We start from the raw sequence: 55,053 nt of genomic DNA on the forward strand, positions 1-55,053 counted from the left end.
GTCGTGAGGACGACGCGGCCGGGCCGTCACTCAGTGAGGTCGAGGCTCACTATGCGGCGTTATCTCGACAATACGGCTTCCCGGTCGCGCCAACCGTCGCGGCGTTGAACGCGGTTGCGCAAGACCTGGCGACGCAGGGCAAGGCAGAGCAAGCGCTCGAGCTCTTGCGGCGAAGTGCGCGCGAGAATCACTACATTGCGTTGACTCACAGCGTGCTCGGCGAGGCGCTGGAAAAGCTTGGGCGGCGAGAGGAGGCGCTGGCGGCTTACGAGGAGGCGCTGCGCGTTACGCTGGAAAGCGGGGAGCCTTATGGCGACCCGGTGAAAGCGTTCCGGGCGAAGGCGAAGGAGTTGCGCTGATCGAATCGAGTGGGTCGCCGCATCGATCGCGGCGACCCAAACGGCAGGATTACTTCGAGCCGGCGACCATGTAGTCGACCGCATTCATGATCGACTTGTCGGCCAGATCCGCGCGGCCACCCTTCGGCGGCATGAAGCCCGCGCTGCCCTGGAAGCCTTCGAGCGCGTGCTTGTGGAGCGTGTCCGCGCCCTTGGCGATGCGCGGGCCCCAGGCGGCCTTGTCGCCGTACTTCGGCGCGCCGGCGACACCGGCACCGTGGCAGGCCATGCAGGCCATGTTGAACACTTCCTCGCCACCCAGTTCCTTGGCCGGCTCCGCGGAAGCAGCCTGGACCGGCGCCAGCGCCGAGTTGTCCTGACCCGCGATCGCGACCTTGGCCACCGGCGCAATGCGCTCGGCCACCACGGCCTGGTTCACCGGGTCGGTGATCACATGCTGTTCCTGGGTGCCGGAGGCGACGATGCGCGCCAACACATATAGAAGGATGGCGATGCCGATCAGAATGCCGAGTACCAGCATGAAGGTGTCAAAGAACTTTCTATCGTGCTCGGCGCTCACTTCGGCTCCAACAACAGGCTACAGGGGCGGGTAAAGCCACATGGCAAAACGGCGCGCAGTATAACGGTGTCGCCGTTCCCGATAAACTCAACAGGCTAACTCTCTGATCGGACGCGAATTCCAGGCCCTGGGGTTGGGCTGGACGGCAAGGCCGGCTATGATTCGCGCCCCCGCCGGGTCCCCCGGGGCGGGACCCCGTCCGCCAGGAGGGGCTGCTACAATTCGTTTCGCACGCGCCCGTAGCTCAGTTGGATAGAGTATCGGTTTCCGAAGCCGAGGGTCACTGGTTCGAATCCAGTCGGGCGCGCCACTCCCCGCAGGTCGCTTTTGCTGTTCATGAGCACAGCCATCGAAGAAGCCAAGCGTGCCGGTATCGACATGAGCCTGGTCGAAACCAGCCTCCGCTACTCCTACGACAAGCGCGCCGAGCAACATCAAGCCGCGCTCGAACTGGCGCTCGAACTGGAGCGCATCGGACGGCAACTCCGTGGTGAAGCTCAACCAACTGATTGAGCGTCTTTGCGACGCCGATGTCGACTTTGTGATCGTCGGCGGTTTCGCCGGCGTGCTTCACGGGTCCACGCTTGTAACGCGCGACTTGGAAGTGTGCACGGTATTGAGTTCCGAGAACATTGCGAAACTGCGCGATACGTTTCGCGATCTCCAGCCAAAACATCGCTTCACGACCCAGAAGTTCTCTTTCCTGGACAATCCCGAGCCCGGCGTTGCCCTAAACAACCTTTATCTGGAAACTGACCTCGGTCCGGTGGACTTGCTCGGCACCATCAAGGGAGTAGGCGAGTTCGAGGCGGTGCGAGCCGCGTCGATCGAAGTAGAGCTATTTGGACGGCGATGCCGCGTACTCTCGGTTGACGGCCTCATCCGAGCCAAGCAAGCAATGGGGCGCGATAAAGATTTGATCGCCGTCAAAGAGCTGCGAGCCATTCAGGAAGCTCACGCGAAGCCGTGAGGCGGAAAGAAGTTCTCGCTGCTGGGTTATTGGCGAAGGCGATCGGCGGCACTCAGTCTCTGAGCAGATGCACTTGCTCCACCACGCATCCCTGATTGAGGCCTGACACTTCAATCGTGCCGCCGGCATACAAACTGGCGAGGAGGCCCGCGTACACGGCCTTCACGCTTGCTTGTTTGTCCGCGGCCGTGGAGCCGGCGCCGTAGAAGAACAGCCAGCCGCCGGCGGCGCAGGTGCCGGCGTTCACGTCGATGCGTAAATTCAAATGATCGGCGAAAGTGGGCTCCAGGCGCGTCACTCGTCCTTGCACGATCCAATCGCCGGCATTGGCCGAGATCGACATCAGTAACGCGGTCGCTGCCGTCAGAGTCATCGCTTTCATCGTTGCTCCTCTACGGGACCGCGTGCAGCGCCATCACCCTGCACACGCGGTCGCCGGACGTATCGATAATCTGCGTGTCGTCGACCGTGATCGTGACGGTCACGTTATCTTTCCACGCACGCATGGCGATGCCGTAGAGATGCCAGTCGTCCATGGAAATATCGGCGGCATCGGCGCGGCACGAGGTGGATCCCCAGGCTGCGCTCGTGGCGGGATAGATTCGGATTACGGACTGAGACTGCGGCGCGCCGGGACGAGACGTGGATACGCCCGCCATGTTTTGTATTTTGACCGTACGCGAAGACTCGGCTGCAGATGCAGTGTTCGAAAGCGCGTTTCCGGTCAGCAGCAGCGCGGCGGAAAAAGCATACCAATGGATCGGTCTCATATCGCTCTCCCTGTTTGGTCGTTCCGTGAGTTGGCAGCGGCGCGGCGATTCAGATTGTTTTCGTCGCCATCCGCAGCAAACTTATTGCGAACAGAGTTGCAGGATCAACCCGCGCCTGTCAATGCACTGGACGCGGGAGAAAGTTGGAATCAGGGTTTGGACGAAAGCCAAGCGTGCTCGAGGCGGCGATCGTCCGGGTCAAGGATGGCGAACAGGACCTGCGTTATTTGTTTCAGAGAGGATTGTTCACGGAAGAGCCGGAGACACCTCATCTGGTAGTGCTCGCGGCGGAGCTGCCAGTCGTATCGACGGACGCCATCATCGATCGGCTGCGACAACATCCTAGAACAGAGTCGATCCCCGTGATCGTCATTCGGCAAGACGCGGCCAGCGAGCAGTGCCTGTTGTCTCGGGGCGTGGTGTTGATCTTCGCCACCGAGCGGCTGGAGAAACAAATAGCGAGCGCGCCGGGTCAGCTTCCCTAGCGCATCGGCGGCGACGCTGTCGATCAATTAACGGGCCCAAAGCCCACTCAATCGCTCATTTTCGACGGGTGCCTTCCGGGCATGCTGGCGCTCGCACGACAGGTGTGTTCTGGTTGTCATTTGACAACCATGGTTTCCCCGTTTACCCTTTCAGGTGTCGAAGATGCAGCGAGCGAAGCATCCGAAGAAGGAAGTGGAGCAGGCTTTACAGCATGCGGAGCAGCACGGCTGGCGGGTCGAGCCTGGAGGCAGTCATGCCTGGGGGCGAATGTACTGCCCGCGGAATCGGTTGGAGTGCCGCTTCGGGGAGCTTTGTATCGCCAGCGTCTCGAGTACGCCGAGGGATGCCGGCAATCACGCGCGCCGGCTGCGACGCGTCGTCGATAACTGTGTGTTCCGTGAATCGATGGGCCGCGAGATTTCGAAGAGGAGCTGAGCGATGGAATATGACTTTGTGCTGAGATTCAAACTCGCCGACCCGGGTCCCGTGGGAGACGATGTGGTCGAGCGCCTCGGTGTGGGAGGGTGTGACGATGCGACGGTGGGTATCGGTGTGCCGGGGCGCGTCGCGTTGATGTTTGGTCGCGAGGCCAGCTCGGGCAAGCAGGCCATTCTCAGCGCCGTGGAGGATGTGAAGCGCGCGCTGCCGGGCGCGGAACTGATCGAAGTCAGTCCGGATCTGGTGGGCCTCAGCGATATCGCCGAGCTCGTCGGTGTGTCACGACAAAACATGCGCAAGTTGATGACGACTCACGCGGCCACCTTCCCCGTGCCCGTTCACGATGGCAGCACAGCACTCTGGCATCTGGCTTCGGTGCTCAAATGGTTGAACACGCGCGACGGTTACGACATCGACAAACATCTGTTTGAGGTCGCGAGCACCGCGATGCAGGTCAATCTGGCGAAAGAGTTACAACTCCTGAACCAGCCGGTGGAAAAGCGAATCCGCGCGTTAGTGGCCTGACAGCGCCGCGTAGATGAGATGAGTCGCCAGCAATCCCAGGCCGATGAAGAACCAGCGGCGGAACCGTTCGGGTGAGACGCGGCGACGAATCCAGCCGCCGAGCATCATGCCCATCAATGCGGGCACGACGGCGATGGCTGAGTTGGAGACGGCCCGAAACTCCAACGCGTCATGCCAGAACAAGCCGAGAGCGAGCGCCACGGTCGAGACGGTGAACGACAAGCCAAGTGCTTGAACCAATTCGTCTCGCGCCAGACCGAGCCCGGCCAGATACGGAACCGCGGGAACGACAAAGGTTCCGGTCGCGCCTGTGATGAAGCCCGTGACGGCGCCGACGACCGGGCCGGCCCATCGCTCCGCCCGGGACGAAACGTTGATATGAAAGTTTCGCAGCCCGGCCACCGCATAGATCAAGAGGGCCCCGCCGAGCGCGGCGCTCGCGATGGCGGACTTGGTTGATGCAATCACACCGGCCGCGATGATGGTGCTGACGAAGATCGCGAGCAGCGTCGGCGACAGGCGTTGTACGAGAGCGCCGAGGCGCGGGCCCTCTGCAAGTTGCCAGACATTGGTGATGAAGGAAGGCAGCAACAGAATGGCGGCCGCCTCGGCCGGGGGCATTCGCAGGCTGAGCAGCCCCATCGCAACGGTCGGCAATCCCAGTCCCACGACCCCTTTCACCGCGCCCGCGAGCAGGAAGATCAGCGTGACGTAAATCGTTGCGGACGTGAGCGTCATGCCCGGAGTCTCGCCCGCGCTCCGAGCGGCTCACAATGTGCTTCTCGCAAAGCCTGACATCGGCGAATGCGAAGGTCTGAGCCGGGTTCCCGCTTCATGCAGCAATTTCAGGTCTGGCCTCCGCGCCGTCGATGATGGTATAGCGGAGCAATGGCAACACTCACCGGTCGCACTATCGCCGTTCCCGAAACTCGGGAGCTGGATGTCTTTTCCGCCATGCTCGAACGCCGGGGCGCGACGGTCCTGCGTTGTCCGCTCGTGGCAATTCTGGATGCGCCCGATCCCAAGCCTGTTCTCGACTGGCTGCGAGCTTTTAACGCCGGTTCGTGTGACGACTTGATTCTGCTGACCGGCGAAGGCCTGCGTCGCCTGCTCGGCTGTATCGATAGGAATGAGCCGTCATTGCGAGAGCCGTTCGTCCAGCGCCTGGGCTCGGTGAGAAAGATCACGCGAGGTCCGAAGCCAGCACGTGCTCTGAGAGAACTGGGGCTCAAGCCTGAAATCGCGGCGGAATCGCCGACCACGCAAGGCGTGATCGATTCGTTGCGCGCCGAGAATCTGCAAGGCCGCAAAGTCGGTGTGCAGTTATATGGCACCGAACCGAACCTGCCGCTGATGGAGTTTCTTCAGTCGGCGGGAGTGCAGGTGCTGACCGTCGCGCCCTACGTGTATGCGGACAAACTTGCCGACGACGCGGTTCGCGATCTCATGCAGAAGATGGCGGCGGGCAGCGTGGATATCATCGCGTTCACCAGCACACCTCAAGTCGAGCGCCTGTTCAATGTCGGTCCGCCGGAGTTGGTGCGGGCGGCGTTCGAGAAGACCGAAGTTGCGGCGATCGGTCCGGTCGTGGCCGATGCGCTGAAGCGGCACGATATTCCCGTGCGGTTGATGCCGGAGGATTCGTTCTTCATGAAGCCGCTGACCACCGCGATCGAGCAGGGCATCGGCACGCGCAACGACGACGCCTGAGTCGCTATTGCGGCTCGTCGTGATAAATGATGATCGACAGAAAGCGGATCGGCAGTCGCAATAGCGTCTGTGGGCCGTGGGGCACGTTGCCGCTGAATGTCAGGGTGTCGCCGGGTTTCAGCAGATAGTTCTCGCTGCCGTGTCGATAGCGCAGCGAGCCCTCCAGCATATGAATGAACTCGGTGCCCGGGTGCTGGAACTCAGGGAATATCTCGCTCTTGTCGGTGAGCGTCACCAGAAACGGTTCGAACGCTTTGCGCGGCCCGCGATCCGACGCGAGCAAATGATAGGTGTGGCCTCGCTTCGTGCCGCGCCGGACCACTTCCAATCCTTCGCCCTTGCGAACCAGTTGCGCGTCACTCGCCTGGGTTTCCATTCCTCTGAACAGCGCGGGTAAATCGGCGCCCAGGGCGGCGGCCAATGCGGCGACGGTTTCGAGGCTCGGGCTCACGGCGCCGGTCTCGACGCGACTCAACATTGCCTGGCTGATATCCGCGCGCGCCGCCACGTCGGCGAGCGTCAGCCCTTGCGCCGTGCGCAATTGGCGAATGCTCGCGCCAACGCTGGCTGCCAGCGAGGAGGGCGGACTGGCCGCGTTATCCGCCGTGGCTTTCCTGATTTTCTGGGTCATGGGGCCAAAGAGTAGCCGAAACCGGTCCCCTCCGTACTTAACCTATACGCAAACTATTTGACCTACAGTTAAGTCGCTGGCATCTTCCGATGCGTGGTGCGCTCGGCAACGGCGCTGGCGCTGCTCGATGGGTGAGCTCGGATCTTTGGGAGACGACGAGTGAACACTGCAGCGGCCAAAGAATTCCTGCACAAACATGCAGTGCGTTACGTGCTGGCGCAGTTCGTCGACATTCACGGCGCCGCCAAGGCCAAAGCCGTGCCGGTCGAGCATCTGGATATGGTGCTCGGCGATGGCGCGGGATTCGCCGGCTTCGCGTTGTGGGGCTTCGGCATGGGGCCGCAAGGGCCCGATTACATGGCGGTCGGCGACCTCGCGACCTTGAGTTTGATTCCTTGGATGCCGGGTTATGCGCGCATCGTCTGCAACGGCTTTGTTCGCGGCAAGCCTTATCCCTACTGCTCGCGCGTCGCTCTGAAAACCCAGCTCGATCGGCTCGCCGCGAGAGGCATGACGCTCTACACCGGCATCGAACCAGAATTCATGTTGTTGGCTCGGGGGGCAGATGGGAGGCTCGCGCCATGCGACGCCTCGGACGCTCTCGATAAACCCTGCTACGACTACAAGGGTTTATCGAGGGCGGCGACTTTCCTGGACAAAATGGTGTCGTCGCTGCGCAGTGTCGACATCGACGTGTACCAGATCGATCACGAGGACGCGAACGGCCAGTTCGAAGTGAACTTCACATACGCGGACGCGATGCGCAGCGCGGACAACTTCACGTTCGTGAAAATGGCGGCGAGCGAGATTGCGCGTCAGTGCGGAATGATCGCCAGCTTCATGCCCAAGCCGTTCTCGAATCGCACCGGCAGCGGCGCGCACTTTCATGTTTCGATCGGCGACTCGCAGACCAGGAATCTGTTCTACGACGCGAACGATGCCAATGGGCTCGCGCTGTCGAAGATGGCATATCACTTTCTCGGCGGCATTCTTCAGCACGCCCGAGCGCTCACGGCGGTGTGTGCGCCCACTGTGAACTCCTACAAGCGACTGGTGGTGGGGCGCGCGCTGTCTGGAGCGACATGGGCGCCGGCATACATCGCTTACGGTGACAACAATCGTACCGCCTGCGTCCGCATCCCTGGCGGTCGGCTGGAATTTCGTTTGCCCGACGCCGGCTGCAATCCCTATCTGGTGACGGCAGCGCTGGTCGCCGCGGGCCTGGATGGCGTCGATCGCAAGCTCGATCCCGGCAAACCGAATAACTCCAATCTGTATGACTATTCGCCGGCCCAGCTGGCGGCGGAAGGCATTCGGCTGTTGCCGCAGAACCTGCTCGAGGCGGTCACCGAGTTGGAGCGCGACGAGGTGATCTGCGGGGCGCTCGGCGAGGAGTTGTCTCGCGAGTTCATCGAGCTCAAGCGCATGGAGTGGACCGAGTACGCGCGTCATGTCTCCGACTGGGAGACGAATCGTTATCTGGAATTCTTCTAAGCGCCATGTGCGGAATCGTTGGCTTGTTGCTGAAGAACTCATCGTTACGGCCGCGGCTGGGCGAGTTGATGGTGCCGATGATGATCGGCATGACCGAGCGCGGGCCGGATTCTGCCGGGCTCGCGGTGTTTACCGAGCCGGTCGCCGGCCAGCTGCATAAGCTGAGCCTGTACGCGGGCACTGCGCCGATCGATTGGAATCAAGTTCAGCGCCATCTGGGCGAAGCAATCGACGGTGAGCACACGTTGAAGGTAACGGCGAATCATGCCGTGCTGACGACCAGCGCATCCCCCGACGCAGTGGAAGCGTGGCTCGACTCGCACGCACCGGAATTGACGGTTCTATGCGTCGGGCGCGCCATCGATCTCTACAAAGACACGGGCGCCCCCGCTGAAGTCGCGAAGCGCTACGAGTTCGCGCAACTCCGAGGCACGCATCTCGTCGGTCACACCCGCATGGCGACGGAGTCCGCCGTGACACCGGCTCACGCGCATCCGTTCACGGCGGGACAGGACTTCTGTCTGGTCCATAACGGCTCTTTGTCGAACCCCTATATGGTCCGTCGCAAGCTGGAGCCGCTCGACATCGAATTCGAAACCGACAACGACACCGAAGCGGCCTGCCGTTACTTCGAGTGGCGCTTGCGCGAAGGCGATTCATTGCGGGCAGCCGTGCAACGAGGATTCGAAGAGCTCGACGGTTTCTATACGTTTCTCATGGGCACGGATCGGGAGCTGGCGCTGGTGCGCGATGCGTTTGCTTGCAAGCCAGCCATCGTCGCGGAGACCGACGATTACGTAGCGGTTGCGTCCGAGTTCAGATCGCTCGCGCATCTGCCGCGGGTTCACGACGCTCATCTGTTCGAGCCCAAGCCGCAGGAAGTCTATTCGTGGCACATCTGAATCAGGCGCCCGCGCTCGAGGAGAGCGTGCGCGAGTTCGATCTGGCATCCACGACCGTGCGCGAGCTGAATCGGTACCTGCACAAAGATCTGCCGGCAGCCGATGCGCCGAGAGTCGTCGTCACTCATCCTGACGGCGCGCACTCCATTGCCTGCGGGCTCGACGCACCGGTCGACGTCGAAGTGCACGGACACGTCGGCTATTACGTCGCCGGCATGAACAAGCATGCCCGCGTCACCGTCCATGGAAATGCAGGCCCCGGTGCAGCTGAGAACATGATGTCCGGCTTCGTTCGCATTCGAGGTTACGCTTCGACGAGTGCAGGTGCCTCCGCGCGCGGCGGTTGTCTCGTGATCGAAGGCGACGCCTCTCTTCGTTGCGGAATTTCTTTGAAGGGGGCGGACATCGTCGTGGGCGGAAGTGTCGGCAGCTTCTCGGCGTTCATGGCTCAGGCAGGGCGGATGGTCATCTGCGGTGATGCCGGCGATGCACTCGGCGACTCTTTATATGAGGCGGTGATCTATGTGCGCGGCGAAGTGAAATCGCTCGGCGCCGATGCACGCTTCGAACCGATGAGCGCCGAGGACAGAAAAGTCGTGGCTGAGTTGCTCGGCATCGCGGGCTTCAAACATGACCCCGCCGAGTTCCGCCGGATCGCATCGGCGCGACAGCTCTATCACTGGAATGCCGACGCGAATCAGGAGTACTGACATGTCCGCCGCGCACCTGTCTCTGGAAGAATCGGCCGGCTTCGACCGCAGCATCATCGATTACGTGCAGCGTGCGGCCGCGACAGGGCTGTACGAAATCCGCGGTCTCGGCGCGAAGCGTAAGGTGCCGCACTTTGACGATCTGGTGTTTCTAGGCGCTTCGCTGTCACGCTATCCGTTGGAAGGGTATCGCGAGAAGTGCAGTACTCGCACGGTGCTGGGCGGGAGGTATGCGAGCAAGCCTCTCGAGTTGGAAATTCCGATCACCATCGCGGGTATGAGCTTCGGCGCGTTGTCGGCGAACGTGAAGGAGGCGTTGGGTCGCGCGGCCAGCGAGCTCGGCACCTCGACGACGACAGGCGATGGCGGCATGACCAGCGAGGAGCGCGGCTCGTCCAAGACGCTCGTATATCAATGTTTGCCGTCGCGCTACGGCTTCGATCCCGATGACGTGCGACGTGCGGACGCCATCGAGATCGTCATCGGGCAGGGTGCGAAGCCAGGCGGTGGCGGCATGCTGCTCGGTCAGAAGGTGAACCCTCGCGTCGCGCGTATGCGCACGTTACCCGAAGGAGTCGATCAGCGTTCTGCGTGCCGGCATCCCGACTGGACCGGTCCCGACGATCTCGCCATCAAGATTCGCGAGCTGCGTGAGATCACCGACTGGGAAAAGCCCATCTATGTAAAGGTCGGTGCGACTCGTGTGTTCAACGATGTGAAGCTCGCGGTGCATGCAGGTGCCGATGTGGTCGTCGTCGATGGCATGCAAGGAGGCACGGCCGCCACGCAGACGGTGTTCATCGAGCATGTCGGCATTCCCACCTTGGCGGCGCTACGCCAGGCGGTCGACGCGCTCGACGATCTGAATATGCGCGGCCAGGTACAGTTGATCATCTCTGGCGGCATTCGCACCGGCGCCGATGTGGCTAAAGCATTGGCGATGGGGGCCGACGCGGTCTCGATCGGACAAGGCGTGTTGATGGCGTTGGGTTGCAACAGCGATTCGTATGTGCATAACGGACAGCATGTGTCAGCCGTTGCTGATTACAACGCTCTGGGTACGGCGCCTGGGTTCTGCCATCACTGCCACACCGGTCGCTGCCCGGTCGGTGTCACCACGCAGGACCCGGTGTTAGAGCAGAGGCTGCAGCCCGCGATCGGTGCGCGGCGCGTACGAAACTACCTGAAGACGATGAACATGGAGCTCACGACCATTGCGCGCGCCTGCGGCAAGCAGGATGTGCATCATCTCGAACGAGAGGATCTGGTCGCGCTGAGTGTGGAAGCAGCGGCGATGGCGCGCGTGCCGCTCGCTGGAACACAGTGGATTCCAGGCATGTAAGCAGTTGCGGGCACTGCGAGCCGAGCAGCTGCCCGATACCACCGGCATTCTGTCCAGGCTGAAACGAACGCGTTCTCTTCTGGATCAGTCCTCCAGCGTCCAGCCTTTCTCCCACGGCGGCTCCGGCCCGAACGTGGCGGCGACGAAATCGACGAATGCGCGCACCTTCGGCATCAGATTGCGCCGCTCCGGATAGACGGCGTGGACGGCAATCTCCGGCGGCTTGAACTTGCATAGCAAGGGCTTCAGCTCGCCCGAGCGCAGTTGATCGCCCAGATAAAACGTCGGCAATTGAATGATGCCGCCACCCGCGACCGCGGCCGCGCGATTCACGAGCCCGTTGTTCGAATGCAGATTGCCGTTCACCGGCACCACATGTTCTTCGCCATCGCTGCCCGTGAAGCGCCATTCGCGAGGCGCGCTCAGCAACGAATAAAGAATGCAGTTGTGCTCGAGCAGGTCTTCGGGTCGCTCCGGGGTGCCGTGCTTCGCGAGGTAGGCGGGCGAAGCGCAGATGACCTGGCGTGTCGGTGCGATCTTGCGCGCGATCAAATTCGAATCGCGCAGCCGGCCGATGCGAATCGCGACGTCGAATCCTTCCTCCACCAGATCGACCGTCCGATCGTCCATGCTCAGCTCGACGGTGACGCCGGGATAACGTTCCATGAACGTTTGTATCGATGGGCCCAGCTGCAGGATGCTGAACGACATGGGCGCGGAGACGCGCAACGTGCCGCGCGGCTCTGTTTGAAAGCGCGCGACTTCAAGTTCGGCATTCTCGATTTCACGCAGCGCGCTGCCGGTGCGGCGAAACAGCTCGGAGCCGGCTTCGGTGAGGCTGAGCCGGCGTGTGGTGCGATTCAACAATCGCGCGCCCAGCTTCTCTTCCAGGCGCGTGACCGCCTTGCTGACCACGGGCTGTGACATTTCCAGTGCTTCGGCGGCTGCCGTGAAGCTGGAGAGCTCGACTACTTTGACGAAAATCGCAATATCGGTGAGGTTTTGCATTTGGCTCGATTCGGGGAATAAATCCCATGCCTGGGAGCCCGATGATCCGGCGCTCGCGGCTGACTAACGTAGCACCCATTGGGTCGGGCGTCGCCTGACCGCCAATGAAGGTGCTGTCATGTCCGCTCAGGATACCCTCCAGGCCCGCAACTTTTTCGCCCAGCGGCTGGCTTTTCTCACCGGGCCGTACGAGTTGAACGGCCAGATGCGCCGGAACGAGCCGATCACCATTGTCGACGTACGACTGCCCAACGACTACCAGGCCGGCCACATTCCCGGCGCCATCAACCTGCCACAGGGCAAGTGGCATACGCTCGCGGGCGTGCGCAAAGATCGCACGGCCGTTCTCTATTGCTACAGCCAGACCTGTAAGCTCGCCGCCGCGGCGGCGGTGGAGTTGGCGTCCGCCGGCATTCCGGTCGTCGAGATGGAAGGTGGCTTCGAAGCGTGGGTGAAGAACGAGTTTCCGGTCGAGCGTTGAAACGCTCAGCTACTGCGGTTCCAGCCGTTCGCCTTCCGGCGGCGGAAACTCACTGCAGACTTCGCGCAGCCAGTCCCTGAATCGAATCACTTTCGGCACTTCGAAGTTGTGGGCCGGCGCGACGAAATAATAAGAGTTGTGCTGCCTCACGCTCTGCGTCGACGGCCGCACGAGCCGTCCCGACGCGAGATCGCCCGCCACCAGCGACCATCTCGCCAGCACCAGGCCGTGACCTTGCTCGGCCGCCGCCAACACCGATGCGGAGTCGTCGAGGATCGGGCCGCGCTCGATGCGTGTCGTGTCGCCGCCGACCCGTCGCAGCCAATCCACCCACGGCTCGCTCGCGCTATGAAGCAGCGGATATTTATTCAGATCGCCCAGCGTCGTGATCGGCCCGAGTTTCGCGAACAGCGCGGGACTCGCGACCGGAAACACCCAGTCATCGAGCATCTTCTCCGCCTGCAACTGCGGCCAGCTGCCGGAGCCATAGCGAACGGCCGCATGGAAATCGGTTTGCATGAAGTCGACCAGCTCGCGGCTGGCGCTGAAGCGCAGGTCCACTTCCGGATGCTTCTGATAGAAATCGCCGAGTCGCGGCAGCAGCCACTTCTGCAGGAACGAGCCGAGCAGACTGATGTTGAGCAAGCCGCTGCTGCGATCGAGGCGCAACTGATCGACCGCGCGCGTCAGCTCGCCCATGCCTCGTTGCACGCCTGGTAACAAGCGCGCACCCTGTGGCGTGAGACGGACCGAGCGGCTGTGCCGCACGAACAGGGGTGTTTCGAGGAATTCTTCGAGCGACTTGATGTGCGAGCTGACCGCCGCGGTCGTGACATTCAGGGACTGGGCCGCGCCCGTGAAGCTCAAGTGGGCGGCGACGGCCTCGAAGGCCCGTAGGGCATTCAAAGGCAATTTGGTGTCAGCGCTCATCCTCGTTCCGCCGCTTCGTTCAAAATTCTTTTAATCCATGAACCCGAAACGCCACACGAACCCTCGCAAGCGCAATGAAAATATATCGATTCACTTAATGATGCAAGGTACGATACCGGTCCTTCGTCCCGGGCAATCCTCAGGAGTAGGCCAGCCATGACCAGCTTGCACATTGAGCCGGCGACCCCGGCCGACGTGCCGATGATCCTGCAGTTGATTCGCGAGCTCGCGGAGTTCGAGCACCTGCTGCATGAGGTGACGGCGACCGAGGAGCAGTTGCATGAGCACCTGTTCGGGCCGAAGCCCAAGGCTGAGGTCATCATGGGGCGCTTGCCGGGCGGCGAAGTCGCCGGCTTCGCGCTGTTCTTCCACAACTTCTCGACCTTCCTGGCCAAGCCCGGCATCTATCTGGAGGACCTGTACGTTCGTCAGCAGTATCGAGGTCGCGGCTACGGCGAGCAGCTGCTGCGTCGTCTCGCGGGGATCGCGATCGAGCGCAATTGCGGGCGACTCGAATGGTCCGTGCTGGATTGGAATCAACGCGCCATCGATTTCTATAAGAGCCTGGGCGCGGTGCCGATGAATGAATGGACCATTTATCGCGTGACTGGGTCAGCCTTACAAAAGCTCGGCGACGGCGGCTGATTCACCGGTGCAATCGATTCTTTCGATGGCACCGATTGGAGATAACTGCCGATAAATCGTTGCTGATGACGTTTACCGTGCTGGCGGCCGACATCGACGCGGTGTATTTTCGGGCGCGATACGCTGGAGGCGCAGGACGCGCCGGGCCAGCATCGGGGTTACTAATAATTTCGCGCTGGACCAACGAGGGTTCGCATGTCCATCCGCGCCTTGCGCTACCTCATCGCTCTCGCCGAGTGCTTGAACTTCACTCGTGCCGCCGAGCGTTGCTCCGTCACTCAATCCACACTGAGCATTCAGCTGCGCAAACTCGAAGACTATCTCGGTGTGCGTTTGTTCGAGCGCGATCGCTCGCATGTCGCGCTCACTGAAGATGGGCGCAAGGTGCTGCGCTTCGCTCGCGTCGCCGTTCGCGCCGCGGATCGTATCGTTACTGTCAGCCGGGGTCGTGCTCACTCTGTCGTCATGGTCTCCGCGCCGGAGGGGCTTATTGACGAGATCAATTGTCAGCGCGTGCCCATTGATTAGACTTCGTCTAATTTAGACACGGGCTACGACTGAAACGTCGAGCTCAGCAGGGGAGACACAGCATGGCACCGCCGATTCAGCCCGTGCGTGTGGCGACGTGCGCCACTCTTTTGTCCGGCCTGGTTGCAATGGGAGCCGCGCTGGCGCAGCCGTTGGGCTTGCCTCCAGTCCCCGTCCCACAGAACAACCCGCAAACGCCCGAAAAGATCGCGCTCGGCGACAAGCTCTTCAACGACAAACGTTTCAGCAGCACCGGCGAAGTGAGCTGCGCGACGTGTCACGATCCCAAGAAAGCCTTCACCGATAGCCCGCTGGTGACGTCGGAAGGCATCAACAAACTCACCGGCACGCGTAACGCGCCGACGGTGATCAATTCCGCTTACTTCAAGCTGTTCTTCTGGGACGGCCGCTCGCTCGACATGGAAGATCAGGCGCAGCACCCGATCGTCAATCCGGTCGAGATGGGGCTGGTGAATCACGATCCGGTGTTGCAGATCGTGCGCACCGATCCCGACTACGTGGCGCGCTTCAAGAAAGTCTTCAACAAGGAAGGCGAGCAGGTCACGATGAAGGAAGTGCAGCAGGCCATTGCCAGCTTCGAGCGCACCATCGTCGCGGGCGATTCGCCGTTCGATAAATGGCACTACGGCGGCGACGAAAAGGCCGTGAGCGAGCAAGTGAAACGCGGCTTCAATGTGTTTCTGACCAAGGGCCGCTGCGTTTCCTGTCACACGATGGAGCAGGATTACGCGCTGTTTACCGACAACCGGTTCCATAACATCGGTGTGGGTGTGAATCGCATCCAGGCTGAAATCCCGCAGTTCGCGCCGGCATTTCTCACCGCGAAGAGCGCGGGCACCGATGTGGACAAGGCGGTGCTGACCAATCCGAAAGCATCCGAGCTGGGCCGTTTTGCGGTGACCGAGACGCTGGATGAGATCGGTGCATTCAAGACTTCGACGTTGCGTAACGTCGCGGTGACCGCGCCGTTCATGCACGACGGCAGCTTGAAGACGCTGCGCGATGTGGTCGAGCACTACAACAATGGCGGCGTCACCAAGAAAGACGATCCGGTGAACGACTTCCTGAGCGGCGGCATCCGGCCGTTGAATCTCACCGACGCTGAGATCAGCGATCTGGTCGCGTTCATGGAATCGTTGACCAGCCCGCAGTTCGCCGCGCAGAAAGCCGCGTCGGCGAATCCTGCGTCCTGCAATGTGAAGACCACTGCGGTGGCCAACGTCAGCCCGGTCGCACCGGCCGGCAAGTCCGCAAGCGGCGGAGAGGGGATGTAACATGGACATCAAATACGATCGCCGCAGTTTCATCAAAACATCGACGGTGGGAGTGGCCGGCGCGGCCTTGCCGCTGACCATGGTGGAACTGGCATTCGCCAAGCCGAGCGACAACTTCACGTTCGCGTACATCTCGGATTCGCACATTCAGCAGATCAAGGGCAACCAGTTCGTGCGCAACTGGGATCGCGGCTTGATTCGCGCCGTTGCCGAAACGAATCTGCTCACGCCCAGGCCGGACTTTGTGATTTTCGGCGGCGACCTGGCGCAGATGGGCTCGAAGCCCGAGCTCGATCACGGCGCGGAGCTGCTCTCGAAGCTCAACGGCAAGGTCTATCACGTGATGGGCGAGCACGACTATTACCTCGACCTCGGCGAGTACTGGTCCAAGCTGTTCGGCAAGCACTACTACAGCTTCGACCACAAGGGCGTGCACTTCGTGGTGTTGAACAGCATTCTCACCACCGATGAATGGACGTTCCATCGCTGGCCCAGCAACGAGCAGCGCATGGCCGAGATGGCCGGTCTGGACAATCCGAACGGTTCGCCGTTCATGGTCGGCGACCAGCAGCGCGACTGGTTGAAGAAAGATCTGGCCAAGGTGAAGAAGGACACGCCGGTCGTGGTGTTCTCGCATTCGCCGCTGCAAAAGATCTACAAGGGCTGGAATTTCTGGACCGACGATGCCGAGCAGGTGCAGGCGTTGCTGGCGCCGTTCGACAAGGTCACGGTGTTCTACGGCCACGTGCACCAGATCCAGTACAACCAGATCGGCAACATCGCCTTCACTTCCGCGATGGCGACGGCGTGGCCCTGGCCGTATCCGCAGAGTTACTCGCAGGCTCAGCAGTTGCTGCCGAAGCTGACGGTGCAGATGAATCGTGCCGATCCGTTCTTCGAGCGCGACGCCACCGGCTGGCAGTTCATCGATGTGAACAGCGGCCGCGCCAGCGCGACGTTCAATCTCTACAACAACAAAGTGCGCACCGTGGCGTTCGATCCGCAGGCCGGGCATCCTATAGACAAGACGTATCAGGATCCCGACCGGCGCATCCAGCCTCAAACGCACTATTGAGAGCCCCCATGAAAATCGCATCCGTCATTGCTTGTGCTGCGCTGGCGCTGGGTGTCACCGGTCTGGCCCGTGCCGACGAATTCAGCCAGGAAGATCTGGCTCGCTGGCAGGAACAGTTCGACGGCGTGGTGAAAGAAGGCCGCGCACTGTTTACCGACGCCAAGCTCGGCAAGAACGGGGTGGTGTGCGCGCAGTGCCATCCGAACGCCGCCAACACCCATCCGGAAACCTATCCCAAATTCCAGAAGCAGCTCGGCAAGGTCACCAGCCTGTGGGAGATGGTGAACTGGTGTATCCGCAATCCGCTGGAAGGCGATCAGCTCGCCGCCGACGATCCGAAGATGACGGCCCTCCTGTCTTATATTGCCTGGGAGCGTCGCGGTGTGAAGCTGGAGCCGGGTAAGCACTGATGCGCTGGGTTGCCCGCTCGTTGGTGACGGCTGCGGCGTTCATGTTCGCTGCCGTTTCTCATGCCGGTGACACACCGAAGATCGATCAGGCGTTGCTACTGAAGCGGATCGAGAAGAAAGATACGTCGATGGTAATCCTCGACGTTCGCACCCCCGAGGAGTACGCGGCGGGCCACGTTCCCGGCGCCATCAATATTCCTTACACGCACCTGCCTTCACGCATCTCCGAAGTCGCCGACGCCGGCGACAAGGACATCGTCGTCTACTGCGCCGTCGGCGTCAGAGCAGAGAAGGGCGCGGAACGTCTGCGCGAGAATGGCTTCACCAGGCTGCTGCACCTCGACGGTGACATGAAAGGCTGGGAAGCGCAGAAGCGCCCGGTCCAGAAATAATCTCGACCTCGGCCGGGGGCGTCGTCGCTGATCGTGTTTCGCGGCTCCGGGCGGATTTCCGGGGCGCTCAGCCGAGCGCCTGATCCAGGTCCGCGATCAAATCCTCGGCGCTTTCCAATCCCACTGACAGCCGCAACAGATTCTGCGGCGTCACCGTGTGCGGCCCTTCAACCGACGCGCGATGTTCAACCAGCGATTCCACGCCGCCCAGGCTGGTTGCTCGGATGAACAACTGCAACTTCGCGGCAACGGCGAAGGCGGCGTCGCGCCCGCCACGAACATTGAACGACAGCATGGCGCCGAAGCCGCCTTTCATTTGACGAGCGGCGAGGGCGTGGCCGGGATGCGTCTCCAGGCCCGGATAGAACACGCGTTCGACGCCTTTATGACTCTGCAGAAAGCCGGCGATCCTACTGGCGTTATGAGTCTGCGCGCGCAGACGACACGATAATGTCGTGAGGCTGCGGCGGATCAGCCAGCAATCGAAAGGCGAAGGTACGCTGCCGACGGTTTGCTGATAGTCGCGCAGCCTGTCGGAAAGGCCACCGCGATCGCGGGTGACGACTGCGCCACCCATCACGTCGCTGTGGCCACCGAAGTACTTCGTGCTCGAGTGCATGACCAGGTCGGCGCCGAGCTCGAGCGGACGTTGCCACACTGGCGTTGCGAACGTGTTGTCACAACAGACCATCGCGCCACGACCGTGAGCCAACTCGGCGATGGCTTCGATGTCGCTGATGTTGAGCATCGGATTCGACGGCGTCTCGATCCAGACCAGCCGCGTTTCTTTGCGAAGCGCCTCACGCACCGCGTCGACGCGCGTCATATCGACGAACGTATGAGTGACGCCCATCGGGGCCAGCACGTCGCGAAGTTGTTTGGCCGTGCCGTGATAGGACTCGATTGGCGCGATCACATGCTCGCCCGGCCGCAACAGGCTGAAGACCGCCATCGATGCGGCCGACCCTGAGCTGTACGTCGTTGCATCCTCACCGCCTTCGAGCGCGGCGATGCACGCTTCCAGAGGCTTGCGGCTGGGATTGTCGGCACGTCCATAGGAGAAGCCGCGCGACCATTCGCCATCGATGTCACGCTCGAAAGTCGTGCTCATCTGAATCGACGGAGCGACGGCGCCGGTGCCGCGCTCGACTTCTCGTCCGACATGGACCGACAGGGTTTCGAACTTCATCGTGGCCTTCCTGATCAGGAGCCCAGCACTTTACTGCAAAGTGTCCGGGCCGGCAGGTTTGATATCCGCGGGTGGGCACGGGTTATGATGGCGCGTATGAGCTCATCGAAACCCCGCGTCATCGACGTCCCCGATCTTCCGCCACCCAACGGTCACTACGCTTACGGCATCGAGCATGGCGGCGTGATCTACGCCTCAGGCCAGCTCGGTCGCGGTCCCGGCATGTCCGACGCCGAGGCCGGCGACGTCTCCCGCCAGACGCGCTTCTGCCTGGAAAAGATCGAGAAAGTACTGCGCGCGGCGAACAGCGATCTGTCGCGTTTACTGAAAGTGAACATCACGATAGTAAATATGGACGATTGGCCGGCCGTGAATGCCGTCTACAGCGAGATGCTGGGCGCACACCGTCCGGCGCGCGCGGTCATCGCGGCGAAGGATTTGCACTTCGGCGCGCTGATCGAAGTCGAAGCGATCGCCGCCACCTGAAAAAAACGCTCTCCGTCTTGCGACGGAGAGCGAGTGGGGGTTCCGAGGAATTACTTAAGGCGTCGCCGGAGAGATCTGTCCCGGCGCAGTGGCATGAGCGGCCGCGGACGATGCGGTCGTCTTCCTCACCTCGATCGCCGGCGGAATCAGTTTGTACATCACCGGCGTGACGACTCGTGCGATCAGTGTCGACGAGATCAGGCCGCCGATGATGACCCACGCCAGCGGCGAGTACATGCCCGCGTTCTGCAACGCCAGCGGCAACAGACCGCCGATCGCAGTCGCGCTGGTCAACAGAATCGGCAGGAAGCGAATCTCACCGGCGCGCTCGATGGCTTCATCCAGCGGCATGCCATCCGCTCTCAACTGGTTGGTGAAATCGACCAGCAGGATCGAGTTCTTGGTTTCGATGCCAATCAGCGCAATGAAGCCGATGGTCGCCGTGAACGAGATGCTGTAACCGGCCAGGCCCAGCGCCAGGATGCCGCCGGCGATACCGAAGGGCACGACGCTCAGCACGATCAGCGTGCTCTTGAAACTGCCGAACTCCAGCACCAGCACCGCGACGATGCCGAGCAGCGCCACGATCGTCGCAGCCTGCAAGCCGCCGAAACTTTCCGCGCGACTCTCCAGCTCGCCGCCCGGCACGTAGGAATATCCGCGCGGCCACTGCATTTGATCGAGTCGGCTCAACACTTCGGTCGTTACGCGATCGGTGTTGTAGCCGTTTTGAACTTCCGCATTGATCGTCACTGCCCGTGAACGGTTGTAGCGATCGATCTGAGTCGGCGCAGCGGCGAATTCCACTTGAGCGAGCTGGCTCAGCGGCAGCGTCGCTCCGCTCAGCGTCGTCACACGCACCTGATCGAGCGCGTGAATGTCGGCGCGCTCGGTGATCGGTGCGCGAACCATGATGTCGTACTGCTCGCCGTCGGTTTCCTTGTAGCGGCTCGCCGGAATTCCTGCGACCGCCAGTCGTACGGCACGATCGAACTCGATCGCCGGCACGCCAAACAATGCCGCCTTCTGCGAGTCGATCTTCAGCTGCAAGTTGGTGCGCTTGATGCGCACGGGATTCTCGACATCGCGCGTGCCCGGCGTCTCCTTGATCACTTGCTCGACCTTGCCCGCCAGCCGATCCAACTCGTCGAGCTCCGGTCCGACGACCCGAATCGCAATCGGCGCCGTGATCGGCGGACCGTTCTGGAACTCCTTCACATAGATGTGCGCGTTCGGATACTGCTTCAGCTCGCGACGCAGAGTCTCCAGTTTCTTGGGTGTGTCGCTGGTGTCGTACGATTTCAGCTTGACGAAGATGTCGCCGTAGTTGCTGGCGCCTTCGTTGCCGAACTCGTTGTAATAGATCTTCGGGTTGCCATGACCGAGGTTCGTGAAATACGACGCGACTTCGGGCAGCGCGGTCAAGCGCTGTTCGACGAACTTCAGCGCGCGATCGGTCTCGGCCAGGCTGCTGCCGTCAGGGGTCTCCACCGTCACGATGAAGTTTGGCGTATCCGCTTTCGGAAACAGACTGAAGCCGATGATGCCGCCCACGCCAATCATGATCACGAAACACGCCGCGAGCGAGCCCCACACGGTCAACTTCGGTTTGGTCAAGGCCCGATGCAACAGCGGCTGATAGAACCGGTGAATGCCACGTTGCACGGACTGCAGCAGTCGATTGCCTTCCGCTTTCTCGTGCTTGCTGAGAATGCGGCTGGCGAGGAAGGGGATGATGGTCAGTGCAATCAGCAACGATGCAAGCACCGTCGAAAGTACCGCCGTCGGCAGCACGCGAATGAATTTGCCGGACGGGCCGGACAGCATCATCAACGGCAGGAAGGCGAAGATGATCGTAGCCGTACAGCCGAGGATCGCCAGGAAGATCTGACGCGTCGCCAGGATTGCCGCCTGCGTGCGCGAATGGCCCTCGCGCAGGAAGCGTGAGATGTTTTCAACGACGACGATGGAGTCGTCCACGAGCAGGCCGAGCGCGACGACGAAGCCGGCGATCGAAATCTGATTCAGCGAGTAACCCACCATGTGCAGCGTGGACACGCCGATGGCCAGCGACAGCGGAATGGAGATCATCACGATGCTGGCAGCACGCAGGCCGAGCGGCAGCAATGTGATGGCGACCAGCGCGATCGCGATGGCGAAGTCGGTGGTCAGCCGATTCAAGCGTGTCGCGACGTTGTCCGATTGATCGAAGCCCAGTTCCAGCTTGATGCGCTTGGGCAGTTGCTGCTCGAATTTCTTCGAAGCTTCCAGGATACGCTTGCGGACCTCGAAGATGTTGTAGCCGTCTTTCTGATTGGCGGTGACGAACACAGCGCGCTGGCCGTTGAAGCGGCCCAGGTACGTATGTTCCTGCGTATCCCAGTTCACTTCGGCGACATCGCGAATACGCACGGTGCGGCCGTCGATGGCGGCGACGACGGTGTCGCGCACTTCGTCCAATGATTCGTAGCTGCCCGAAGTCTTGACGCTGAAGCTGCGGCTGCCCACATCGATCGCGCCGCCGGGTACCGTCGTGTTCTCGCTCTGCAGAGCTTCGATCACCCTGCTGGGTGCGAGCCGCAGCTCGGCCATGCGAGGCAGATCGAGCGCCACGCGCAGCTCGCGAGCGGGATAGGCCCACGTTTCGGCGGTGCGGACGCCGTCGACGGCTTTCAACATGTCTTTGAGATCGCGCGCCTGATCTTCCAGCTCGCGATACGGCGCATCCGGCGACACCAGCGCGAACTGCACAATGTTCACCAGCCCCGGATTGCTCTTCTTGATTTCCAGTCGCGCGATTTCGGCCGGCAGCGTGGGGCGCAGCGCGTTGATCTCTCGCACCACCTCGTCGTATTTCTTTTCGGCATCGGCCGTGCTGTAGAACTCGGCGACCATCGTGGCCAGGCCATCGTTGCTGAACGACTCGATCTTCTTGATGTCGTCCAGCTCACTGATCCGATCCTCGATGGGTTTGACGACCAGGCGTTCGACATCCCGAGGTTCGGCGCCGGGGTACGCGACGATGATCTGATAGATCGGGATCGGGAAGTACGGGTCTTCCTGTCGCGGAATGCTCATGAACGAGGAGATGCCGAGCGCCACCAGCATGGCGAACGCGACCAGCGTGAACTGGTAGCGCTTGATGGGGAATTCCAGGAAGCTCATGGGCTACTCCCGGTTCGCCGTCAGAGGCTCGGCGAGGGCCACTTCCTCGCCGTCTTCCAGATATTGCGCGCCGTCGGTGATGACTTGCTCGCCAGCCTTCAGGCCGGTGTCGAGCGCGACGGTCTCGCCTTCGATGAAGGCCACATTGACCTCGCGACGACGGGCGTGATTCTGTTCGAGCACGAACACGCGGGCGGTGCGGCCGTCTCCCTCGACAATAGCGCCGATGGGAACGTAGATACGCTCGCCGGCTTTGGCGGTCGACGGAATGATGGTGAGCTTCGCGACCAGGCCGCTCTTCAACGGCAGATCGATCGGATCCAACGAAACTTCGATGCCGAACATGCCGCTGCCCGTATCGGAGGCGCCGGATACTTCAGTGACTTTGCCGGCCAATGTCTTGCCGGGCAGGGCATCGAGGCGAATCTGCGCTTCGTCGCCCAACTTCACTTGCACGATTTCGCGATCGGCCAGGCCGGTGCGCACGATAAAACCTTTGTCCTTCGAGCCGAGCACCAGGATGGGATTGCCGGCCTGGACCAGCTCGCGCTCTTCAGCGAGGCGACGCAGAACGGTGCCGTCGTGAGGCGCAACGATGGCGGCATAACTCCAGTTGAACCTGGCCGAGTTCAAAGCCGCTTCATTGACTGCGAGCTGTGTGCGCAGATCCTGCAGCTGTTCGAGGCTGATGACTTTGTCCGCATACAAACGCTCGCCGCGCTCGAGATCACGACGCGCCTTCTCATGAGCCTGCGCCGCTTGCTCGACCTGAGCATCGATTTCCGTCTGCTCGATCTCGGCGAGCTTCTGACCTTTGCGCACTTGCTCGCCCTCGGTCACCGACAACCGGCGAATGACACCGCCCACTTTGAACGACAGGCGAATCTCGTCTTCGTTGGCAAGCAAGCCGTTGGTGCGAATAGTGGGCGCCGCCGGACCGACAACCGCCGGTGCCGTGCGAACTCGTGCAAGCTCGACCGGCGGTGGATCGTCAGCGTTGCTGTTGCAGCCCGCGATGGCCAGCAAGCTGGCGGACAGCAGCAGCGGAGGTAGAACACTGAACAGGCGCGGCATGATCAGACTCCTGGATCGAGCGGGATTTCACCCGTCGAGGTCGCATATTCCAGCTCGGCGCGGCGCGCGAGCACGTTGAAGCGGGTGAGGTTGTGATTCAGCTCGGCGCTGGTGAGCGCGCTGCGGGCGTCGATGAATTCGACCTGGCTGATCACCCCTTCGTCACGTTTGCGGCTGGCAATACGGAAGGCCGCGCGCGCCGCTTCCGCTCGAGCCGCGGCGGTTGCCAGCGAATCCCGCGCGGTGGTGAGCCGATCGTAAGACTGTTGCACTTCGAGCCGGATCTGTTGCGCGATCTCTTCCTGTCGCAACACGAGTTGTTTCTCGGCGGAGCGTGCTTGATGAACGCGCGCAGTGTCGCCGCCGCCATCGAAGATGCGCCAGCTGAAGATGAGCGACGCCGTGCCGAAGTTATAGCCGTCGCCGAAACGATAGTCCTCGCCCTGTGTGCCCGCATCCACGCCGAGCGACAAGGTCGGCCATTTCTGCTTTCGAGCAATCCGCACCTGCTCTTCGCTCGCGCGTCGCAACTGTTCGTTCTGTGCGATCTCCGGACGACGATTCAGCGCCGTCGACCACAGCTGCTCGAGCGCGGCTTCGCTGCCGGTAGCGTTGTTGGGAGGCGAGGTGGGCTCGATCGACGACTGCAGCTGTCGATTGAGCAGGAAGTTGAAAAAGCTCTGCGCCTGAGTGGCCAGATTCTGGGTGTCGCGCTTCTGTTGTTCGACTTCCAGCAGCTCGGCCTTGGCTCGCAGCACCAGGTCTTCGGTGATCTTGCCGTTACCGAACAACGATTCGTTGACGCGCAGATTCTCTTGTAACAAGGCTTCGCTGGCGGCAACGATCTCGACCGAGCTGCGCGCTTTCAGCCAATCCACGTACGCGACGGTGATGTCGCGACGGAGTGCGCGCGCAATCGCCATTCGATTGAAGCTGCTCGCGTCCAGCAACGCACGCTGAGCGCGGACGGCTGCGGGAATTGCAGGCGCATATAACGGCTGACGCAACAGCACTCGCGTATCCTGTTCTTCGGTGCGCAGGAACGGAATGCTCTGATCCGCCACTTGCGGGAAACGCGCCGGCTGGCCTTGCGCCACCAGCATCTCGTTCAAGGTCGAGTAAACCGGATTGAGTGCGGAGCCCATCGGAATATCGATGACCCGGCCGCCCTCGGCGCGGGTATAGCGAGCTTCGAAAGAAAGCTCGGGGAAGAATCGGGCGCGCGCCTCCGCGAGGGCCCCTGCCGCCTTTTCTACTTCGAGATGCTGGCTCTGCAGGGCGAGGTTGCTGCGCAAGCCTTCGGCCACATAGTTGGCGACGACCGAATCGAAGTCACCGCCGCCCGCTGGCGCTTGCGCCCCAGCGCCGGTCGCGCTCAGGCACAGGCCGATCATCGCCAGAAGAGGTGGCGCTCGCATGCTCGATCCCTTTCGTGGCGCTCCGTCATCGATTGCCACAACTGTTCAGTCGTTAGACAAGTGTCAAAAATGGCTCAAATAAAAACCAGCGTTAACCGGCCAACGACCGCCCCGTACCGGCCAATGTGTAGCGAATCATCGCGATGGCTTGCTGGGTCAGCTGCGGCACCGTGATGCCGGACTCCGCCAGCGGGCCGGCCTTGGTAATCGCAATCTGGGTCAACCCGTGCGTAAAACCCCACAGCACCCGGGAAGTGACTTGCAGGTCGCCGAGGTCGGCGCGGATGCTTCCATCGCGTTGCCCGGCTGCCAGCGAAGCCACCACCACACCGTGAACCTTCAGGCCCATCTGGAACGCGGCGGCTTCATGCGACCCCTCTACCGGCGTGCCGGTCGCACGCTGTTCCAGGCGCGAGCAAGCATCGAAATAATGGGGAAATTCCATGCCGAACGCCATGTACGCCCGCCCTATGGCTTCGATCTGATCGAGGCCGATGCGAGTGCGCGCACTGGCCTCTTCGAAGCGTGAGTGAAGTGTTTCCATCGCCCGACCGGTGATCGCCAGCAGCAGTTCGCCCTTGTCCTTGAAGTACACGTATACCAGAGCTCGACTTAGGCGAGCCTTACGTGCCACGCCGTCCATGGTGACGGCTTCCCAACCGGTCTCCCGGTACAGGCCCTCGGCCGCGTCGACGATTTCATTGCGTCGGCGGTCTTTCTCTTCCTGGCGGCGGTCGGCGATATAGGACATGGGCGCATGGTGCGCCAGTATTTGACACAGTGTCAATGACTAAATCGATGTCTAAGAATGGGTTGGCTGAACGCCCACCACGAGGGTCCCCGGGCCGCCGTGGGCGGTAAGGGTGCTGCCGACCGGCATCACGAAAGCGCTTTCTATACAAGGATGCGCGCGCCGCAGTTGTTCGAGCAGGTCGTGCGCATCGGCCTCTGCATTCGCATGACCGATGCCGACGCGATAGGACCGGCCCCTATGCATGCGCCGGGTGATGAAGCGGATCAATTTGGCCCGCCGATTGCGTCGGCCGAACAGCATGCCGGCGGGCGCGACGCGGCCGTCCGTGTGACTGGCGAGCACAGGCGACAGGCCCAACGCGTTCGCGATGGATTTCACCGCAGGCTTCACGCGGCCACCACGAACGGCGTATTCGAGTGAGCCGATCAACGCGTACGTGCGCGTCAGAGGAATCATCTTGCGAACGGCGGCAACGATGTATGCGGCGTCGAAACCCTTCGCGGCCAACTCAGCGGCGTAGATCGCGAGCAGGCCCTGACCGATCGATGCATTGCCTGAGTCGAGCACTTCAATGGTGCTCGCACTTTGCACTCGCTCTGCCGCGGATTGCGCGGTGTTGTGCGTGCCGCTGACCTTCCCTGTGACATTGATCGAAACGATCGCGTCGAAATGCGAGGCGAGGAATTCGAACTGACGACGAAAGTCGCCGGCCGGCGGCTGCGATGTCTTGGGATGTTTCGGATTGCGAACCAGCTCGGCCAGGAATTCCTCGGGCGACAGACCGACCTTATCCAGATAACTCTGCTCGCCGAATTGAATGCGCAGGGGCACGACGTGAATGCCGAGCTGATCGAGCAGGTCATCCGGAATGTCAGCGACTGAGTCCGTCACAACGGCAACGCGGCGCTGGCGGGCATGCGCCGCCTGTTGCTGGCGCTGCATGTCGTCGGCCTTCTGACCGGTCACTTCACCGAACGAGCCGGCGATGCGAAACACCTCGGCCGGCTCGTTGACGTGGATGTGAACTTTCGATTTGCGCGTCGTTCCCGCCAGCACCAGCGACGAACCGAGCGCGGCGAGTTGCTCGCGCAGCTTGCGACGATCGATGGTTGCATTCGTGATCGTGCACTCGGTGCAGAAGCGGTGAGACAGGTCGTGCGTTTCCCCAGCGGCCGCTTCATGTTCCGCCGCAGTGATGGCGACCTCAGCAGGTTCCGCATCGACATCACGATGCAAATGTTCCGCCATGCCTTCGAGCAAATCGACAAAGCCCTGCGCTCCGGCATCGACGACCCGAGCGGCGCGTAATTCCTCGAGCTGATCCGACGTCCGCTGAAGCGAGGTGCGAGCTTTGAGGAGTGCTTGCGAGAACAGGCCGAGGTAGTCATGCAAGCCCGTGGCGGCGAGCCGCGCGGTTTCGGCGGCGAAGTCGGTGATCACAGTGAGCACTGTGCCTTCGCGCGGTTCGGACAAACTATCGCGAGCGTAGGTCGCGCCGGTGGTTACTGCTGTCGCGAATTGCGCAGTCGATAACGCGGCGTGTGATGCGGCGCTGTCGCCCATCCCTAGAAAGAACTGCGCCAGGATCGCACCGGAGTTGCCGCGAGCGCCATCGAGTGCCGCGTCGGCTGCGCGAGTGAGTGTGCTGCCGGCATGGTCATCCGCGCCTCGACGGAGGCTCGCGAGCACGGCGCCCATGGTGAGTGCCATGTTGGTCCCGGTGTCGCCATCGGGGACGGGAAACACGTTGATCCGATTCAAATGCTCCTGATCGGCGAGCAGGCGTTGAATGCCGGCGCGGAGCAGGCGACTGAGGCGGGCGCCGTTCAGCGTATGAACTGGGGCAGGCATGACAAGTCCGTTCGCCCTTCATGCCCGCGAAGATTCACAGGCGTTGGTTATTGTCTTGGCAGCAGGAACCGCAAGCCGCGCTGGTTGAGAATCACGCCCTCGGGAGTAATCCGCTCCACGGTCGGGCCTTCTTTGAGCACTTCGCCTTCCAGGTACTTTTTCATGTTCACGAACACGAAGCGCTCGCTGGGCTTCTGCGAGTTCACGTGAATGTCCAGATGCAGGTCGGGCAGGTTGGTGCCGCTCGACGCCAGATCCTCGAGCGTCGGCAATGTTTCATTACCGACCAGCGCGCCACTGCCCGCAGCGGGCGCATTCGCGGCCTGTTTCGCTTCAAACACTGCGCCCGACGGCAGCGGAGCGACCGAAGGCGCTTGAATCTGACGAACCATCGGCGGGCCTTCGGGCACAGCCGCTGCGCTGGACAGATGTGAGTTCGCCGGATCCTCCGGATAACCCTCGCCGTAGCCGCTGGCTTCGTCCGCGAGCGAGCGCACTGACGGATCGGTCGGCACAGTCTGTTGATAGCTCTGCTGCTGCGGACGCTGCTGTTGCTGTTGATACTGATATTGGTACTGCTGCGCCGGTGCAGGCTGCGCGTTGTAATTCTGCTGAGGCACAGCTTGTGGCGGCGGCGCGCTTGGCACGGGAGCCGGTGCCGCTTGAGCTGACTGCGGCGACTTCGCGTCGCCATTGCGAAGCAGGACGACCAGCAACACCCCCAGATTCACGACCAGCAGCGCTGCCACCGCAACGACCCACCACGGCCGCTCGTTACTGCGCCGGACCGCTCGCACATCGGCCAGTGAAGGGCCGGTATTGCGTTGACGCTCGTTCTCGGATTTTTTCAGGGCATCGAGAATGAAGCTCATCAGCTCGTTCCCCGAGCCTGCGCCACCAGCACCGGCGTGCCGGGCGCGTTGCCGAGCGCGTCCAGCACGATCTGAGTCTGCACGCCGGCGATGCCGTCGACGTTCAAGCGATACTGGCGCTGAAAGTCCTCGACCATTTTCACCAGGTCCTCATCGTAGTAATCGCTGGCCGGCGCGCCTTCAGGCTTGCCGGCGACAGTATTGAGCTTGGTGCGCAGCCAGCGCACGCCGTCGCCCTGCATGCCGGCCGACAGCGGACGCGCCGAGCCGAGTTGCGGCCGCCACATCACCAGATAATCGCCGTACCAGAGTCGTGACAACGAGGCGATCGACACCATCCTGGTTTCATCCGGCAAGTTGATCTTGGCGGTGTCGCCCACCAGTCCGGAGACCACGACCTGATGCGCGTTACTGTCCTCGTCGATCAGGGTCAGGATCGCGGGACGATTCAAAGTGCGCAGCTGGCCCCAGGTGCCTTGCTGATAAACGCACGAAAGACCTTGTTTGCTCGCCTGGTCGCACGGCCGGCCACCCTTCGGCGTGAACTTCGCGCCCCACAGAGCGAACAGCTGACTGAACGCGCTCTCGGTATTGGTCATGCCGACCTTTTCCACCAGGACTTCGGCGACATCTTGAGGACGCGGCGGCGGAGGCGGCAGAGCCGGTTCGGCTTGCGCGAGCTGTACCGGCGCCGGTTCGACGACAGCTGGCGCAGGCGCTGCGGCGACAGGTTCGGCGTCGGTCGTTCGAGTGAGTTGCCAGATGCCGAGCGTCAGGCCCAGCACGGCGATGCTGCCCGCCGAGCCGACCAGCAACTTCATCCACGGCGGATTGAACGAGCGACCATACACTTCGCTGGCCGCCTCACGAATCATTCCCGGCCCGATACGATGTTGTTCCTGCGTGAACGCGCCGAGCAGCGCGCGATCGCAAATCACATTGATGATGCGAGGCACGCCGCCGCTCAGTCGATGCACTTCGCGCAAGGCCGCGTTGCTGAAGATCTCACCTTGAGCGCCCGCGACTTTGAGTCGGTGATTCACATACGACGCTGTCTCGCTTCGAGACAGCGGTGCGAGGTGATACCGGCCGGTGATGCGCTGAGCGAGCTGACGCAACTCGACGCGATCCAACAATTCGCGCAGTTCGGGCTGGCCGATCAGGATGATCTGCAGCAGCTTCTTGGACGCGGTTTCGAGATTGGTCAACAGACGCACTTGCTCGAGCGTCGCCGGCATCAGGTTCTGCGCCTCGTCGACGATCACCACGATGCGGCGGCCCTTGGCATTGGCTTCGAGCAGCCGACGATTCAACAGATCCACCAGATCCTTGATGCTGGTGGCGTCCTCGTCGCGCATGAAGATGCCCAGCTCTTCGCAGATCGTCAGGACAAACTCAACCGGCGTCAATTGAGGGTTGAGGATGACCGCCACGTCGGCATGGCCCGGCATGCGCTCCAGCAGCGAGCGCACGATGGTGGTCTTGCCGGTACCGACTTCGCCCGTCAGCTGAATGAAGCCGCCGGCCTCGGTGATGCCGTACAAAAGATGCGCGAGCGCCTCCGCATGCCGCTCGCTCATGAAGAGGTAGCGCGGGTCGGGGGTGATCGCGAAGGGCTTCTCGCCCAGGCCAAAAAAGCTCGTGTACATGCTGAGTTGCGTTAGCGCAAGGCCGTCATGATGCGCCCTGAAATCGTGCCGTCAAGCCACCTGTGACAGCGAAAATCCGCCCGCTGTCGGCCCACCGACACGTCGGTCATTCCAGCAGTTCGTTGCAGGCACGACATTGGTGACCGTGCCTGCCTTGCTGGCGCGGGTCCGGCCCGATACCCTTCGCAGCCACTTTTCCCACTCCGATCAATGTCATCGCCACCCTGTACGGGGGCTGAAGGCGCCATGCAAGCACTGACCTTCGAGCAGCTCACAAAGACCTACAAGAACGGCGTTCAGGCGCTCAAGGGGATCGACCTGGCCGTCGAGGAAGGGGATTTCTTCGCACTGCTGGGGCCCAATGGCGCCGGCAAGACCACCGCCATCGGCATCGTCACCTCATTGGTCAACAAGACCAGCGGCAAAGTTCGGGTGTTCGGCCACGACATCGACACCGAGCTGGCGGTGGCCAAGTCCTGCATCGGCCTGGTGCCCCAGGAAATCAACTTTAACCAATTTGAAACAGTCACCACGATTCTGCTGAACCAGGCGGGGTTCTATGGCATTCCCCGGCAGCTGGCCGCCCAGCGCCTGGAAAAATATCTGACCGCACTGCAGTTGTGGGAAAAGCGGAACGCGGTGTCGCGCACCCTGTCCGGCGGCATGAAGCGCCGTTTGATGATCGCCCGCGCCCTCATGCATGAGCCGCGCTTGCTGATCCTCGACGAGCCCACCGCCGGCGTGGATATCGAAGTCCGTCGCACCATGTGGACGTTCATGCGCGACATCAACGCCGCCGGCACGACCATCATCCTGACCACGCACTATCTCGAAGAAGCCGAGAACCTGTGCCGCCACGTCGCCATCATCGACAAGGGGCGCATCATCGAGAACGACCGCATGAGCCGCGTGCTGCGCAAACTGCAGACCGAGGTGTTCGTGTTCAACCTGCGCAATCCCATCAGTGCGCCGCCGGTGTTGCCGGGCTACGCGGTCAGCATGCCGGACGATCATTCCCTGGAGATCGAAGTCTCCAAGGATCAAAGTCTGAACGACATTTTCTCGCGCTTGTCCGCCTCCGGCATGGAAGTGCTGTCGATGCGCAACAAGACCAACCGGCTGGAAGAGCTGTTCATGCGGCTGGTGAATCAGAAAGAGGCCGCCCATGGATAACGCCGTAGATCGCTCATCGCTGGCTGCCGCGGTGAAAGAACCCGCGCTGTTGAAGACGAACATCGTCGGGTTCAACACCATCGTCATTCGCGAGTTCAGCCGGATCATTCGCATCTGGGGCCAGACCATCGTCCCGCCGGCGATCACCGCGACACTGTACTTCATCATCTTCGGCAGCCTGATCGGCGGCCGCATCGGCGACATGGGCGGCTACACGTACATTCAGTACATCGCGCCCGGTTTGATCATGATGTCGGTGATCACGAACTCGTACGGCAACGTCGTGTCGTCGTTCTTCGGGGCGAAGTTCGGCAAGCACATCGAAGAGCTGCTGGTGTCGCCGTTGCCCAGCTGGCTGATCGTGGCGGGCTATGTGGTCGGTGGCATGGTCCGCGGCATCATCGTCGGCGGTGTGGTCACCGCGATCACGCTGATCTTCACGCACATGAAGATTCACAGCATCACGGTGGTGCTCTCGGCGGTGCTGCTCAGCTCCATCGTGTTCGCACTGGCCGGCATGATCAACGCCATCTTCGCCAAGAACTTCGATCAGATCTCGTTCATCCCGACCTTCGTACTGACGCCGCTGACTTATCTGGGCGGCGTGTTCTATACCATCAAGCTGCTGCCCGGCTGGGCGCAGGGTATCTCGCATGGCAATCCCATTCTTTATATGGTGAACGCGTTCCGCTACGGCTTCCTGGGCGTGTCCGATGTGAACGTGGGGCTGGCCTACACCATCATGATCGGCGCCGCAGTCGTTTTGTATATCGCCTGCGTATGGCTGCTGCACCGGGGCGTCGGCACGCGCGAGTAACTGAACGCCACCTCATCGGCAGTGGTATTGCTCGTAGGGCACTGAACTTTTCCTGCGCGGGGAAGTACGCATTGTTGAGCCGCCGGGCCGGCGGCTTAGCTATGTCGACTGGAAGTCTCCACTCGCCGCAGTCGCCGGGAAGCCCGTGGCCAATGAAGCTGAATATCAGCGCGGTCCATTCGGCGTGCTATTCGCCTGGCTCGGCCTGTTCGCCGGCGCCTCCATGGGCGCGGAGACGAAAGGCATTCTCACGACTGTGATCTGCGCGGCCATCATGGCCGTCGTCGGCTTCTACATCGGGCGCCTGAGCGATACGTTGATCGCCTGGCTGGCGTTCATCTTCGTCGCGGTGGTTGAGTTGCTCGTCAACGATTCGGTACGGCACGCGTTGGTGGGCGTATTCAGTTGACGTCGCTTCAGCAACGAGCTGCAAGATGGCTTACCATTCCGCGTGGCCGCGTTCGCGCAACGACCCCTGCCCATGCGGCTCCTGGAGGTCGTTTCAAGAAGTGCTGCATGCTCACCGGCCAGTACGATGGCTCAGACCGGCACTACTACCGACGCTAGCTATCCGTCCCATTCAACCGAGGTGCCCGCCGTAAGGCGGGCGTCCTCTCACTTCAATGGCAAATACACATCCGTGATCATCTCGTCTTCCTGGACGTTGGGTCCGACGTTCACGTAGTGGAAGAAGATCGGGAAATCAGCCAGCTGCTCACCACTGGCCGGTAACCACTCCCGATAGAGATAAACCGCCGCGGAGTTGTGACGTCGAGAGCCGAGGTGGCGGGCGACGGCGCAGCGGTTCGCGGGAATGATTTTGGCGAGGATGCCTTGAAGGTTTGGCTCGACGGGCAGGTCGTAGGTCACGCAGAAATCGACCCGATGGTCTGCCGGAGTCACCGTTTGTGGGTCGGTGTAGTGCACGCCGTAAGTGCGATGATTTGCGGGCGAGAGGCGGTGTTGAATGCGCCACTCGATCAGCTTCTGCGACGTTTCATACTCGAGCGCCGGCGGGCCGCGATGCTCGGCGACGGCGACCCGGGTCTCGGGGAATTGAACGATCCGGACTTCCACGAACAACTCCAGCAATGATCAGTTGTGGCCGTAATTGATCGTCCCTGGTCCGCGACGCAGCGGCGCGCTATCGCGATCAGGGGTACCTTACGCAGACCAAGGAGTGCGTCATGCTGCAACTCAGGCCCAATTGTGAATGCTGTAACGTCGATCTGCCACCCGACTCGACGTCGGCACTGATCTGCACGTTCGAGTGCGCCTTCTGCGCTGACTGCGCCGGGCAACGACTGGAGGGCATGTGTCCGAACTGCGGCGGGGAGCTCGTGCGCCGCCCGCGACGGCCGGCCGACAAGCTTGCGAAGTATCCGGCTTCGACCGAGCGGATAATCAAAGCGGCGGGGTGCCGGAAGTAACGAACAATGATAGAAATGCCATGCGAAATTGAAATCTCATGCACATGGCGAAAACCTCCAAAACGCCGGTCGTCCACCAGACGCCGGGCAGTCCGTTTCTCAATCGCATCTCGTTGCACTCAGACAGAGTGCAGCCAGGCGTGCACCCGTTCACGATCCCACTGTTGAATCAGAAGCTCGATCTGAAACTCACCACGCCTGTCACCTTTCTGGTCGGCGAGAATGGTTCGGGAAAGTCGACGCTGCTGGAAGCGTTGGCGTGGGCGTTGGGCTTCAATGCACAGGGAGGTAACAAGGACAACTCTTACGCCGAGGGTGCGGACGGTCACGCGCTGGGTCGTGCGCTGGCGCTCAGCTGGCGGCAGAAAGTGACCGACGGTTTCTTCCTGAGAGCCGAAACCTTTTTCAACTTCGCCACCTATCTGGAAGAGGTCGGCAGCTCCTTTCGAGCTTATGGCGGCAAATCTTTCCACGAGCAATCTCATGGCGAGGGCTTCCTGGCCCTGTTCGAGAATCGCATGGAAGATGGGGTGTATCTGCTCGACGAACCGGAAGCCGCGCTGTCGCCAGGACGTCAGCTCACATTCCTGAGCATTCTTTATCAGCTCGCGTCAATGAAAGTGGCGCAGTTCGTCATCGCCACGCATTCACCGATTCTTCTCACCCTGCCTGGGGCCACGATCTTCAGCATCGAGGAAGGCCAGCTGCGTGAAGTCGGCTATCGCGAGACCGAGCATTACAAATTGACTCGCGACTTTCTCAACGCTCCGGAGCGGTTTCATCGCGCTCTTTTCCGGGCCGAGAACGATCCGGACGAGGGCGAGTGACCTTGGGGCCGGTCGCGCACTCGGCGGACAGCTGCGTCTCACGCGCCATGCGCGCGGCTCGATCCATGCCTTGTGAGCTGAGCACGCATAAATAAGTAATGAACATCGCCGGCAGCAGCGCGAAGGCGATGGCCTGCCAGCCCTTCTTGATCTTGACCCGGCCATAGACCTTGCGACCCGGCGGTGGATAGCGACGAGTCGCGAAGGTTTCCATCGACTGACGAGCCGTGAGCAGCACGATCATGATCGCCGCGGCCAGTGGAGCACCCACGAACGCGCTGTAAATCAGGATGGTGGAACCGGAGATGCCGAAGATGGCTTCGCAGGCCGCGCCGGCGGAGAACGAGTGGAAGCGAGGCAGCACCCACCAATACAGAGCCGCCCCCAGCAGCGCGCCGAGCACACCATGCGCGAGCAACCGACGCCGGCGCTCCTTGGGGGAATATTGAGGTGCAAACTCCGGCTCCATGGGGCGCGAACCTTCCGGCAGCACGGCTGCGGTGTCAAGACCCGGTCAGTGGGGCAAAGGCCGCAAATATCGAGTTCCGGCACCGTCCCGACGCTGCCGGAGGAGCGCGCGAATTCACTCAACCGCAATGACGAATCCGATCGGCCCTCTCCGGAGTTTCAGTGGTGTCCCTGTATCCGAGCGTGCATGAAGTTGAAGTATCAGGCCAGTGCGGAGCAAACGAGCGAGCATCCAGGCCTGCGTGAGCTGGTGGTGCGCTCGTTGACACCCGACGTCAATGAAGCGGCTGTGCCGTCAATCGACACGGAGTCGCGACCGTCGCTGCGCAGCCCGCGATTGATCGGTGAGCGCGCGCATCGCTTTCATTTTCTCGACACGTCGTCCATCGACTACCTGCAGGTCGATGGCAACTACGTCACCATCCACGTCGGCGAAGATCGATACCTGACCCGTGCCACACTGAAGTATCTGTCCGATGTGTTGAGCCCCTGCGATTTCATGCGAATCGAGCGTTCGCTGCTGATCAATCTGCGCCAGGTCGACTACATCGAACGGCTCGAGAGCGGCCGCTTTGGATTTCAGCTGCACTGTGGCCGTTACCTCGTTTCGAATCGAGAGCGCAGCGGCGCCATCCTACGATTGCTGAGAAGCGGCGTCTTTTGAGCAACATGCGGCGATCGCTGCAAGACGCGGCCACGCAACGCGCCTGATAGCGGAGCTCACACGCCGCCTGCCGTGGTTCAACCTCGACTTACGCCACTCGTCACGCACACAAGGCGACTCATCCCATTTCATGGCAATGCGTCGACGCGCTCGTCTATCTATCGACACATCCGGTTCGCGGGGGAACCTGTGTGCCGTTGTACGCGCGCCAAAGCCGGCTTCTGCACACAGCAAGGGTCATCCCCGCTGCACAGAGGACAGGTCTATGTCGTACTCGAATGCGCGCGAAGGTTCCTCGCAGTCACGGCTTCCTCGAGTGATCGCTCACTCACTGGGATATACGAGTGCAATCGCGCTCGGGGTCACAGTGGCGATGCCGATGCGGTACGCCGTCGCGGCCGAGGACGAGAATCAGCTCGAAACAGTCGTCGTCACTGGCACGCGTATCCGCCGCACCGACGAAGGAGCGCTGCCGGTTCAATCCATCACCCAGGCACAGATCCAGAGTCAGGGTGTGACGACCTCCGAACAATTTCTACAGACGGTATCGGTGGCCGTGCAAGGAAACACCAACACGGTATCGGCCAGCGGATCCGGCTCGACGACCGGCGGCGTATCGAGCGTCTCTCTGCGCGGCCTGGGTTCACAACGCACACTCGTGCTCATCGACGGGCGTCGTGTCTCCGGCGGCGGCACGATCACGGACAGTACTTCCGTCGACATCAACAGCATTCCACTCGCGGCGGTCGATCGCGTCGAGGTGCTGAAGGAAGGCGCGTCCTCGGTGTATGGCTCCGATGCCATCGCCGGCGTCATCAACTTCGTCCTGCGCAAGAACTATCAAGGCGCGGATGTGAATGCCTACTACGGCGATACCAGCGATGGCGGCGCCGGCGTTTCCAAGGTGAGCGCCGTGCTCGGCTACGGCGATATCAAATCGGATCGTTTCAATGTGATGCTGGTCGGCAGCTGGCAGAAGGAGAAGGCGCTGTTCGGGCGTGAGCGCGCCTTCGCCAGATCCAGTATCAACGAGGGTGCGGAAAACGACACGACATCCGGCAACGCTGTTCCGGCCAACGTGGCATCCGAAGACGGCACGGTCTCCATCAATCCCGGGGCACCGGGTTGCGCGCCGTCGGTATCGGATCCGTTCTTCAGTCCCGATGTGTGTCGCTACGACCCCTCTCCCGAGGTAGCGTTGCTGCCCGAGGCTGAACGTTGGAATGTCTACGGCACGGCACGATACGCAGTCACTCCGACTGTTACCGCGTATCTGGAAGCCTCATACAGCAGTAACTGGATGCAGTTCACCATCCAGCCTGTGCCGCTCTCCGATCAGTTCGCGCTGCCGGAGAACAATCCGCTGTTCAATCTCGATCCCTACAACGGCTTCGCGACCGTGTTGCTGCAACCCTCCAGTCCTTTCTATCCAACCGCGGCTGTCACTGGACAGACCGGCGGTGCCACGCCTGATCTGCTGGTGCGCTATCGCTCGGCCATCACAGGCAATCGCCGCTGGACCGACCAGATCGATCAGCCGCGTTTCGTGCTCGGTATCGGTGGCGATACCGGCGACTGGAATTGGGATGTGGCCGGACTGTATTCCGAAACCAAGCTCACGGAAGATTTCCGGAACGGCGCGCCGGCGTACTCGCAGATCCTGCCGCTGCTCAATAGCGGTCAGGTGAATTTCTTCGGTGAGAACTCCGCCGATGTGCTGTCGGCCGCGGACGCGGCGCAGTTCCGGGGCCAGGCGTACGAGACCAAGACGAGTATCGAAGGCATCGCCGCCAGCGTCACGCACGATCTGGTCAAGATGAAAGCCGGTCCCCTGGCGCTGGCGCTCGGCATGGAATATCGCAAGGAGAAGTTCGAAACCAACCCCAGCGCGGCGATTCAATCGGGCGATATTTCCTCGTATGGCGGCAACTTCTTCCCCATCGATCAAAGTCGCGATGTGTACGCGGCGTTCGCGGAGTTGAACATCCCGATCGTGCAGTCGCTGGAAGCGAACCTCGCCGTGCGCTACGACGATTATCAAGGCACGGGCAGCAAGACCGTACCGAAGATCAGCGTTCGTTGGCGACCGACGGATTGGATGCTGCTGCGTGGCTCGGCTGGCAGGGGCTTCCGGGCGCCCAGCCTGTCGGAATTGTGGCAACCGCAAGTGACGGGCGTATCGGCCGCGGGTCTCAACGATCCCGCGCGCTGCGGCGTGGCCGACGCCAACGGCGTCGTCAATCAGGATTCGCGAGATTGCGCGACCCAGTTCCCGATCACGCTCGGCGGCAATCCCGATCTGAAACCCGAGGAGTCGGACAACTACACGCTCGGCGTCGTGTTCGAGCCTTCCCAGAACTACTCCTTCGGCTTCGACGGCTTCTACGTGAAACTGAAGGACACGATCATCTTTGGCGTGGCGCCGACGGCGATCCTCGCCGATGTCGACCGTTTCGGCAGCCTGGTCACGCGCGGCGCGCCGGAGGCGGCGACGCCGGGCTTGCCTGGACGCATCGTCAACATCGATCAGATCAATCTGAATTTCGGCGAAACCCGGGTGTCGGGTGTCGATGCCGATTTCCGGGCGCGCTTCGACATCGGTCGCGCCGGCTCGCTCAACGCGTCCATCGTCGGCACCTACTTCACCAAGTATGACGTCCAGAATCCGGACGGCAGTTTCGACAGCATTCTCGGCGAAGTCAGTCCGATCGTGAACGGCGCCGGCGGCGTCATCCCGCGGTGGCATCACTATCTGACGCTCGGTTGGAGCCTCGGCCCGTGGGACGCGACCATCACTCAGAATTTCCAGACCAGCTATCACGACCTGCCGGGCAACTTCCAGGACACCGAGGTGCCCGGATTCAAGGTGCGTGATGTGGCCTCGTATCTGACCCATGACGCGCAGGTGGCTTATCACCTGGAGAATTGGCGTTTCGCGATCGGCGCTCGCAACTTCCTGAACCGCGATCCTCCGTATACAAACGCCGGTGGCCAGAATTTCTTCCAGACCGGCTACGATCCCGGCTACGCCGATCCACGCGGCCGCTTCTGGTATGGCCAGTTGTCCTATTCGTTTGCGGGAGGCGCCGGCCAATAATAGACACGACACGTCCACGTGCCGCTTCATGACGGAGCCGACTTCCGGCGGCACGGGGACCGTGCTGCTGGTCTGGGCCTCACGGCGACAGGCCGCAAATACTCTGGTGCAACCTTTCTTGCCCTACCCTGCGTCTGATTCGAAGCAGGCCGGAGCGCTCGTCGTCGAGCCCTTTGGTCCCCAAATCATGTCTCGCAGATTGCTCTAACAGATAAAAACCGCCGGTGCGACGTGTACAGTCGCGCCACGAACGGACCTCGGAGATTCCATGAAAAAAACCACGATGCTTGCGTCACTCGGTCTCGCGATGGCGCCGTTGGGCCACGCGGCGGACGCGGGCAACACACGAATGCTGTCGAGCCCGGCCGTGCATGGGCAGAACCTGGCCTTCGTTTACGACAATGATATCTGGCTGACCTCTCTGACCGGCGGCAGTGCGCGCCGCTTGACGCAGGCACCCGGCAAAGAATCGGCCTTGCGCTTTTCGCCGGACGGGCAGTGGTTGGCGTTCAGTGCCAACTATGGCGATAACACCGATGTATACGTGATGCCGGCGCAAGGCGGTGAAGCGCGACGCCTCACCTGGCATCCCGGCCGCGATGTGGTGGTCGGGTTCACACCGAACGGACGTGTCCTGTTCTATTCCGAACGCGGCCGATTCGTGGCGCAGGGGACGCAGCTCTATTCAATCCCCGTGACCGGCGGCGTGCCCGAGCGACTCCCGGTACCGCTCGGCACCAAGGCGGCGTTGTCCTCTGACGGACGCACCCTTGCATACATTCCGAATCGCGAAGTGTTCAAGCAATGGAAGAACTACCGCGGTGGCACGCAGAGCCGCGTGTGGTTGATGGACATGGGCGACTACTCGGTGAAGGAAGTGCCCAAGCCAGCGGGCGGCAGCAACGATACCGATCCGATGTGGGTCGGCGGCACGTTGTATTTCAATTCCGACCGCAACGGCGAATTCAATCTGTTTCGCCAGGATGCCAGCGGCGCCGCTCAGCTCACGCAGCTGAAAGATTTCCCCATCACCGATCCGACGTCGGATGGCGCGGGTGTCATCGTATTCGAGCACGCCGGCTATCTGCATCGGCTGGATACCCGCGACAACTCGGTACAGCAGATTCGTATCTCGGCGATTTCCGACCTGGTCGAGACGCGGCCGCGTCTGGCGAGCGATCCGAAATGGATCCGGGAGGCTACAGCCTCTCCCGATCTGAAGCGCATGGCGTTCAATTATCGCGGCGAGATCGTCACGGTGCCGGCGGAGAAGGGTGACGCCCGGCAGCTCACTCGCTCGACCGGCGCGAACGATCACTCGCCGGCCTGGTCGGCCGATGGCAAACAGATCGCATGGTTCTGCGACAGCAGCGGTGAATATGAGCTGCTGGTCGGCGATCAGGACGGCAAAGGCCAGCCGCGTCGTTACAAGCTGGCGGGCGCCGGTTTCTACGATAGCCCGATGTTCTCTCCCGACGGCACTCGCATCGCCTATCGCGACAACAGTCAGTCGCTGTGGGTGACCGAGATGGCGACGGGCAAGAACCTCAAGATCGCGTCCGAGCCGGTTTACTCGCCGCTCAATCTGATGCGAGCCAGCTGGTCGCCGGATTCGCGCTGGCTGGCGTACACGGTGCAGGCGTCGGGCTTGATTCAGACAGTGAATGTCTGGTCGGCGCAGACGGGTCGATCCATTCAGGTGACCGACGGCTTGTCCGAAATGCTCGAGCCGGTGTTCGATCCGAACGGCGAGTTCCTGTATGTGCTGGCGTCCACCGATGCCGGTCCGCTGAAGGATTGGTTCTCGCAGATCAACATCGACACTCCGGTGCGTTACGGACTGTATGCCATCAGCTTGCGGCAGGACGGGCCGAGCGCGGTGCCTCCGCAGAGTGATGAAGTGGATCTCGGTGCATCGTCGAGTGCCACGGCCGAGCCCGAAGACAAGAAGAGCAAGGACAAGGGCAAAGACAAGGATGCCAGTAAGTCGCCGATGGTTCGTATCGATGCCGTCGGTATCGAGGACCGCATCGTCGCGTTGCCGGTGGGCGTCGGCGTGCGCCACGACCTGCGCGTCGGTGCAAGTGGCGAGATCTATTTCATCGAAGGCTCAGGCGCCACGGCGCAGGAAGCCCTTAGCAAGCCCGGCGAGCTGAAGCGCTTCACGCTCGCCAAGCGCGAGCTGAAGACGCTGGCGGGTGGTGTGGACAGCTTCGTCCTGTCGCGCGATGGCAAGCGGATCGGCTATCACGTCGGCCAGGACTGGTTCGTCACGGATGTGGCGGATGAGTTGCCGCCGGGCAAAGGCAAGCTCGCACTTGGCAGCGTCAGTGTACGGGTCGAGCCGCGAGCCGAGTGGTCGCAGATTCTCGATGAGGCCTGGCGCATCAACCGCGACTACTTCTACGCCGCCAACTACCACGGTGCCGACTGGCCGGCGATGCGCGAGAAGTATCGCGCGTTCCTGCCCGATCTCGCCCGACGCAGCGATCTGGATCGCGTGATCGAGATGATGCTGAGTGAGCTGGCGGTGGGTCACAGTTTCCAGACTCCGGGCGACGATCCGTTCAAGCCGGCGAGAATTGGCGTGGGCCTGCTCGGCGTCGACTACACGATCGAGCAGGGGCACTATCGCTTCGGCAAGATTCTGGGGGGATTGAACTGGAATCCCGATCTGCGCTCGCCACTGCGCGCGCCGGGTGTGTACGTCAAGCCGGGCGAATATCTGTTGGCGGTGGACGGCGTCGAGCTGCGCGCGCCGGCCAGTGTGTATTCGTTGTTCGAGAATCGCGTCGATCGGCAAGTGCGCATCACGGTCGGCCCGAGCGCCGACGGCAAAGGTTCGCGCGATGTCATCGTCGTGCCGATCGCCGATGAAACCTCGTTGCGTTACATGGATTGGGTGGAAGGAAACATCCGCTACGTCTCCGAGAAGAGCGGCGGTCGGCTCGCCTACGTGCACGTGCCCGATACGGCGAATGGTGGACACACCATGTTCAAGCGCTATTTCTATCCGCAGTCGGATCGTGCCGGGATCATCCTCGACGAGCGCTTCAACCGCGGCGGTCAGATCGCCGATTACTACATCGACATTCTGCGCCGGCCTCCCATCGCCCATTGGAAGTTGCGTTACGGCGCGGACCTGACGAGCCCGCGCGGCGCCATCCAGGGGCCGAAGATTCTGCTCGCCGATGAGAACGCGGGTTCCGGCGGCGACTTGCTGCCGTGGATGTTCAAACATTTCGAGCTCGGGCCCATCGTCGGCAAGCGGACGTGGGGCGGCCTCGTCGGCATCCTCGGTTACCCGCCGTTGCTGGACGGCGGCGGCATCACGGCGCCGAATATCGCGTTCTGGACCGAGCAGGGCTATGGTGTGGAGAACGAAGGCGTCGCGCCGGATGTGGACGTGGAGCAGTGGCCGCGTGAGGTGAACGCCGGTCGCGATCCGCAGCTCGATCGTGCGATCGAAATCGCGCTGTCGGATCTCGCGAAGAATCCGCCGACTACGCCGAAGGCGCCGCCGTTTCCAGTGCGGGTGAGATAGCCGTCAAGGCTGCGTGACTCCGAGCGTCGGGGTCACGCGGCCGCGCACTTCTTCACAGTGTCCAACGTTCGGGTCGTGATCTCCGTACCGAATGTTTTCTCGATGAGCCGCATGAACTCCGGCGACCCCGGCTGCGGCACGTAAGACACGAGTATTTCCTGGCCCCGCACGGCCAGGATCCTGGCTTCGTTCAGCTGGATCGGCAACGACAGCTTCGCGGTCGGCGCCTTGCGAAGAAACGTCACCACGTGCTTCGATTTCACCGGCAGGCGAAACTCACTGTAGAGATCGGCGGCGATCAGCTCGTTCAACGCCTTCGTCGATCTCACGATGGTCAGGAAGCTGCGATCCAGATGTTCCTGCATCGCCCGCTCCGCCTGACGCGCCAGTGCGGTTGTCGATCGGGAAGGCGAGTCGAATATCACGTTGCCGCTGGAGAGCAGGGTCTTCACATGGGTGAACCCCGCCTTCTCGAAAGCCTTCTTCACCTCGGGCATCTTCGCGTTCATCGGGCTCACGCCCCGCAGGAAGGCGACGTAACGGGGCATGACGGCTCCTGCCAATTGGATCGCCGGATCATAACGATTCCGCGTCGACGCCGCCCGCCCGCGTCGCTTATCCTTCGCTGCAAACATTGACGAACCGACGGGAAGATCGATGTCAGGCGAACCCGAAATCCATTGCCCGAAGTGTTCGTATCGACCCGCCGCCGAAGACCGCTGGGCCTGTCTGCCCGGCTGCGGCACTCAATGGAACACCTTCTGGACCCACGGCGTCTGCCCCGGCTGCGGCCACGCCTGGCAGGACACTCAATGCCTCGCTTGCTTGAAGATCTCACCCCACCGGGCCTGGTATCACTATCCGGATGGGGGCGAGCTGCCGGAGATCGAGGAGGAGAGTGATATTGAGGTGGCTGCTCGATAAAGAAACATACAGACCGAGCACGTCCACTTCTCGGTCTCCCAACGCCAGCTCGAAGGCGATCAACAGATCCTGCTTCTTTTCCAGCGCATAGGTGAGGCGCGGCGCGCGGCCTCGGAGATCGAGCTAACCTGGATAACGGATCATCCATGCCGCAGCCCATAGGCCGAAACCGAAGACTGCGTGCGTGATGAGACTCTGCAGCCGTGCCGAGTTCGGATTCGGCGTGCGCGAGGCTGCGAAGCCGGCGCCCATGCCTGGCTGCATTAGAAGAAATGGCGCGGCGACTGTCGCTATTCCAAATGCCAGCGCAGGTCCGAGTGTTGGCGCGCGAAGCCATTTGAAGCCCACGATCCAGATAAGAGCTGCGGCGAATGCCACGCCGGTGGCGTAATGAACGATCCAGCCAAGGGCTCGCTCGCCCTTGACGGGTGAGGCCGCGGCAATTCGGTCATGGCGAAACCTGCCGTCCGCCATGTGGCCAATCCATCGCCCGACCAGGGTGTAGTCAGGAGCAGGCAAGCCGAGCAAGGGCTTGCGAATCAATCCCCAGGCGTCTGTGACCACGGTCGCGCCGATGCCGAGCAGGAGGATGGAGAGCACGTCGTTCATGGGTCATAGCGTGCCACTTCAAGTCGACTTGAGGTCAAGGGGCGACGATCGGAGTGCGCTTGCGCGATGCCGTCGAGGTCCCCCGGCGAAGTCATTTAGAAATATATCGTTCCGAGGCGTGGGCGGGCCTTGCGGGCCGTCGTTGCGTTGCTGTTCAATTCCCAGGGGTTCTGGGTTTTGATCAATGGAGTGTCAGTAAGGAGGTCTCGTGCGAAGCACAATAGCGGCAGCGACCATTCTCGCGCTCTTGTTTCTAACGACCGCCCAGGCAGATGTCGCACCCTTCGGTGTCCGAATCGGAGTGGCCACGCTCGAAGAGGTTCGATCGGTCGTCGGCAGCAAGACTCGCTTGACCGACGTTGGCATCAACAAATGGAGCGACGGGCCGATGCTCAGGGCCCAGGGGAGTGAACTGGGCATCGAGGGATTGCAGCGGGCAACTTTCATCTTCGACCCGGGCAACAAGCTCGTCGGTGTCTTGTTGAGCTTGCCCAATACCCGGTTCGATTCGATCAAGTCCTCGCTTCAGGAAAAATACAAACTGGTGGATGAGAAGATCCCGTTCGTAGGCAACAAGTCCGCCCGGTTTCGTGACGGGCCCGTCTCGATCGAGGTCAAGGCGCCTCATCTGAGCTTCGATATGGAGGTGAACTACATCCATGCCGAGTTGCAGGCGAAGTTCGATCAGGCTTCGCAAGCCGAGCAGGCCCAGCAGAAGAAAACACAGACGGACTCTTTGTAGAGTCGCAGCCCTGCCGAACCCCCGGGACGTTTCCGCGGAAACGTCCCGGGTTCATTTCCGGCTGATGCACCTTGCTAACTTTGTAACCTGTCGATGGTCCGCACCGCTATCATGCGGGCCTGGCGGCCCGCGACTCACACCCGATGGTTCTGGTTCCGCCCGGTCACGGAGGCAGAGATGTGGATAATCTTCGGTTGGGAGAAGGAACAGAAGCCTCTGGGGGTGGTGGCCACGGCGTACTGTTACGACTGTCGGCGTGCTCGGAATGGCTGGTTTCGAAGGAGGCGGAATGGGTCACCCTGTCGGCCATCCGTGTCTTCCGTTTTATCCTGAAACATCATCTGCACTGTACTGGCTGCAGCGCTGTTTTCCCGCTGAAGCCGGCCGAGTTCAGAACGATCGATCGTCACATGCGGCAGCATGAGTCGATCGACGGAACGGATATTCACGTTTCTTTAGCGAAAAGAATCGAGGCGGAGCAACTGGCCGGGAAGACGCCGCTCCAACTGAAGTTCATCTGTGAGTCCATGGCGGCTCAGAAACAATACAAGGCGGCTATCAAGTCGCAGGACGACCAATCACATTAGAGCCAGGTCGACGTTTCCGCGGAGACGTTCCGGGTGACTTGATATACGGGCCTCTCCTCTTGAACCCGAAAATGCCAATACGCTGGTCGGCGTGAATGATGTGCGACGGCGACGATGAGGATGCCATCCGGCGCGGGGCGGTAAATTACCGCGAACGGAAAGCTGCGAACGAAAACTCGACGTGTATTTTTGGATGCAGGTGAGCCAGAGAAAGGGAATGCAAGAGCTCTTGCTGTCGCCGCTTCTACCGCTTTGGTAAAGCGAGCACCCAGGTCAGGCTCTCGCGTGTGGTAGTACGCGACCTCCGCGAGAAACTCACGCCGGGCGGACGCGACGAATCTCGCACGCTTCATCGTGAGATGCGGCGTGCGTCGGCGAACACATCCTCGGCCGGATACGCGGAGATCTCTCCGCGATCGAAGGCTGCGAGGCGCTGCTCGATTTCCTCGGCCCAGGCTTTTTCGATGTCGGACTGCGGCGAATCGGGTGATTCCAGCAGGGAATTGACCAGCTTCGCGCGATCTTCAGTCGACAATGCGCGAGCTTGCTCCAGGATCTGTTTCAGGGAAGTCGGCATGACTGCGCCTCCACGTTTGAATGATCAGTCTACAAGGATGGGCGGAAATCGGTAGCGATCTCCCGCTTAAAACCAAGATTCAGGGAATCCCCCGGACGGCCGAAGGCGAATCGTCAGAGCGTGGCTCGTTCTAATGAACAGCGACCCCGGGAGAAACTCGAAATGATTGTCACGAGCGTGAAGATCGATTGCGCGCGGATCACCGATTGGCCGTCTTTCCACGCAGTGTTCGCCGAGACGTTCGGGTTTCCGTCCTTCTATGGAAAGAACATCAGCGCCTGGATTGACTGCCTCACCTCCTTGGACGCTCCCGACGACGGCATGACGACATCGCACTGTGCGCCCGGCACGGTGGTCACGTTGCGGCTCGATCATGTTCGGGATTTCCGGCGGCGGTGTCCGGAGCAGTATGCGGCACTCATCGAGTGCTCGGCATTCGTCAACTGGCGACGCAATGAGAGCGATCGCGCGTCCGTGCTTGCGCTGAGCTTTCACGACTAATTGGACTTCAACTACCGGACCAGATAGCGGACACGGAAGCGGTCTTCCGAAGGAGGCTGAAATCAATAAACTGATGATGTATAAGGATTTATGGTTGAAATCAAAGCGGACAAAGAAGCGGACATGGGGGCGGTCGTCGACGATGGCGAAAGCACCTCGCTGATGATGCCTTTGCTGATCGGAGAGGGCGCCCGTCAGCGCGCCGAATTGACCGACCTGGCCATCAAATACCGGTCGCACTCACGCGCCGCGCCGCGGCCTTCGTTGATGGCCCGCACGATCAAGCTCTGACCGCGGCGCCAATTCACCGGCGGGCGAACACGCCTTTCAAGCCAGTCCCGATTGTTCTCGAGTTCTGGATAATCCATCCAGACGCGCCCGGCTGATCGGCAGGCATGTGCAGCCTAGACTGCAGGCCTTTCCGGCGTCGATCAGGAGGGTGTCATGGCCGATCATTCCATCAAGGGCAAAGTCGTTCTCATCGCGGGTGGCGCCAAGAATCTAGGGGGATTGATTGCCCGGGATCTCGCGCGGCAGGGCGCCAAAGCCATCGTCGTGCATTACAACAGCGATAGCACCCGAGCGGATGCGGAAGCCACAGTGGCCGCCGTCGAGGCGGCTGGCGCGCAGGCGGTGGCATTGCAGGGCGACCTGACCCGTGCCGTGGGCATGGAGGAACTGTTCATCGATGCGCTCGCGGCGGTCGGCCGGCCCGATATCGCTATCAACACGGTAGGCAAGGTATTGAAAAAGCCGCTGACCGAGATCAGCGAGGCCGAGTATGACGAGATGGCGGCGGTGAATGCGAAAGCGGCCTTCCTGTTTCTTCAGGAAGCCGGGCGACACGTCAACGATCACGGCAAGATTCTCACTCTCGTGACGTCGTTGCTGGGCGCGTTCACCCCTTTCTATTCCTCGTATGCTGGCACCAAGGCGCCGGTGGAACATTTCACACGCGCGGCCGCCAAAGAGTTCGGCGAGCGTGGTATCTCGGTAAATGCCGTCGGCCCCGGTCCGATGGACACGTCATTCTTCTATCCAGCGGAAGAGGCCAATGCCGTCGCGTATCACAAGACTGCTGCCGCGTTATCGCCGTTCTCCAAGACCGGATTGACCGACATCGAGGATGTAGTGCCCTTCATCCGGCACCTGGTCAGTGACGGTTGGTGGATTACCGGTCAGACCATTCTCATCAACGGCGGTTACACTACGAAGTGAGCCGCCCGCGGCGGAATCGCTTCGGAGAAGTAGCGTGCGTACTTTGATCATCGTCCTGGTGGGGCTGGCCGTCGCGGCCGCGCTGTTGCGCTTCACGCCGGCCGCGCATCGTGTGCTCGCGGTGGGAATTTTCACGGTCGTGTGGCTGGTCGTGACGATATGGAATCTTCGTACCGGCCTGTCGCACGGCTACAGCCTGGCGGAGGAACTACCCATTCACGCGGTGTTGTTCGGTGTTCCCGCGGTGGCCGCTTGGGCGTGGGCCTGGTGGATCGGGCGTTAGCGGCCCACGATGGACAAACTTCATCAGTACCGCATCTTTGTGCAAGTCGCCGAGATGGGGAGCTTCATCAAAGCGGCTCATGCGTTGAATGTGCCGAGGGCCTCGATGTCAGCGGCCGTGCAACAGCTGGAGTCCGCGGTTGGCACGCGATTGCTCCATCGCACTACACGCCAGGTTCGTCTGACCGCGGATGGCGCGCAGTTGCTGGAGCGCGTGCGTGCGTTGCTCGGCGATGCGGATGATATCGAGCAACTGTTCCAGACACGGCAGCGGCAGGTGGCCGGGCGGTTGGTGGTCGATGTCCCCAGTCGAATCGCCCGTCGTTTGATAGCCCCGGCGCTGCCTGCCTTGTTACGCAAGTATCCAAAATTGCAGCTCACGCTTGGATCGACTGATCGCGCCATCGACCTCGTGCAGGAGGGTGTGGACTGCGCCGTCCGAGTTGGCAGTCTCAGCGAAAGCCGAATTGTGGCACGGCCTCTCGGCCGGCTCGCGCTGATCAACTGTGCTAGCCCGGCTTATCTGCATGAACGCGGTATGCCCAAATATCCGAGCGAGCTGCAGGCAGGTCATTGGGCCGTCGGTTATGCATCGGCCAGCAGCGGGCGCGAAGTTCCCTGGGAGTACCGGCAGGGTGACCGTAACGTAGAGATGTCGGTGCCTGCCCGGGTGACGGCTAACAATGCGGAAAGTTACATCGCGTGCTGCCGTGCCGGGCTCGGCTTGATTCAAATCCCGCGCTTCGATGTCCAGTACCTGCTCGATTCGGGCGAGCTCATCGAAGTGATGCCGGCGTATCGTGCCGAGTCCATGGAAATCTCGCTGCTGTACTCACATCGGCGGCAACGCTCGCGGCGGCTGACCGTATTCGTGGAATGGTTCGAGGGATTGATTCGGCCACACCTGGAGCAGTGAGGGTCGGAGGGGATCGGAATCGATCCCCTCGCCAAACACCTGAGAATCAGGGAAGCTCCGTCGACCCCATCAAATAACGATCGCACTCACGCGCAGCGCCGCGGCCTTCGTTGATGGCCCACACGATCAGGCTCTGGCCGCGACGGCAATCGCCGGCGGCGAACACGCCTTTCAAGCTCGTGGTGAACTTGCCGTGGTCGGCCTTCACGTTGCTGCGAGGGTCGGTCTCAACCGCCAGGTCCTTCAGCAGCATCTGCTCGGGGCCGAGGAAGCCCATGGCGAGCAGGACCAGCTGAGCGGGGTAGACTTTCTCCGTGCCTGGCACTTCGACAGGGACGAAGCCGCCCTTGTCATTCTTCTGCCAGCTGATTTGCACAGTAACGACTTCGTTCACAGCACCGTCGGCATCGACGCCGAAACGCTTCACGGTCGTGAGATACGTGCGCGGGTCGGCGCCGAACTTGGCTGCGGCTTCTTCCTGGCCGTAGTCCATCTTGTAGACCTTGGGCCACTCCGGCCAGGGATTGTCGGAAGCGCGATCCATCGGCGGCTGCGCCATGATTTCGATCTGAGTGACGGTCTTGCAGCCTTGGCGCACGGCTGTGCCGACGCAGTCGGTGCCGGTGTCGCCGCCGCCGATGACGATCACGTCTTTACCGCGAGCGTGAATCGGGGCGTGGTCAGCGCCGCCGTTCAACAGCGCCTGGGTGCTACCGGTGAGATATTCCATGGCGAAATGCACGCCCTTGGACGAGCGGCCGTCGACAGGAAGATCTCGCGGCTGGGTAGCGCCGGTGGCGATGACGATGGCGTCGAAGTCCTTACGCAGCAGCTGCGGCTCGACGTTGTCACCGACGTTGGCGTTGCAGATGAACTTGATGCCTTCCTGTTCCATCAACTTCAAGCGACGCTCGACGACTTCTTTCTTATCGAGCTTCATGTTCGGAATGCCGTACATCAGCAAACCGCCCGGACGGTCGGCACGCTCGAGCACAGTCACGTTGTGACCGGCCTTGTTCAGCTGAGCCGCGGCGGCGAGGCCGGCGGGGCCGGAGCCGATGACAGCGACGCGCTTGCCGGTGCGAGTCTTCGGCGGCTCGGGCAGCACCCAGCCTTCTTCCCAGCCGCGATCGACGATCGCGTTCTCGATGGTCTTGATCGTGACGGGAGGATTGTTGATGCCGAGCACGCACGAGCCTTCGCACGGCGCCGGGCACACGCGACCGGTGAACTCGGGGAAGTTGTTGGTCATGTGCAGACGGTCGAGCGCTTCGCGCCACAGCCCGCGATAGACCAGGTCGTTCCATTCCGGAATCACGTTGTTCACCGGACAGCCCGAGGCCATGCCGCTGATCAATTTGCCGGTGTGACAGAACGGCACACCGCAGTCCATGCAACGAGCGGCTTGATTGCGCAGCCGCTTGTCTTCCATGTGGTGATGGAATTCCTTCCAGTCCTTGACGCGCTCCTGCGGAGTGCGATCGACCGGCAGCTCGCGTAGATATTCGATGAATCCTGTTGGCTTACCCATGGCTCTTTAGTTACCTCCCACGCGCGCCGTGTCCTTGGCGTTCTCTTCGAACGCGACCATGATCGCGTCGTCGCCGGTGAGGCCTTGTTCGTGGGCGCGGGCGATACAGGCCAGCATGCGCTTGTAGTCACGCGGCAGCACACGGACGAACTTCTTCACCATGTCATCCCAGTTATCGAGCACCTGCCGGGCGCGGGCGCTCTTCGTATAGCCGTAGTGACGCTCGATCATCGCGCCGACCGCGGCGATTTCTTCCGGCTCCTCCAGCGGGCCGACATCGACCATTTCTTTGTTGACCTTGGTGTGGAAGTCGCCGTGCTCGTCGAGCACGTACGCCACACCACCGGACATGCCGGCGCCGAAGTTGCGGCCGGCGGGTCCAAGCACGATCACACGACCGCCGGTCATGTACTCGCAGCCGTGATCGCCGACAGCCTCGACGACAGCGTGCACGCCGCTGTTACGAACGCAGAAACGTTCGCCGGCCATGCCGCCGATGTAGGCCTCACCGCTGGTTGCGCCGTACAGCGCGACGTTGCCGATGATGATGTTCTCGTAGGAAACAAACGTCGAACCGGCCGGCGGGAACAGCACGAGCTTGCCGCCCGAGAGGCCCTTGCCGAGATAGTCGTTGGCGTCGCCTTCCAGCGAGAAAGTCATGCCCCGCGGCAGGAATGCGCCGAAGCTCTGGCCGGCCGATCCCTTGAAGCGGATCTTGATCGTGTCTTCAGGCAACCCGGCGGCGCCGTACTTGCGAGTGATCTCGCTGCCGGTGATGGTGCCGGCCACGCGATTCACGTTGCGAATCGACAGCTCGGCCTCGACTTTCTCGCCACGCTCGATCGCAGGCTTGCAGATCTCGAGCAGCTGAGTGAGGTCCAGCGATTTCTCCAGGCCGTGATCCTGCTCCATCTGTTTGAAGCGCGGCGTACCGTCGCTCGAATCCGGCGTGTACAGCAGGTTGCTGAAATCCAGACCGCGAGCCTTCCAGTGATTCACAGCCTTGCGCGGCTCGAGGCGATCGACGCGGCCGATCATTTCCTCGATGGTGCGGAAGCCGAGCTGCGCCATGAGCTCGCGCATTTCCATGGCGATGAAGCGCATGAAATTGACGACGTGCTCCGGCTTGCCCGCGAACTTCTCGCGCAGACGCGGATCCTGAGTCGCGATGCCGGCGGGGCAGGTGTTCAAGTGACAGACGCGCATCATGATGCAGCCCGTCGCCACCAGCGGCGCTGTCGCGAAGCCATACTCTTCGGCGCCGAGCAGAGCGGCGACGATCACGTCACGGCCCGTTTTCAGCTGACCGTCGGTTTCGACCGCGATACGGCTACGCAGATTGTTCATCACCAGCGTCTGGTGAGTCTCGGCGAGGCCGAGCTCCCACGGCAGACCGGCGTGAGCAAGCGACGTTTGCGGAGACGCGCCCGTGCCACCATCGTGACCGCTGACGAGCACCACGTCCGCGTGCGCCTTCGCGACGCCCGCAGCGACCGTTCCGACGCCCACTTCCGCCACCAGCTTGACGCTGATGCGAGCGCGACGGTTCGCATTCTTCAAGTCATGAATCAGCTCGGCGAGATCTTCGATCGAGTAGATGTCATGGTGCGGCGGCGGCGAAATCAAACCGACGCCCGCGGTGGTGTGACGAGTCTTGGCGATCCACGGATACACCTTGGTGCCCGGCAGCTGACCGCCTTCACCCGGCTTCGCGCCTTGCGCCATCTTGATCTGGATCTCGTTGGCGCTGACCAGATATTCGCTGGTCACACCGAAGCGGCCCGAGGCGACCTGTTTGATCGCCGAGTTCTTCGAATCGCCATTGGGCAGCGGCTTGAAGCGCGACGGATCTTCGCCACCTTCGCCGGTGTTGCTCTTGCCACCGATACGATTCATGGCGATCGCCAGCGTCTCGTGCGCTTCCTGGCTGATCGAGCCGTACGACATCGCACCGGTCTTGAAGCGCTTCATGATGGCTTCGATGGGCTCGACTTCCTCGAGCGGCACGGCGTCGCCGAGCTTGAAGTCCAACAGGCCGCGCAGGGTGCACAGGTTGGTCGCCTGCTCGTTGATCAGCTTCGAGTATTCCTTGAACTGGTTGAAGTTGTCGTTGCGGACGGACTTCTGCAGCCGATGGATCGACTCGGGATTGAACAGGTGATATTCGCCGTCCGCGCGCCACTGATACTGGCCGCCGACGGGCAGCGTGTGGCGATCGGTCGGGCGTTCCGGGAACGCGGCGCGGTGACGCACCAGGACTTCCTGCGCGATCACGTCCATGCCGATGCCGCCGACGCGCGACGCCGTCCAGGTGAAGTATTCGTCGATCACGTCCTGACGCAGACCGACCGCTTCGAACACCTGAGCGCCGCGATAGCTCTGGATGGCGGAGATGCCCATCTTGGCCATCACCTTGATGATGCCCTTGGTCGCGGCCTTCACCAGGTTCTTGCAGGCGGTCTTGTGATCGATGTTGACCAGGCGGTCATCGCGGATCATGCCGTCGATGGTTTCGAACGCGACGTAAGGATTGATCGCGCTGACGCCATAGCCGATCAGCAACGCGAAGTGATGCACCTCGCGCGCTTCACCGGTTTCGATCACGAGGCTGACGCGCGTGCGCAGGCCTTCGCGAATCAAATAGTGATGCAGGCCGGCGACCGCGAGCAGCGCCGGGATGGGCGCGAACTCTTTGTTCACACCGCGATCGCTCAAGATGAGGACGTTCACTTCCTCTTCCTCGATCATGCGGCGGGCCATCAGCCGGATTTCTTCCATCGACTTCACCAGGCCCTTCTCGCCGCGGGTCACGCGGAACAGGCTCGGCAGCACGCCGACGCGCAGGCCCGGCAAATCCATCCGGCGCACCTTGGCGAATTCTTCGTTGGTGAGAATCGGCCACTTCAATTCCAGACGACGGCAATCGGCAGGCTGCGGATTCAGCAAGTTGCCTTCCGAGCCCAGGCGCGTTTCGGCCGAAGTGATGATCTCTTCGCGGATACTGTCGATCGGCGGGTTGGTGACTTGCGCGAACAGCTGCTTGAAATAGTCGTACAGCAGGCGCGGCTTGTTCGACAGCACCGCGAGCGGCGTGTCGTTGCCCATCGAACCGACTGCCTCGACACCGCTCTGAGCCATCGGCGTCAGGATGATGCGCTCGTCTTCGAAGGTGTAGCCGAACGCGATCTGACGTTGCAGCAGCGTGTCGTGATCCGGCGCCGGCACTTCAGGCGCGGTCGGCAGATCGTTGACGTGCACCAGATGATCGTTCAGCCACTGCCGGTACGGACGCTCGGTGGTGACGGCCTTCTTGATCTCTTCGTCTTCGACGATGCGGCCTTGCTCGGTGTCCACCAGGAACATGCGGCCCGGCTGCAAACGGCCCTTCTGCAAGATGGTTTCCGGTGCGATGTCGAGCACGCCCGCTTCGGACGCCATCACGACCAGGCCGTCCTTGGTCACGTAGTAACGGGAAGGACGCAAACCATTGCGGTCAAGTACCGCGCCAATCGATTTACCGTCAGTGAAGGCGATGGCGGCGGGGCCATCCCACGGTTCCATCACCGAGGAGTGATATTGGTAGAACGCGCGCTTGTTGTCGTCCATGGTTTGATGATTCGACCAAGGCTCGGGAATCATCATCATCATGGCGTGCGGCAGCGAACGGCCCGCCAGCACCAGCAGCTCGAGCGTGTTGTCGAACATCGCCGAGTCGCTGCCGTTCGGATTGATGATCGGCAGGATCTGTTCCATGTCGTCGCCGAACGCTTCGGACTGGAACAGCGCTTCGCGCGCGTGCATCCAGTTCGCGTTGCCACGGACGGTGTTGATCTCGCCGTTGTGAGCGACGTAACGGTACGGATGGGCGCGATCCCAGCTCGGGAACGTGTTGGTGCTGAAGCGCGAATGCACCAGCGCGATCGCCGTCTCCATCGTCGGATCCTGCAGATCCGGGAAGTAGGAGCCGAGCTGTTCGGTAAGCAGCATGCCCTTATAGACAAGTGTCTTATAGGACAGGCTGGCAACGTACCAGGATGCCGCACCTTCCATCGTCGAAGTGCGAATCTCGGTATAGGCGCGCTTACGGATCACGTAGAGCTTGCGCTCGAACGCCAGCGCGTCGGGCAGACTGGGATTTCTGGCGACGAACACCTGCCGCATATACGGCTCGCAGGATTTCGCGGTGTCGCCGAGCGAAGAGTTGTTGGTCGGGACCGTGCGCCAGCCGAGGACAGTCTGTCCCTCCGACTGCACGATCTGCTCGAAGCGTTCCTCGATGCGCCGACGCAGTGTGGGATTACGCGGCAAGAACACGATGCCGCAGCCGTAGTGCTCGGGCTCGGGCAACTCGATGCGCGACTTTTTCGCGGCCGCCACCAGGAACTGATGCGGCATCTGGAGCAGCACGCCGGCGCCGTCGCCGGTGTTGGTCTCGGCACCGCAGGCGCCGCGGTGATCCAGATTAGTCAGGACCTGCAGGCCCTGTTGCAGAATCCTGTGCGATTTTCGGCCTTTAATATCTACGACAAAGCCGACGCCGCAGGCGTCATGCTCATAAGCGGGATCGTACAGACCCTGCTTGGCTGGACGGGTGGTTCGCCCCTTCAGGGCGACCTCGTTCGCGGCCCCTTCCTTGGAGGCCCGCTCAGTGCCGTTACTCATATTGGCCTACCGTTACCATCTTCGGGAAATTCGCATCTGGCCAAGCATCGCCTGCGAGCGACGGGCATGGCCAGGGCCGCACTTCGAGCCCACCTCGTGGACAGCAGCGTACGTTGCTGCATCCCAAGCGGAGCGCCCGGCGCGGGACCGTCGCCGCGGCGTGCGGCGTCCGATCGGCGGTGCTGGCACCGCGACCACGGTCTAAGTCATTGATTCAGTAGGGTTGATTCGCGAGAGTCGGTGACGCGTGAAGCCGGCCAGGGCCCCGACGCGGACGAGCGCGTTGAATACAACCCGAAGGAATGGCAGTCATATTACAGAGGTCGGCCCCTGCGTCAATGCGCCAGGAAAGACAAGCCCCTGAGA

General features: G+C 61.7%; 59 protein-coding genes and 1 tRNA gene (1 of these 60 running past the window's edge). 37 read left to right on the forward strand and 23 right to left on the reverse strand.

Annotated elements, in window-relative coordinates; genetic code table 11:
- Positions 1–359: the 3' end of an alpha/beta hydrolase gene (locus tag EKO19_RS09250; protein ID WP_129776149.1), read on the forward strand. Its footprint begins 850 nt before the window's first position; only the last 359 of its 1,209 coding nucleotides appear in the window; its start codon lies beyond the left edge, outside the window; it ends in the stop codon at positions 357–359.
- A 49-nt stretch (positions 360–408) separates the two neighbouring features.
- Here the strand turns inward: EKO19_RS09250 and EKO19_RS09255 are convergent, their stop codons facing one another.
- Positions 409–918 (reverse strand): c-type cytochrome, encoded by a 510-nt coding sequence (locus EKO19_RS09255; protein ID WP_217705226.1) that lies wholly within the window; start codon positions 916–918, stop codon positions 409–411.
- Between the two features lie 233 nt (positions 919–1,151).
- Between EKO19_RS09255 and EKO19_RS09260 the strand changes: the two genes are divergently transcribed.
- The 3 genes from EKO19_RS09260 (at position 1,152) to EKO19_RS09265 (ending at position 1,888) form a co-directional block, all read left to right on the forward strand.
- Positions 1,152–1,228, forward strand: a tRNA-Arg gene (locus tag EKO19_RS09260).
- A gap of 26 nt (positions 1,229–1,254) precedes the next feature.
- On the forward strand, positions 1,255–1,431 hold the full coding sequence (locus EKO19_RS38215) for a hypothetical protein (RefSeq protein WP_157995187.1): 177 nt from the start codon (positions 1,255–1,257) through the stop codon (positions 1,429–1,431).
- Positions 1,406–1,888: a nucleotidyltransferase gene (locus EKO19_RS09265; RefSeq protein WP_129776150.1), complete on the forward strand. Its 483-nt coding sequence runs from the start codon at positions 1,406–1,408 to the stop codon at positions 1,886–1,888. The genes EKO19_RS38215 and EKO19_RS09265 overlap by 26 nt, the downstream gene beginning before the upstream one ends.
- A 52-nt stretch (positions 1,889–1,940) precedes the next feature.
- On the opposite strand, the gene EKO19_RS09270 is transcribed toward EKO19_RS09265, so the two are convergent.
- Both EKO19_RS09270 and EKO19_RS09275 read right to left on the reverse strand, forming a co-directional pair.
- A complete protein-coding gene (locus tag EKO19_RS09270) occupies positions 1,941–2,270 on the reverse strand; it encodes a hypothetical protein (protein ID WP_129776151.1) in 330 nt (109 codons plus the stop codon).
- 10 nt (positions 2,271–2,280) lie between these two features.
- A complete protein-coding gene (locus EKO19_RS09275; RefSeq protein WP_129776152.1) occupies positions 2,281–2,658 on the reverse strand; it encodes a hypothetical protein in 378 nt (125 codons plus the stop codon).
- A gap of 173 nt (positions 2,659–2,831) precedes the next feature.
- On the opposite strand from EKO19_RS09275, the gene EKO19_RS09280 reads away from it, so the two are divergent.
- From EKO19_RS09280 to EKO19_RS09290, 3 genes are all read left to right on the forward strand, one after another.
- Positions 2,832–3,143, forward strand: coding sequence for a response regulator (locus EKO19_RS09280; RefSeq protein ID WP_129776153.1), 312 nt, complete (start codon positions 2,832–2,834; stop codon positions 3,141–3,143).
- A 163-nt stretch (positions 3,144–3,306) separates the two neighbouring features.
- Positions 3,307–3,579 carry a hypothetical protein gene (locus EKO19_RS09285; RefSeq protein WP_129776154.1) on the forward strand — a complete coding sequence of 91 codons (273 nt, stop codon included), beginning with the start codon at positions 3,307–3,309 and terminating at the stop codon, positions 3,577–3,579.
- Between the two features lie 3 nt (positions 3,580–3,582).
- Positions 3,583–4,107 (forward strand): helix-turn-helix transcriptional regulator, encoded by a 525-nt coding sequence (locus EKO19_RS09290; RefSeq protein ID WP_129776155.1) that lies wholly within the window; start codon positions 3,583–3,585, stop codon positions 4,105–4,107.
- Here the strand turns inward: EKO19_RS09290 and EKO19_RS09295 are convergent.
- The gene (locus EKO19_RS09295; RefSeq protein ID WP_129776156.1) at positions 4,096–4,845 is read right to left on the reverse strand and encodes a sulfite exporter TauE/SafE family protein; all 750 of its coding nucleotides are present in this window, start codon (positions 4,843–4,845) and stop codon (positions 4,096–4,098) included. The genes EKO19_RS09290 and EKO19_RS09295 overlap by 12 nt on opposite strands.
- 150 nt (positions 4,846–4,995) lie before the next feature.
- Here EKO19_RS09295 and EKO19_RS09300 point away from each other — a divergent pair, with 150 nt between their 5' ends.
- Positions 4,996–5,817: a uroporphyrinogen-III synthase gene (locus EKO19_RS09300; RefSeq protein ID WP_129776157.1), complete on the forward strand. Its 822-nt coding sequence runs from the start codon at positions 4,996–4,998 to the stop codon at positions 5,815–5,817.
- A 4-nt stretch (positions 5,818–5,821) separates the two neighbouring features.
- Here EKO19_RS09300 and EKO19_RS09305 read toward each other — a convergent pair whose 3' ends face one another.
- The gene (locus EKO19_RS09305) at positions 5,822–6,448 is read right to left on the reverse strand and encodes a helix-turn-helix domain-containing protein (RefSeq protein WP_129776158.1); all 627 of its coding nucleotides are present in this window, start codon (positions 6,446–6,448) and stop codon (positions 5,822–5,824) included.
- A 159-nt stretch (positions 6,449–6,607) separates the two neighbouring features.
- Between EKO19_RS09305 and glnT the strand changes: the two genes are divergently transcribed.
- The 4 genes from glnT to EKO19_RS09325 are packed head-to-tail and all read left to right on the forward strand — an operon-like array spanning position 6,608 to position 10,896.
- A complete protein-coding gene (gene glnT, locus EKO19_RS09310) occupies positions 6,608–7,942 on the forward strand; it encodes a type III glutamate--ammonia ligase (RefSeq protein WP_129776159.1) in 1,335 nt (444 codons plus the stop codon).
- A gap of 5 nt (positions 7,943–7,947) precedes the next feature.
- A complete protein-coding gene (locus EKO19_RS09315; RefSeq protein WP_129776160.1) occupies positions 7,948–8,844 on the forward strand; it encodes a class II glutamine amidotransferase domain-containing protein in 897 nt (298 codons plus the stop codon).
- Positions 8,832–9,554, forward strand: coding sequence for a GltB/FmdC/FwdC-like GXGXG domain-containing protein (locus EKO19_RS09320; RefSeq protein ID WP_217705227.1), 723 nt, complete (start codon positions 8,832–8,834; stop codon positions 9,552–9,554). The genes EKO19_RS09315 and EKO19_RS09320 overlap by 13 nt, the downstream gene beginning before the upstream one ends.
- 1 nt (position 9,555) lies before the next feature.
- Positions 9,556–10,896 (forward strand): FMN-binding glutamate synthase family protein, encoded by a 1,341-nt coding sequence (locus EKO19_RS09325; RefSeq protein ID WP_129776161.1) that lies wholly within the window; start codon positions 9,556–9,558, stop codon positions 10,894–10,896.
- 84 nt (positions 10,897–10,980) lie between these two features.
- On the opposite strand, the gene EKO19_RS09330 is transcribed toward EKO19_RS09325, so the two are convergent.
- Positions 10,981–11,904: a LysR family transcriptional regulator gene (locus EKO19_RS09330; protein ID WP_129776162.1), complete on the reverse strand. Its 924-nt coding sequence runs from the start codon at positions 11,902–11,904 to the stop codon at positions 10,981–10,983.
- Between the two features lie 118 nt (positions 11,905–12,022).
- Between EKO19_RS09330 and EKO19_RS09335 the strand changes: the two genes are divergently transcribed.
- Positions 12,023–12,385, forward strand: a complete 363-nt coding sequence (locus EKO19_RS09335; protein WP_129776163.1) for a rhodanese-like domain-containing protein — start codon at positions 12,023–12,025, stop codon at positions 12,383–12,385.
- 9 nt (positions 12,386–12,394) lie between these two features.
- Here EKO19_RS09335 and gcvA read toward each other — a convergent pair whose 3' ends face one another.
- On the reverse strand, positions 12,395–13,315 hold the full coding sequence (gene gcvA, locus EKO19_RS09340) for a transcriptional regulator GcvA (RefSeq protein ID WP_129776164.1): 921 nt from the start codon (positions 13,313–13,315) through the stop codon (positions 12,395–12,397).
- Between the two features lie 156 nt (positions 13,316–13,471).
- On the opposite strand from gcvA, the gene EKO19_RS09345 reads away from it, so the two are divergent.
- The 6 genes from EKO19_RS09345 to EKO19_RS09370 all read left to right on the forward strand — a co-directional run bounded on the left by EKO19_RS09345 (position 13,472) and on the right by EKO19_RS09370 (position 17,660).
- On the forward strand, positions 13,472–13,960 hold the full coding sequence (locus tag EKO19_RS09345; RefSeq protein WP_129776165.1) for a GNAT family N-acetyltransferase: 489 nt from the start codon (positions 13,472–13,474) through the stop codon (positions 13,958–13,960).
- Between the two features lie 195 nt (positions 13,961–14,155).
- Entirely contained in the window at positions 14,156–14,488 is a 333-nt protein-coding gene (locus EKO19_RS09350) for a LysR family transcriptional regulator (protein WP_129776166.1), read from the forward strand.
- 62 nt (positions 14,489–14,550) lie between these two features.
- Positions 14,551–15,783 (forward strand): cytochrome-c peroxidase, encoded by a 1,233-nt coding sequence (locus EKO19_RS09355; RefSeq protein ID WP_129776167.1) that lies wholly within the window; start codon positions 14,551–14,553, stop codon positions 15,781–15,783.
- A gap of 1 nt (position 15,784) precedes the next feature.
- The gene (locus tag EKO19_RS09360) at positions 15,785–16,858 is read left to right on the forward strand and encodes a metallophosphoesterase (RefSeq protein WP_129776168.1); all 1,074 of its coding nucleotides are present in this window, start codon (positions 15,785–15,787) and stop codon (positions 16,856–16,858) included.
- An 8-nt stretch (positions 16,859–16,866) separates the two neighbouring features.
- On the forward strand, positions 16,867–17,268 hold the full coding sequence (locus tag EKO19_RS09365) for a c-type cytochrome (protein ID WP_129776169.1): 402 nt from the start codon (positions 16,867–16,869) through the stop codon (positions 17,266–17,268).
- Entirely contained in the window at positions 17,268–17,660 is a 393-nt protein-coding gene (locus EKO19_RS09370) for a rhodanese-like domain-containing protein (protein WP_129776170.1), read from the forward strand. Before EKO19_RS09365 ends, EKO19_RS09370 begins: the two co-directional genes overlap by 1 nt.
- A gap of 67 nt (positions 17,661–17,727) precedes the next feature.
- Here the strand turns inward: EKO19_RS09370 and EKO19_RS09375 are convergent, their stop codons facing one another.
- Entirely contained in the window at positions 17,728–18,849 is a 1,122-nt protein-coding gene (locus EKO19_RS09375; protein WP_129776171.1) for a trans-sulfuration enzyme family protein, read from the reverse strand.
- A 96-nt stretch (positions 18,850–18,945) separates the two neighbouring features.
- On the opposite strand from EKO19_RS09375, the gene EKO19_RS09380 reads away from it, so the two are divergent.
- Complete coding sequence (locus tag EKO19_RS09380; protein ID WP_157995188.1) at positions 18,946–19,335, forward strand: RidA family protein; 390 nt, start codon at positions 18,946–18,948, stop codon at positions 19,333–19,335.
- A gap of 54 nt (positions 19,336–19,389) precedes the next feature.
- Here the strand turns inward: EKO19_RS09380 and EKO19_RS09385 are convergent, their stop codons facing one another.
- From EKO19_RS09385 to EKO19_RS09415, 7 genes are all read right to left on the reverse strand, one after another.
- On the reverse strand, positions 19,390–22,500 hold the full coding sequence (locus EKO19_RS09385; protein WP_129776173.1) for an efflux RND transporter permease subunit: 3,111 nt from the start codon (positions 22,498–22,500) through the stop codon (positions 19,390–19,392).
- Between the two features lie 3 nt (positions 22,501–22,503).
- The gene (locus EKO19_RS09390; protein WP_129776174.1) at positions 22,504–23,574 is read right to left on the reverse strand and encodes an efflux RND transporter periplasmic adaptor subunit; all 1,071 of its coding nucleotides are present in this window, start codon (positions 23,572–23,574) and stop codon (positions 22,504–22,506) included.
- A gap of 2 nt (positions 23,575–23,576) precedes the next feature.
- On the reverse strand, positions 23,577–24,992 hold the full coding sequence (locus EKO19_RS09395) for a TolC family protein (RefSeq protein ID WP_129776175.1): 1,416 nt from the start codon (positions 24,990–24,992) through the stop codon (positions 23,577–23,579).
- A gap of 91 nt (positions 24,993–25,083) precedes the next feature.
- Entirely contained in the window at positions 25,084–25,743 is a 660-nt protein-coding gene (locus tag EKO19_RS09400) for a TetR/AcrR family transcriptional regulator (protein WP_129776176.1), read from the reverse strand.
- Positions 25,744–25,794: 51 nt separating this feature from the next.
- Positions 25,795–27,597 carry a DAK2 domain-containing protein gene (locus tag EKO19_RS09405; protein WP_129776177.1) on the reverse strand — a complete coding sequence of 601 codons (1,803 nt, stop codon included), beginning with the start codon at positions 27,595–27,597 and terminating at the stop codon, positions 25,795–25,797.
- A 47-nt stretch (positions 27,598–27,644) separates the two neighbouring features.
- On the reverse strand, positions 27,645–28,469 hold the full coding sequence (locus EKO19_RS09410; RefSeq protein ID WP_129776178.1) for a general secretion pathway protein GspB: 825 nt from the start codon (positions 28,467–28,469) through the stop codon (positions 27,645–27,647).
- On the reverse strand, positions 28,469–30,118 hold the full coding sequence (locus tag EKO19_RS09415; RefSeq protein ID WP_129776179.1) for an ExeA family protein: 1,650 nt from the start codon (positions 30,116–30,118) through the stop codon (positions 28,469–28,471). Before EKO19_RS09415 ends, EKO19_RS09410 begins: the two co-directional genes overlap by 1 nt.
- Before the next feature lie 246 nt (positions 30,119–30,364).
- Here EKO19_RS09415 and EKO19_RS09420 point away from each other — a divergent pair, with 246 nt between their 5' ends.
- From EKO19_RS09420 to EKO19_RS39790, 4 genes are all read left to right on the forward strand, one after another.
- Entirely contained in the window at positions 30,365–31,291 is a 927-nt protein-coding gene (locus EKO19_RS09420) for an ABC transporter ATP-binding protein (protein ID WP_129776180.1), read from the forward strand.
- The gene (locus EKO19_RS09425; protein WP_129776181.1) at positions 31,284–32,108 is read left to right on the forward strand and encodes an ABC transporter permease; all 825 of its coding nucleotides are present in this window, start codon (positions 31,284–31,286) and stop codon (positions 32,106–32,108) included. Before EKO19_RS09420 ends, EKO19_RS09425 begins: the two co-directional genes overlap by 8 nt.
- Positions 32,109–32,253: 145 nt before the next feature.
- Positions 32,254–32,517: a hypothetical protein gene (locus EKO19_RS09430; protein WP_129776182.1), complete on the forward strand. Its 264-nt coding sequence runs from the start codon at positions 32,254–32,256 to the stop codon at positions 32,515–32,517.
- Between the two features lie 25 nt (positions 32,518–32,542).
- Positions 32,543–32,710, forward strand: a complete 168-nt coding sequence (locus tag EKO19_RS39790; protein WP_407676642.1) for an SEC-C metal-binding domain-containing protein — start codon at positions 32,543–32,545, stop codon at positions 32,708–32,710.
- Between the two features lie 13 nt (positions 32,711–32,723).
- Here the strand turns inward: EKO19_RS39790 and EKO19_RS09435 are convergent, their stop codons facing one another.
- Entirely contained in the window at positions 32,724–33,185 is a 462-nt protein-coding gene (locus tag EKO19_RS09435) for an AraC family transcriptional regulator (protein WP_157995189.1), read from the reverse strand.
- Positions 33,186–33,295: 110 nt separating this feature from the next.
- Between EKO19_RS09435 and EKO19_RS39795 the strand changes: the two genes are divergently transcribed.
- A complete protein-coding gene (locus EKO19_RS39795; protein WP_129776184.1) occupies positions 33,296–33,538 on the forward strand; it encodes a DUF1272 domain-containing protein in 243 nt (80 codons plus the stop codon).
- Positions 33,539–33,576: 38 nt separating this feature from the next.
- Positions 33,577–34,365, forward strand: a complete 789-nt coding sequence (locus EKO19_RS09445; RefSeq protein ID WP_217705229.1) for an AAA family ATPase — start codon at positions 33,577–33,579, stop codon at positions 34,363–34,365.
- Here the strand turns inward: EKO19_RS09445 and EKO19_RS09450 are convergent.
- On the reverse strand, positions 34,298–34,834 hold the full coding sequence (locus tag EKO19_RS09450; RefSeq protein ID WP_157995190.1) for a hypothetical protein: 537 nt from the start codon (positions 34,832–34,834) through the stop codon (positions 34,298–34,300). The two genes, EKO19_RS09445 and EKO19_RS09450, sit on opposite strands and share 68 nt — an antisense overlap.
- A gap of 186 nt (positions 34,835–35,020) precedes the next feature.
- Between EKO19_RS09450 and EKO19_RS09455 the strand changes: the two genes are divergently transcribed.
- The 3 genes from EKO19_RS09455 (at position 35,021) to EKO19_RS09465 (ending at position 42,138) form a co-directional block, all read left to right on the forward strand.
- Entirely contained in the window at positions 35,021–35,497 is a 477-nt protein-coding gene (locus EKO19_RS09455) for a LytTR family DNA-binding domain-containing protein (RefSeq protein WP_157995191.1), read from the forward strand.
- Between the two features lie 379 nt (positions 35,498–35,876).
- Positions 35,877–38,594, forward strand: coding sequence for a TonB-dependent receptor plug domain-containing protein (locus tag EKO19_RS09460; RefSeq protein ID WP_175597006.1), 2,718 nt, complete (start codon positions 35,877–35,879; stop codon positions 38,592–38,594).
- 268 nt (positions 38,595–38,862) lie between these two features.
- Positions 38,863–42,138, forward strand: coding sequence for a S41 family peptidase (locus EKO19_RS09465; RefSeq protein ID WP_129776188.1), 3,276 nt, complete (start codon positions 38,863–38,865; stop codon positions 42,136–42,138).
- A 32-nt stretch (positions 42,139–42,170) separates the two neighbouring features.
- Here the strand turns inward: EKO19_RS09465 and EKO19_RS09470 are convergent, their stop codons facing one another.
- Positions 42,171–42,686: a DUF1697 domain-containing protein gene (locus EKO19_RS09470; protein ID WP_129776189.1), complete on the reverse strand. Its 516-nt coding sequence runs from the start codon at positions 42,684–42,686 to the stop codon at positions 42,171–42,173.
- 109 nt (positions 42,687–42,795) lie between these two features.
- Between EKO19_RS09470 and EKO19_RS09475 the strand changes: the two genes are divergently transcribed.
- Positions 42,796–43,062: a hypothetical protein gene (locus EKO19_RS09475; protein WP_129776190.1), complete on the forward strand. Its 267-nt coding sequence runs from the start codon at positions 42,796–42,798 to the stop codon at positions 43,060–43,062.
- Between the two features lie 123 nt (positions 43,063–43,185).
- Here the strand turns inward: EKO19_RS09475 and EKO19_RS09480 are convergent, their stop codons facing one another.
- Positions 43,186–43,671, reverse strand: coding sequence for a DUF2938 domain-containing protein (locus EKO19_RS09480; protein ID WP_129776191.1), 486 nt, complete (start codon positions 43,669–43,671; stop codon positions 43,186–43,188).
- Positions 43,672–43,879: 208 nt separating this feature from the next.
- On the opposite strand from EKO19_RS09480, the gene EKO19_RS09485 reads away from it, so the two are divergent.
- Together EKO19_RS09485 and EKO19_RS09490 are read left to right on the forward strand one after the other, a co-directional pair.
- Positions 43,880–44,413: a hypothetical protein gene (locus EKO19_RS09485; protein WP_129776192.1), complete on the forward strand. Its 534-nt coding sequence runs from the start codon at positions 43,880–43,882 to the stop codon at positions 44,411–44,413.
- A 179-nt stretch (positions 44,414–44,592) separates the two neighbouring features.
- Complete coding sequence (locus tag EKO19_RS09490; protein WP_129776193.1) at positions 44,593–45,000, forward strand: hypothetical protein; 408 nt, start codon at positions 44,593–44,595, stop codon at positions 44,998–45,000.
- Here EKO19_RS09490 and EKO19_RS39800 read toward each other — a convergent pair.
- Both EKO19_RS39800 and EKO19_RS09500 read right to left on the reverse strand, forming a co-directional pair.
- Positions 44,997–45,353, reverse strand: coding sequence for a type II toxin-antitoxin system RelE/ParE family toxin (locus EKO19_RS39800; RefSeq protein ID WP_129776194.1), 357 nt, complete (start codon positions 45,351–45,353; stop codon positions 44,997–44,999). The genes EKO19_RS09490 and EKO19_RS39800 overlap by 4 nt on opposite strands.
- Positions 45,350–45,577 (reverse strand): addiction module protein, encoded by a 228-nt coding sequence (locus EKO19_RS09500; protein ID WP_129776195.1) that lies wholly within the window; start codon positions 45,575–45,577, stop codon positions 45,350–45,352. Before EKO19_RS09500 ends, EKO19_RS39800 begins: the two co-directional genes overlap by 4 nt.
- Positions 45,578–45,739: 162 nt before the next feature.
- Here EKO19_RS09500 and EKO19_RS09505 point away from each other — a divergent pair, with 162 nt between their 5' ends.
- The 5 genes from EKO19_RS09505 to EKO19_RS09520 all read left to right on the forward strand — a co-directional run bounded on the left by EKO19_RS09505 (position 45,740) and on the right by EKO19_RS09520 (position 48,494).
- Positions 45,740–46,078, forward strand: a complete 339-nt coding sequence (locus EKO19_RS09505) for a barstar family protein (RefSeq protein ID WP_129776196.1) — start codon at positions 45,740–45,742, stop codon at positions 46,076–46,078.
- A gap of 90 nt (positions 46,079–46,168) precedes the next feature.
- Entirely contained in the window at positions 46,169–46,369 is a 201-nt protein-coding gene (locus EKO19_RS38580) for a hypothetical protein (protein WP_175597007.1), read from the forward strand.
- 153 nt (positions 46,370–46,522) lie between these two features.
- Entirely contained in the window at positions 46,523–47,296 is a 774-nt protein-coding gene (locus EKO19_RS09510) for an SDR family oxidoreductase (RefSeq protein ID WP_129776197.1), read from the forward strand.
- A 34-nt stretch (positions 47,297–47,330) separates the two neighbouring features.
- Positions 47,331–47,579 carry a hypothetical protein gene (locus EKO19_RS09515; protein ID WP_129776198.1) on the forward strand — a complete coding sequence of 83 codons (249 nt, stop codon included), beginning with the start codon at positions 47,331–47,333 and terminating at the stop codon, positions 47,577–47,579.
- A gap of 9 nt (positions 47,580–47,588) precedes the next feature.
- A complete protein-coding gene (locus EKO19_RS09520; protein ID WP_129776199.1) occupies positions 47,589–48,494 on the forward strand; it encodes a LysR family transcriptional regulator in 906 nt (301 codons plus the stop codon).
- 46 nt (positions 48,495–48,540) lie between these two features.
- Here the strand turns inward: EKO19_RS09520 and EKO19_RS09525 are convergent, their stop codons facing one another.
- Positions 48,541–50,025 carry a glutamate synthase subunit beta gene (locus EKO19_RS09525; protein ID WP_129776200.1) on the reverse strand — a complete coding sequence of 495 codons (1,485 nt, stop codon included), beginning with the start codon at positions 50,023–50,025 and terminating at the stop codon, positions 48,541–48,543.
- A 6-nt stretch (positions 50,026–50,031) separates the two neighbouring features.
- Positions 50,032–54,687 (reverse strand): glutamate synthase large subunit, encoded by a 4,656-nt coding sequence (gltB, locus tag EKO19_RS09530; protein ID WP_129776201.1) that lies wholly within the window; start codon positions 54,685–54,687, stop codon positions 50,032–50,034.
- Positions 54,688–55,053 lie beyond the last annotated feature (366 nt).

Origin of the sequence: Peristeroidobacter soli, from assembly GCF_004138485.1 — a bacterium.
In the GTDB taxonomy this organism is placed as follows: domain Bacteria; phylum Pseudomonadota; class Gammaproteobacteria; order Steroidobacterales; family Steroidobacteraceae; genus Steroidobacter; species Steroidobacter soli.

Bases quoted from the DNA above. Each gene is read 5' to 3' on its own strand.
- EKO19_RS38215 (WP_157995187.1), top strand. From the start codon at position 1,255: ATGAGCACAGCCATCGAAGAAGCCAAGCGTGCCGGTATCGACATGAGC.
- EKO19_RS09270 (WP_129776151.1), bottom strand. From the start codon at position 2,270: ATGAAAGCGATGACTCTGACGGCAGCGACCGCGTTACTGATGTCGATC.
- EKO19_RS09275 (WP_129776152.1), bottom strand. From the start codon at position 2,658: ATGAGACCGATCCATTGGTATGCTTTTTCCGCCGCGCTGCTGCTGACC.
- EKO19_RS09285 (WP_129776154.1), top strand. From the start codon at position 3,307: ATGCAGCGAGCGAAGCATCCGAAGAAGGAAGTGGAGCAGGCTTTACAG.
- EKO19_RS09290 (WP_129776155.1), top strand. From the start codon at position 3,583: ATGGAATATGACTTTGTGCTGAGATTCAAACTCGCCGACCCGGGTCCC.
- EKO19_RS09295 (WP_129776156.1), bottom strand. From the start codon at position 4,845: ATGACGCTCACGTCCGCAACGATTTACGTCACGCTGATCTTCCTGCTC.
- EKO19_RS09300 (WP_129776157.1), top strand. From the start codon at position 4,996: ATGGCAACACTCACCGGTCGCACTATCGCCGTTCCCGAAACTCGGGAG.
- EKO19_RS09305 (WP_129776158.1), bottom strand. From the start codon at position 6,448: ATGACCCAGAAAATCAGGAAAGCCACGGCGGATAACGCGGCCAGTCCG.
- EKO19_RS09315 (WP_129776160.1), top strand. From the start codon at position 7,948: ATGTGCGGAATCGTTGGCTTGTTGCTGAAGAACTCATCGTTACGGCCG.
- EKO19_RS09325 (WP_129776161.1), top strand. From the start codon at position 9,556: ATGTCCGCCGCGCACCTGTCTCTGGAAGAATCGGCCGGCTTCGACCGC.
- EKO19_RS09330 (WP_129776162.1), bottom strand. From the start codon at position 11,904: ATGCAAAACCTCACCGATATTGCGATTTTCGTCAAAGTAGTCGAGCTC.
- EKO19_RS09335 (WP_129776163.1), top strand. From the start codon at position 12,023: ATGTCCGCTCAGGATACCCTCCAGGCCCGCAACTTTTTCGCCCAGCGG.
- gcvA (WP_129776164.1), bottom strand. From the start codon at position 13,315: ATGAGCGCTGACACCAAATTGCCTTTGAATGCCCTACGGGCCTTCGAG.
- EKO19_RS09345 (WP_129776165.1), top strand. From the start codon at position 13,472: ATGACCAGCTTGCACATTGAGCCGGCGACCCCGGCCGACGTGCCGATG.
- EKO19_RS09350 (WP_129776166.1), top strand. From the start codon at position 14,156: ATGTCCATCCGCGCCTTGCGCTACCTCATCGCTCTCGCCGAGTGCTTG.
- EKO19_RS09355 (WP_129776167.1), top strand. From the start codon at position 14,551: ATGGCACCGCCGATTCAGCCCGTGCGTGTGGCGACGTGCGCCACTCTT.
- EKO19_RS09360 (WP_129776168.1), top strand. From the start codon at position 15,785: ATGGACATCAAATACGATCGCCGCAGTTTCATCAAAACATCGACGGTG.
- EKO19_RS09365 (WP_129776169.1), top strand. From the start codon at position 16,867: ATGAAAATCGCATCCGTCATTGCTTGTGCTGCGCTGGCGCTGGGTGTC.
- EKO19_RS09370 (WP_129776170.1), top strand. From the start codon at position 17,268: ATGCGCTGGGTTGCCCGCTCGTTGGTGACGGCTGCGGCGTTCATGTTC.
- EKO19_RS09375 (WP_129776171.1), bottom strand. From the start codon at position 18,849: ATGAAGTTCGAAACCCTGTCGGTCCATGTCGGACGAGAAGTCGAGCGC.
- EKO19_RS09380 (WP_157995188.1), top strand. From the start codon at position 18,946: ATGAGCTCATCGAAACCCCGCGTCATCGACGTCCCCGATCTTCCGCCA.
- EKO19_RS09385 (WP_129776173.1), bottom strand. From the start codon at position 22,500: ATGAGCTTCCTGGAATTCCCCATCAAGCGCTACCAGTTCACGCTGGTC.
- EKO19_RS09390 (WP_129776174.1), bottom strand. From the start codon at position 23,574: ATGCCGCGCCTGTTCAGTGTTCTACCTCCGCTGCTGCTGTCCGCCAGC.
- EKO19_RS09395 (WP_129776175.1), bottom strand. From the start codon at position 24,992: ATGCGAGCGCCACCTCTTCTGGCGATGATCGGCCTGTGCCTGAGCGCG.
- EKO19_RS09400 (WP_129776176.1), bottom strand. From the start codon at position 25,743: ATGTCCTATATCGCCGACCGCCGCCAGGAAGAGAAAGACCGCCGACGC.
- EKO19_RS09405 (WP_129776177.1), bottom strand. From the start codon at position 27,597: ATGCCTGCCCCAGTTCATACGCTGAACGGCGCCCGCCTCAGTCGCCTG.
- EKO19_RS09410 (WP_129776178.1), bottom strand. From the start codon at position 28,469: ATGAGCTTCATTCTCGATGCCCTGAAAAAATCCGAGAACGAGCGTCAA.
- EKO19_RS09415 (WP_129776179.1), bottom strand. From the start codon at position 30,118: ATGTACACGAGCTTTTTTGGCCTGGGCGAGAAGCCCTTCGCGATCACC.
- EKO19_RS09420 (WP_129776180.1), top strand. From the start codon at position 30,365: ATGCAAGCACTGACCTTCGAGCAGCTCACAAAGACCTACAAGAACGGC.
- EKO19_RS09425 (WP_129776181.1), top strand. From the start codon at position 31,284: ATGGATAACGCCGTAGATCGCTCATCGCTGGCTGCCGCGGTGAAAGAA.
- EKO19_RS39790 (WP_407676642.1), top strand. From the start codon at position 32,543: ATGGCTTACCATTCCGCGTGGCCGCGTTCGCGCAACGACCCCTGCCCA.
- EKO19_RS39795 (WP_129776184.1), top strand. From the start codon at position 33,296: ATGCTGCAACTCAGGCCCAATTGTGAATGCTGTAACGTCGATCTGCCA.
- EKO19_RS09445 (WP_217705229.1), top strand. From the start codon at position 33,577: ATGCACATGGCGAAAACCTCCAAAACGCCGGTCGTCCACCAGACGCCG.
- EKO19_RS09450 (WP_157995190.1), bottom strand. From the start codon at position 34,834: ATGGAGCCGGAGTTTGCACCTCAATATTCCCCCAAGGAGCGCCGGCGT.
- EKO19_RS09455 (WP_157995191.1), top strand. From the start codon at position 35,021: ATGAAGTTGAAGTATCAGGCCAGTGCGGAGCAAACGAGCGAGCATCCA.
- EKO19_RS09460 (WP_175597006.1), top strand. From the start codon at position 35,877: ATGCGGTACGCCGTCGCGGCCGAGGACGAGAATCAGCTCGAAACAGTC.
- EKO19_RS09465 (WP_129776188.1), top strand. From the start codon at position 38,863: ATGAAAAAAACCACGATGCTTGCGTCACTCGGTCTCGCGATGGCGCCG.
- EKO19_RS09470 (WP_129776189.1), bottom strand. From the start codon at position 42,686: ATGCCCCGTTACGTCGCCTTCCTGCGGGGCGTGAGCCCGATGAACGCG.
- EKO19_RS09475 (WP_129776190.1), top strand. From the start codon at position 42,796: ATGTCAGGCGAACCCGAAATCCATTGCCCGAAGTGTTCGTATCGACCC.
- EKO19_RS09480 (WP_129776191.1), bottom strand. From the start codon at position 43,671: ATGAACGACGTGCTCTCCATCCTCCTGCTCGGCATCGGCGCGACCGTG.
- EKO19_RS39800 (WP_129776194.1), bottom strand. From the start codon at position 45,353: ATGAAGCGTGCGAGATTCGTCGCGTCCGCCCGGCGTGAGTTTCTCGCG.
- EKO19_RS09500 (WP_129776195.1), bottom strand. From the start codon at position 45,577: ATGCCGACTTCCCTGAAACAGATCCTGGAGCAAGCTCGCGCATTGTCG.
- EKO19_RS09505 (WP_129776196.1), top strand. From the start codon at position 45,740: ATGATTGTCACGAGCGTGAAGATCGATTGCGCGCGGATCACCGATTGG.
- EKO19_RS38580 (WP_175597007.1), top strand. From the start codon at position 46,169: ATGGTTGAAATCAAAGCGGACAAAGAAGCGGACATGGGGGCGGTCGTC.
- EKO19_RS09510 (WP_129776197.1), top strand. From the start codon at position 46,523: ATGGCCGATCATTCCATCAAGGGCAAAGTCGTTCTCATCGCGGGTGGC.
- EKO19_RS09520 (WP_129776199.1), top strand. From the start codon at position 47,589: ATGGACAAACTTCATCAGTACCGCATCTTTGTGCAAGTCGCCGAGATG.
- EKO19_RS09525 (WP_129776200.1), bottom strand. From the start codon at position 50,025: ATGGGTAAGCCAACAGGATTCATCGAATATCTACGCGAGCTGCCGGTC.
- gltB (WP_129776201.1), bottom strand. From the start codon at position 54,687: ATGAGTAACGGCACTGAGCGGGCCTCCAAGGAAGGGGCCGCGAACGAG.